This is a genomic window from Hyalangium sp., assembly GCF_045802625.1.
Taxonomy (GTDB): Bacteria; Myxococcota; Myxococcia; order Myxococcales; family Myxococcaceae; genus Hyalangium.
On record NZ_JBJMQP010000132.1, the window covers coordinates 1 to 56940 of the forward strand.

Below are 56940 nucleotides of genomic sequence, written 5' to 3' on the forward strand. Positions count from 1 at the left end.
CACTTGCTCCAGGTGGGGTTTGCGCCTGGGGTTCAGGTCCAGGCTCCCAGAAGGAGGGCCTCGCAGGCGCCTTGTGACGAACAGCCGGCCCGCCGTTCCTTCCCCAGCCGGAGCGCTGAGTGCCCAACGGCCGAGGCTGACCGCCGCGGCAGGCCATGGCCGATTCCAGCCAGTCACGGCGAGTCAGAACTGGATCGACACCCCGGGGCCCACGGCGAGCCCGGTGTTGTGACGGCCCGTGGCAAGCACTACGGGGACCGGGGTGAGCCGCGGAGCGCTTGCGGAGGCGGGCTGCTGGGGCGCGCCGGCGGAGGTGAGGGCGGTGATGAGCGCGGTGAGGCCCAGGCTGCTGGTCAGGGTGATGAGCACCGCCCTGCCGGTGGTGGCGTTGCCGGAGAGCGGTGCGGCCATGGCGAGGGCAAAGCCGCTGGCGGCCAGGGGCACCGAGTAGAGCAGCGCGAAGTCCATCCCGTTCAGTTCCAGGGGGATGGAGAGCAACCCTCCCATGGCCATGCCAATGGCGGGCGCCATCAACATGGGAGCGAAGTTGTAGCCGCGGGCGCTGTTGTTCGCGTCATTGATGAACTCGATGAGCCCGGCGATGAGGACGGAATAGAAGGACGTGAGGGTGATGAGCCCGATGTCCGCGCCGCTGACGTCCAGGCCGCCGGAGGTGAGCACCAGCGAGGCGAACAGCCCCACCTGGGAGCAGGCCAGGGAGAGGAGAGCCCGGTCGCGCTCGCCCCAGTGGTGCGTGTTGGCGAAGCCGATGCCTGCGGCCAGGCCTGACAGCGAGCTGAGGGTGGCCAGCAGCGACTCGGTTCGCTCCACGCGCTGGAAGTACTGGTAGACGATGCTGCCGGTGCCGAGCGTGAGCCCGCCCAGCATCGCCCCGGTATAGAGGTTGTTCGTCTTCCCTTCGAGATCGTAGGTGGAGCCCAGGAAGCCGCCGCCGGCCAGGCCCAGGAGCACCTCGGTGACGACGAGCGCCGGGCCGCCAGGGCCCTCGGAGAAGCGGCTGTAGCGCACCGCGCGCTCGGCCGGGGACTCGCCGGGGCCAGTGGAGCCGGGAGGTGGATTCCACTCGGGCGCGCTCGGGGCGGCGGCGCGGGGCGGCGGGGTGGTGGGCGTGGGAGTGAAGGAGGGGGTGATGAACTCGTCCTCGGGAGGGGCGGCGGGCGCCCGGGGCGTGGGCGGCTGCTCCCGAGGCGCGGAAGTCATGGGCGGAGGCGTGAGGGGTTCTGGCGGCAAGGCTGCGGGCGCTTCGGTGGGCTGGGCATTCGCGACGGCGGCAGCGAGGCACAGCAGGATGATGGTGGCACGCATGGAAGCTCCAGTGGCCACATCATCCCTGTATCCCCAGTGCCGAGGAAGAAGCAGCTGAGACGAAGGTCGGGGCGCCCAGCTTGCGGCAGGCGGTGCTCGACAACGATACTTTCAGTGTCCAGGTGATCACTCGCCTCCTCCCCCGCCGCCGCCTCCGACTCCGGAGCAATGCAAGGAGCAGTATCAGAGCTGCTTGGCGGCGACCGGGGATGAGCCGGGCTGCCACAAGCGCCTTGATGTGTGCTGGGCGAACGTGCCACCCGGCCCCTAAGGGCCAGAAAGCACCGGGGCCGGAAACCGCTGAGCTTCCAGCAGCTTCCGGCCCCAGTTTGTGTGTCCCCGACGGGATTCGAACCCGTGGAGGAGGGGGGCACTAAACCCGCGACGGCACACGCCTTTCGCTGAATCGTGAGTGAATCCGGGCACTTCGAGTCCACGGGGGCAGTTCCCGCCAGTCCCGCCTGTTGCCTGGAGTCACCTTCAGCCTTGGAGACATTTTGGAGACAGAGCCAGAGGCGGCGCGATGTCCATGTGAGCCTGCCCTGTCTCACTGCCGCCTCCAGCAGGCGAAGTCGGCTGCTGAGGGGCTGGGAGGGCGTGAAGCGGCTTGGGCGTGGCCGGGATGGGGCGGCGGTTTCCTAAACCGCAGGCCCCAGTTTCGCAGTCGTGCGATATCGTCGAGCACGGGCCTGGGAATGTCGGCGTTGTGGAGGTTGGCGATCGTCTGGTCACCCGAGCTTCGGCTTCCACTCGTCGACTTCGACCTCCAGGGCGGGCTCGGTGGCGATCTCGCCCAGGATCCTCCGGAGTGCCCCCGCATCGGCGCCGCCGAGCGTGAAGACCTGGCTGCCCTCGAAGTCCTCGCTCGGAAGAGACTTGCAGATCATGGCGGCATCGGACCGTTCATACAGCCGGCAATAGGGGCCGGTGGGAATCGGCTGCGTGAACCCCAGGCGGCTCATCACGGGGTCGAGCCGCGAGAGGAGCCCTGCGGGATCTCCGGTGATCATGCCTTCGCACTGCTGCAGCAGGGTGCCCACCCGGAACTGCAGCAATGCGCCCCACGCCAGCATCTCGCGCAGGGTCTCGAATCCATCGTGCTGCTCGTTGCCCTGGGCATCCCGCGATGTCACTAGCGCATCGGAGCGCGCTGGCGCGTTGAGGTCATAGAAAAGATGCAGTGGCATCACCTCATCGGATTCATGTGCGATGAGGAAGAAACGTGGCTCGGGAGCCACCATCTTCTCCTCGTAACAGGCGAGCACCCGCGACGCAGAGAAGTCCAGGGTCGGATAGGCCAAGCGCCCCATGCTCTTCCCCATGCGGGACAGGAACCATCGATAAAACGGAGGCAGGGCACGCCCCGCGAGCTGCTCGATTCGCGCAATCTCGTCGGGTGTGGCACCCTGCCACTCCTTCGAGAGGCCCGGCACGAGCCTCAGGAGCAGTGCTTCCATCTCGGGCTCAGCTACTAGTGCTGACATTTCTCTTTCTCGTCTCCAGGACAGAGCATCAAAGGAATGATGAGCTCACACGCGCCACATGGGGGCACGGTCTCTCCATGGTCGAACTTCCGTTCATGGGTCTTGGCGCTCTTCGCATCCAGGTACCTGATCTTTCCCTCGTCCGGCTTCTCCCCACCCGTCTGCAGCTTCTTGGGGTGGAACCAGCGCTCGGTGATGGCCCCCGGATGGGCGCGGTCCTGCAGCACGAGCACCAGCGCCTTGGGGGCGGCACAAACACCTGGAGGATAGGAGGCGTATGACACTTCGCCTCTCCTGTATTTTTGATAGCGCGCCTCCGCTTTGGCCCACCTGTCCCGCACGACCTTCTCCTGGCTCCTGTATCGTTCCATGAGGAACTTAAAGACTCGATCCTTCTGGCTCTCGGCAGGTTTTCCAGCCTCGGGGTTGATGACGGAGTCCTTGTCAGGTCCCTTCCAGCCGAGATCCTTCACACTATCGTAGAGCTCCCGATGGGTGCTGCCCGACTGGTCCGCGTACTTCTGGTTCTTGCCGCACTTGCACTGAACCACGCCGAGCATGGTGGGAGGGAAGGCGGAGCCACTGGCCCGCACCTTCTGTCCGAGCCTCCGGGCCAACTGCGCGGCGTCTAGGGTCGTCGTGGGCTTCTCTTCCAGCGCGCCATGGGTCTTCCTGCAGATGGGGCACGCGTCCTTTCCGTCGACGACCGTGACAAACCCACTCACCTGGATCACGCCCATCATCGTCGCCGCGTTGGCCGGGCTCCCGCTCGGCCCGCAGTTGTTGAGCATGGGGTCGCCCAGCAACTGGACGTTCTTTCCCTCGATCTTCACGTTCATGGAGCCGGGGCCCACGAAACTCGTGGGCCCCTCCACGTTTGAGGAGACGATGCCGCCGCCAGTCCCTTTGCTGGCCACGTCGCCCATGGAACCGAAGGTGGCGCCCCGGATGCCGACCTTCTTACCTTCGATGGTGACGGTTTTGGAGTATCCCTTCGGGCTTGTTCCGCTCTTGCCGATGTTGGGCAGCGGCGTCGGAATGAACGGCGCCGGTGGCCCAGGCATCTTGCACACGTTCGGCAGTGTCGCAGCTGCAATTCCGCTGCTCCCTTCGGTCACCGGAGTTCTGGGCGCATTCACTGAGACCTTGGCCATTGGTTCCTCCTCCTTTTACGACGCTTGAGGATCTTGCAGCAACATCGCCCCACGGAGCCCACCATCGGAACCTGCTATCACCAGCGCCCGCGGACCTCGTCCGTAGCCCCGTGCGAACGCTCGGACCGCCAGGATGCCCCCGAGGGCTCCAAACGCGGCCCCCACGTCGCCCCAGCAGTCGCTCGGGGCCTTGTATCCGGGGGACTTCCAAACCGACGGCGTGCGCAATGCAACGAAGCCCCACTCTTCGCTGCGGTAACGCTCGCCATTGATATCCGTGTACAGTAAGTCGACGCCCTCGCGGGAAAGGTCGAGCCCAGCGACGGCACCTTCGACTGCCTGAGTCATTCCAATGCCAAAGGAGCCTGTGTCGCTGTCGCGCAGGTTGTGTTCTTGGGCTGTGCCAACCCCTCGCACGATAGCCAGTTGGGGAAGGCGCAGGCGACGGCGCAGCGCCGTAGTTGCCAGTACGAGGCATCCAGCACCCTCGCCAGGGATAAACCCGCTGCGAATCCCCGGTTGCGCAAACCGGCGGCTGCGCTCCAACCATGCGAATGTGTCCGCGTGGAGGTAGCTGTCGACGCCAGCGACCAGAAACAGATTGTATCTGCCTTCGGCGCACTCCCGTGCCGCTTGCTCGACCGCCCGGATTGCTCCTGCATGTCCGCGTCCGGCGATCTCGACTCGCGCGCTGGAGTCCTTCGTGCGGAAGCGCGCTACCATAGCGTTTGCGACCCAGGCTGCGTCAGCCTCCGAGAACCCCGGGCGGGTTTCTGGAAGCGCAAGCAGCACGCGGAGCTTGCCCGCCTGCAGTGCCTCTTGACCGAGCTTGGCTTGGACCTCCTCGAAGATACTTTCGGCCATGGGTACGAAACGGCCTCGTCCTTCGATTTTGCGGTCGAGCAGACCGTCGGCGGCAACGACAATTGGTTCGCCATGTGGGTCGGCAAAGGGATACTCCCTGCACCGCGAGATTCCAGCTCGCACGGACGCCGCGCTGCTCTCTGCGGTAAGCCCCACAGGTGTTCGCGCACCGACCGCCACCACATCGATCTGAGTGTTCACGTTACGCTCCTCGCTTCGACAATCTCAGTCTCGTCAAGATAATCAGCGTCAGGGGCGGGAACACGCAGTGCGCTTTGCCATACCAAGGAGAGGCGCCTCTCATTCGGTTCCACGAGCACCAACACCACTCGCGAGCCGTGCTGCTCACTCCGCGTGACAATACGCGTGGTGAATCCGAGCGAAATGCGCGGGAGTTCGAAGCGCAAGGCACTGTCAGGGGTCATGTTGAGAAGTTCGATACGCTCTCCGCCAACGATGGGCCGCTCGGTTCGCTGGTCTGTGGGGGAGCTGAGCGCAAAGGCAGGATTGAAGTTATCAGGTAGCAGAGGCTTCTTTAGTTGCTCCCACCGTGCGTCATACGTGCCCGCGAGCTTGCGACGGGGCATCCATAATGGATCGATGGGGCCGAAACCCGCCGGCCCATAGTCTGCCGGCTCGCCGCGTGGATACTCAATTGTATGAGCCGGTTGGCCAATAAGGTGAGCAGCTCGCAGAGCGAAGCCGCGTCCGATAGGGTTCCGCTCGTCGATGTAGTGATTCTCTGGATCTGGGTCTGAAAAATTGCTGCCACCGAACGCGAATTCGTATCGAATGGGGCGCGTGGTGAATGGCTCTGCCCGGGTTGTCGTCACACGGGTCCATCCTCGGCAATAGGTGCGATCCCCATGTACGAGCAACTCCTTGTGGAGTTCTCCGATACGGAGCGAGACCGGCACTGTTGGAGTAGGTCTCCCGTGGGGTGCGTACGCGTGAGCGATGAGCAGCACGTCTGTGCTTGGCTTTGCTGCCAAGAGGTCCGAGTCGTATCGCAAACTCGACCGGCCTGGTTCGCCGAAGTACTCCGGCATCAGTACTGGGGGCGGTTGCTCATCCGCCAGTATACATCGCCCTCCGGGCGTGATGTCGAACGTTGCCCTGACCGCGACGAGCCACCAGTGGATCCCGTCCTTGTCGCGCGTCCAGTTGCGCTCTGCTGCATATGGCGTGCGGTTCTTTAGCGCCCACATAGATCGAAGCCAGTCAGGCAGTGCGGCTGAAGTTGCCTCCATCGTGGGGGCATTCTTGTGGCCCCCCAGGGTACACCCCGAGCAGCAGGCAAAGTCATGGCTTATCAGGGCCGCAGTGCCACAGTTCAGTCAGGCAGATATCCTGTAATGCTGAACTCTTGCCGAGAACCACTCCATACCACCAAAGGAGTATGGTCAATCCTCTACTGGCGCCTTGAAGCGCGAAACCTCTCGTACTGCCACAATGGTACGTCTCAGCCCGGAAAATCAGCTCTTCCGAGCGGGATAAGAACTGCGAAGAAGGCTTCGTCTCCGTACCCGTGACGGTGCGGACGAGGTGTGATCAGCCAGGCGGGAAGGGGGTGAACGCCATGCTGAGCGCCGTGAAGAAGCTGCTGGCCTCGACACTCACCCGAAAGATGATGGCGGCTGTCGTCTTCGCACTGGCCGAGCATCTTCGGGAGCGGGTGAGGCACGGGCCGTACCGTTCGTGGAGCGAGCCAGAGGAACCTTCGACCCGGAACAAGGCACCGCCGCCCCCCGTGCAGGACAGGTCCAGAAGGATTGGCCCGCCGCCAGAGGCTTCACCCGATCACCCCAGGGAAGGTGGCGATCAACCGCCCACCATGGAACCGAAGAGCTGAGCCCCCCTCTACCGGGAGCGGTCACTGGGTGAAGGGGGAAGGCAGGACGCGATCACTGGATCTTGGGACCAGCGTCCTTTTTGGAGTGGAGCGACGTGGACCTCATGCGCGGGCTGCTCAAGGTGCAGCGCTCGGACTGGAAGGGGCACGTCAATCTCCCCAAGGGCGGGCGGCCCCGCGAGGTGCCGCTGACGCGCGCCCTAGCCTCGGCGCTCGCACGTGGCCGCCACCTGCGGGGCGAGCGGGTGCTCTACCGCGAGGATGGGACGTCGGTGTCCCAGCAGACGGTGCGGAGCTGGATGTCCGCAGCGCAGAAGCGGGCCGGGCTGAAGGTGACGGGGGCGCTCCACATCCTCCGCCACACCCTCTGTAGCCACCTGGCCATGCGGGGCGTGCCACCTCTCTCCATCAAGGAACTGGTAGGCCACCGCAGCCTCCGCACCATGATGCGGTACATGCACTTGGGGAAGGGAGAGAAGCACCGCGCCATCCAGATGCTGGAGGAGGGGCGGGATGCGTCTCCGGCTTGGAGACATTCTGGAGACGAGAAGGAGCCAGAAAGTACCGGGGCCGGAAACCGCTGAAGTTTCAGCAGCTTCCGGCCCCAGTTTGTGTGTCCCCGACGGGATTCGAACCCGTGTTACCGGCTTGAAAGGCCAGCGTCCTGGGCCTCTAGACGACGGGGACGGCTCTATGAGTCGCGGGGGGCTCGAACCCCCGACCCTCGGCTTAAAAGGCCGGTGCTCTACCAGCTGAGCTAGCGACTCGCACTATTCTTTTTTGCACCGGGCCATGGCCTGCAACCGCTGGGTTCTCTACCAGCAGTTCCTGGAGACTTCCACTGGCGCGCACTTTCCGGACTTCCTGACAGCCCCGACTCGACCGCCGGTGAACGTCTCCCGGCCTCTGCCCCCACCCCCGCCGCAGAGGGCGCTATACAAGGAGCCATGCGTCAGGACGTACCCCCACAGCATGACGAACAGGATGACGAGCCCGAGGAGGCCGGTGGCGCCCATCGCCGCTACCTCACCCGCGCCGGCGCCGAGCGCATGCACCGCGAGCTGCTCCGCCTGCTCAACGAGGAGCGCCCCAAGGTCACCGCCGAGGTCTCCGCCGCCGCAGCCCAGGGAGACCGCTCCGAGAACGCCGAGTACATCTACGGCAAGAAGCGGCTGCGCGAGATCGACCGCCGCATCCGCTTCCTCCAGAAGCGTCTGGACACCGCCACCATCGTCACCCCCTCCGAGCAGGCCGACCAGCGCCGCGTCTACTTCGGCGCCACCGTCACCCTCGAGGACGAGGACGGGGCGAAGACCACCTACCAGATCGTCGGCTCGGACGAGATCGACACCCAGGGCGGGCGCATCAGCGTCGAGTCCCCCATCGGCAAGGCCCTGCTGCGCAAGGCGGTGGGAGACTCGGTCGAGGTTATGCGGCCTCGCGGCGAGATCGAGCTCACCATCGTCTCCATCAAGTACGTGTAGGAGGGTCCCCAGATGCCACGGACGCAGCCGCCTGCCTCGCGCTTCCGTCGCATCTACCAGCGCCTGAGCACCGCGGAGCTGTCCGCCGCCGAACAGGACGAGGCGCTCAGCCTCGAGGATCTGGGCCTGGAGTCACGGCGCGAACGCGAGGCGCTCGCCTTCGGCATCTACAGCCGCCAGGGGCTGGAGAACGTCCTGCGCGAGTATGGGCTGATCCGCCGGCTGCAGGAGCGGGGAGTGGGGCCGCTCGAGGTCCGTTTGACGTTCGAGGACACGTTCCGCCCCCGCATCCTGTTCTGGAGCCATCGATACGAGGCCCCCGTGGGGGACATCTCCCTGCGCAAGGCCTCCGCCGCCGAAGTGGGAATTCCCTCACCGCTGGAGGCCGTCCCGCTGCTCTTCATCGACTCGCTCGTGCTCCAGCACCCGGGCCGCTCCTTCGACTGGAACCGCCCGCCGATGCCCGGCCAGCTCCACCCCGGGCTGGCGCTCTCGGCCGAGATCCTCGAGTGGATGCTGCTCATGGCCCGCCGCGTGGGCGCCGAGGGCATGGCGCTCGTGCCCTCCACCTTCGCCGCCGCGTGGGTCTACGCCCGCCACTTCCACTTCGTGGACGGCGCCGCCCAGGGGCGCTTCGTGGCGCTGCGCAGGGCCGGGCGGCAGTGGCCCCGGTGGCTGCTGTCCTGGGCCGTGGAGCTGGAGTGCATCCGCGGCCCCGGCGGCGAGCCCGTGCGCTTCGCTCCCTCTCCCATGCTCGCGTCCTTCACGCGGCGCTTCGAGCGCCTCTTCGAGGACAAGGCGTGGCGCAGCGCGGCGAAGGAGCACTCCCTGGCCCCCCTCACGCTCGACTTCGAGGCGCTCCAGGATCGCTTCCCCTGGGAGCGCATGCCCCCCGGCTCGCCGCCGGATGCCGTGGCGGAGGTCCTCTCGTACGATCCGCTGGCGCGGGGGGCAGGGACTTGAGCCCGCCACCCAACGGTTTACCACTGGACACCCCAGGCCTCCCGAGGCGTATGGAAAGGTCGGGACAGCGTCCTGCGACCGGGCGGGTAGGGGGCTTGCGCCTCGCAAGAGGTGTACCTCGGTAGCAAAGCGGCTGTTTCCCCGGACGGTGGTGTCTATATTCGCTCCTGGAAGCTCTCCCACCAGCAGCGTCCACGCGGTCGCACCCATCTCGAGGTCGCAACCACCACGATGCCGAAGAACTTCATCCTCGACACCAACGTCCTCCTCCACGATCCCCGCAGCATCTACGGCTTCAAGGACAACAACGTCATCATCCCGATCTACGTGATCGAGGAGATCGATCAGTTCAAGCGGGATCTGTCCGAGTTGGGCCGCAATGCGCGCATGGTCACCCGCTACCTGGACTCGTTCCGAGCCGAGGGCTCGCTGCGCGAGGGCGTCCCCCTGCCGCACGGGGGCTTCCTCCGGGTGGGCTTCGCCGAGGGCGCGCTGCCGCCGCAGCTGGCCGACGGCGACCTGATGGACAACCGCATCCTCGGGGTGGCCATCGATCTGATGAAGAAGGAGCCGGACACCGAGGCCGTCTTCATCACCAAGGACACCAACCTGCGCATCCGCGCGGATGCGATGGGCCTCAACGCCGAGGACTACGACACCGAGCGCGTCGAGATCACCGAGCTGTACACCGGCTTCAGCGAGCTGCTCGTGCCGCGCGAGTCCGTGGACGCCATGTACAAGCCCGGCGCGGAGGTGGAGCCGCCCCAGCCGGACCAGCTCTTCCCCAACCAGTGCGTGCTGCTCAAGGACGAGACCAACCCCTCGCACACGGCCATGGGGCGCTACAACGCCGCCAAGGGCCGGGTCGTCCCCCTGCTGCGCCTCATCAAGGAGGGCATCTGGGGCGTGCGGCCGCGCAACATGGAGCAGGCCTTCGTCCTGGACTTGCTCCTCAATGACGACATCAAGCTGGTGACGATTGTCGGCAAGGCGGGCACGGGCAAGACGCTGATGGCCATTGCCGCGGGGCTCCACAAGGTGACGGAGGAGAGCCTGTACCACAAGCTGCTGGTGAGCCGGCCCATCTTCCCGCTCGGCCGGGACATTGGCTATCTGCCAGGCAGCGTGGAGGAGAAGCTCAACCCCTGGATGCAGCCCATCTTCGACAATGTGGAGTTCCTGATGAACCTCAGCCGCGCCGACAAGAAGGCGGGCCGCGGCTACCACGAGCTGGTGGACCTGGGGCTGATCGAGATCGAGCCGCTGACCTACATCCGTGGCCGCAGCATCCCCAACCAGTTCATCATCGTGGACGAGGCGCAGAACCTCACGCCCCACGAGGTGAAGACCATCATCACCCGCGTGGGCGACAACACGAAGATCGTCCTCACGGGCGATCCCTTCCAGATCGACAACCCGTACGTGGACGCGACCAACAACGGCCTGGTCCACGTGGTCAACCGCTTCAAGAACGAGAAGATCGCGGGCCACATCACCATGGCCAAGGGTGAGCGCAGCGCCCTGGCCGAGCTTGCGGCCAACCTGCTCTGAGCCCTGCGCCAGCCGACGAGACGTGTCATGACGAAGGACGGTCCCACAGCCCCCAGTGACGCAGAGGAGAAGAAGCCGCTCATCGAGTACCCCTCCATCTACACCTTCAAGGTCATGGGGGTGCAGGAGCACGGCTTCGCCGAGTACGTGCGCCAGCTCTTCAAGCGGCTGATGGGCACGGAGATCTCCCCGGACTCCATCCGCGAGCAGCCCAGCAGCAAGGGCAAGTACGTGTCCGTGAGCGTCTCGGTGTACCTGCTGTCCGAGGAGCACCGCCGCGCCATCTACGCCCAGCTTCACCAGGAGAAGCGGGTTATCTACTACCTGTGAGCGCCCGGAGGCTCGCGCCCCCTGGGGCCGAAAGAGTTTCACCCCCAACTGGAAGTCCCTCCACGGTGGGGTATAAGACGAGGCTGCATGAGTCCGGCCGGGCCCTTCCCGCTCTATTACCCTGGTGATGCTCGGCGGGCCTTCGGCTCCGATGAGTCCACGCGACGCTTCGCCCGGGTCGCCCAGCTCGAGCCCGGCTCCCGCATCCTGGTGCTCGGCTGCGGCCCCATCAGCGCGCCCGTGCTGCTGGCGAGGGATCTCGGCTGCTCGGTTGTGGCCGCGGACACCGAGGACTCGCTGCTGACCCTGGTCCGAGAGCGGGTGAGGGCGCTGGCGCTCGGAGATCGCGTGGAGACGCGGCGCGTGGACCTGGAGAAGCTCGGGTTCCCCGAGGGCGAGTTCGACGCCATCCTGGCCCAGGGCCGGGTGTTCTACCCCCTGGGCGCGGGGCTCACGGCGCTGCGCCGGGTGCTCGCCAAGCGAGGGCGCATTGGCCTGACGTTCCCGGCCCGCGTCGGGCGCTACACGGCGAAGTCGGCGCTGGAGTTCTGGGAGAGGCGGCTCGGCATGCAGCCCCTGCTGCCTCGCGAGCTGCTCGGTGAGCTGGAGTCGCATGGCTACGAGCCCGAGTCCGTGGAGACGCTCACGGATCTGGAGCTGGACACGCTCTACCGCGACGTCGAGTCACGGCTGGAGAACGCTCCCGCCGCGGATGCCGAGCTGATGCGCCAGGAGATCGCCATCCACCGCGAGCAGAACGGCAAGGCGGGCGTGAGCTATGCCTTCCTCGTGGGCCGCCGCAAGGAGCCGGGCGAGAAGCCGCCGGCCTCGCGAGATCGCGGCTGAGCAGGGCCCCTGCCGCTGGCGCTCAGCCCCCGGTCCTCCCCGGGGTGCTTCAGTTCACCGAGCCGTGGAAGTCCAGCAGGTCCACGGTCTCGGGGGCCACGGAGAGCTTCACCTCGTCGCGGTAGCCCGCCGCGTCGCCGCCCACCTGCAGGGGCATCGGCTGGGCGAAGCGGATCGTCACATCCTTGGCGTGGAAGTCGTGGATGCCCTCGGGGAACCAGCGGCCGTTCCACAGCTTGGGCAGGTTGGCGAGCACGTTGGCGGCGTGCACCTGGCCCAGCCGCACGTGCATCATCCCTCGGCGCTGGTGGGCGAAGGGGAACATCCGGAAGCCGTAGCCGTAGAAGGGCATCGTCGCCGCGCCCGCCATCATCAGCTTGCCGCGGAACATCGCCTCGCCCGGAGCGATCGGCTCGCCCACCGGGCTGCCCTCCGCGCTCAGGCGGTACGCCTCGTGGGCGCCGTTGATGACCTCGCACTCCACCCACGTGGAGTGCGTCAGGTAGTGCGGCACCGTCTTGAAGGCCACCGCGGAGAAGTACCCGCCGCTGCCCGTGAGCACCTTCTTGAAGAACCCCTTGCCCAGGTTCTCCTTCACCCAGATGTAGTCGTTGAGCAGCTTGCCATCCACGCCGAGCCCGGCGAACGGCGTGCGCTGCCCATCCACCATCACCATGTTCATGCGGCGCAGGCCGGCCACGTCGCCGGACAGGGCGCGCACCACGTCCTGGAGGATGCCGTCGCCGCTGGGGTTCGAGGCGTTGATGAAGTTGGCCAGCCCGTTGCCCGTGCCCAGCTTCAGCACGCCGAAGCGCGGCAGCGCGTGGCCCGCGAACCGGCCCCGGGACTCGGTCTGGCGGAGGAACTCGTTGACGAAGCCCATGAAGGTGCCGTCACCGCCGCCCGTGAAGACCAGCGGGTAGCCCCGCTCGAGCACCGTCTGCACGATCCGCCACGCGTCCAGCGGCGAGCGCGAGAGGAAGAGATCCTCCTCGGGCAGGACATGCGAGAGGGTCTTCACCACCCGCGCATCCACTTTGCGGGCGTTGGCGTTCAACAGCACGGCGACCTTCGGCTCCGGAGCGACGGACGTCGCGGGTGCCTGGCGGAGATCCGGAGAACGCAGGGGCTGGACCAGCATGGGGGGCAGGCTCCTTGGGAGGAACTGTCTTTTGCGCGATGCAGCGCCGGCTGCTCACGACTGCACATTCCTCGCCAACGACTGACGCGAGGCGTCAGCTAGAGGCTGAGAAAGTGATTTCAGGGACTTGGCTCGGCATTCCCCCCTGGCTGGGTGTAGTGAACGCTACGCAACGGTGACGGAGGTGTAGAGCGTGTTACGCACCTTTGACAGCTGGGTGGCGAACGTGTGACGCAGCCGGTCGTCCTCCGGGCGGCCTTGAGAGCCCTCCAAGCCCCTGTCCGATTCCGAGCCTCCTGGCTCCAAAAGGGCGGCCCGCCGCTTACGCGTAAGCCCCCGCGTTATCAGCGTTTGACACCCCCTGGGGGGTGGTTACGTTGGGCTTACATCAGGGATTTGCAGGAAAAACTCAGTAGTTTCCGGAGGATACCGTGGGCAAGATCATTGGAATCGACCTGGGCACCACCAACAGCGTGGTGGCGATCATGGAGGGTCGCGAGCCCAAGGTCATCGTCAACGAGGAAGGCAGCCGGATCACCCCCTCGGTCGTCGCGTTCACCAAGGACGGGGAGCGGCTGGTGGGACAGGTCGCCAAGCGCCAGTCCATCACCAACCCCGAGCGCACCGTCTACTCCATCAAGCGCTTCATGGGCCGGCGCTACGAGGAGACCACCGACGAGGCGAAGCTGGTGCCCTACAAGGTGGTGCGTGGGCCGCACGGCGATGCGCGCGTGGAGATCGACGGCAAGCAGTACAGCCCGCCGGAGATCTCGGCGCAGGTGCTGCTCAAGCTGAAGCGCGCCGCGGAGAACTACCTGGGCGAGAAGGTCACCGAGGCGGTCATCACCGTCCCCGCGTACTTCAACGACGCCCAGCGCCAGGCCACCAAGGACGCCGGTGAGATCGCCGGCCTCACGGTGAAGCGCATCGTGAACGAGCCGACCGCCGCCGCGCTCGCGTACGGCCTGGACAAGAAGAAGGACGAGAAGATCGCCGTCTATGACTTCGGCGGCGGCACGTTCGACATCTCCATCCTCGAGGTGGGGGAGAACGTGGTGGACGTGCTGGCCACCAACGGTGACACGCACCTGGGCGGCGACAACATCGACATCCGGATCATGGACTGGCTGATCACCGAGTTCAAGAAGGACAACGGGCTCGACATCAGCAAGGACAAGATGGTGCTCCAGCGCCTGAAGGAGGCGGCGGAGAAGGCCAAGATCGAGCTGTCCAGCGCGATGGAGACGGAGATCAACCTGCCGTTCCTCACCGCGGACGCGTCCGGCCCCAAGCACCTCAACGTGAAGCTGTCGCGCGCCAAGTTCGAGGCGATGATCGACGATCTGATCGAGCGCTCGCTGGAGCCGTGCCGCAAGTGCCTCAAGGACGCGGGCGTGGAGCCCAAGGATCTCAACGAGGTGGTCCTCGTGGGCGGCAGCACCCGCATCCCCAAGGTGAAGGCGGCGGTGGAGCGGCTGTTCGGCAAGAAGCCCAACGAGAGCGTGAACCCGGACGAGGTGGTGGCGGTGGGCGCGGCGGTGCAGGCCGGCGTGCTCTCGGGCGAGGTGAAGGACATCCTGCTGCTGGACGTCACCCCGCTGTCGCTGGGCGTGGAGACGCTGGGCGGCGTGATGACCAAGCTGATCGAGCGCAACACCACCATCCCCACCCGCAAGTCGGAGACGTTCTCCACGGCGGCGGACGGCCAGACGCAGGTGGAGATCCACGTGCTGCAGGGTGAGCGCGACATGGCCAGCGACAACCGCAGCCTGGGCCGCTTCCACCTGACGGGCATGCCTCCGGCGCCGCGCGGGGTGCCGCAGATCGAGGTGACGTTCGACATCGACGCCAACGGCATCCTGAACGTGAGCGCCAAGGACAAGGCCACGGGCAAGGAGCAGAAGGTGCAGATCACCCACTCCTCGGGCCTGGCGAAGGACGAAGTGGAGAAGATGGTCAACCAGGCGCGGGAGAACGAGGCCGCCGACAAGGCCCGCCGCGAGCTGGTGGAGCTGAAGAACCAGGCCGAGAGCCAGGCGTACGCCGCGGAGAAGATGCTCAAGGAGAACAAGGAGAAGCTGTCCGCGGACAACGTGAAGGCGCTCGAGGAGGCGGTGGCCAACCTCAACAAGGTCCGCGAGGGCCAGGACAAGGACGCCATCAAGTCCGCGCTCGATGCGCTCCAGCAGGTCAGCTACAAGCTGGCCGAGGAGATGTACCGGGCCACGGGTGGCCAGCCCGGCGGCACGCCTCCGCCTCCGGGCGCGGGCGGGCCTTCCGCGGCGCCGGGCAGCCAGGCCACGCCGAAGGACGACGTGGTGGACGCCGAGTTCCGTCAGTCGTAACGGACGCGGCCTGAGGCCGGAAAATTGAGAAGGGCCGGTGCTCCCTGGGGGCGCCGGCCCTTTCTTTTGGGCGGGGTTTTGAGCGGTCCGCGCCGGGGTGGTGGTGCGGACCTGGCTGGGTTTTCCTTGCGGAAACAGGCGCTTGGGCAGAGGCGGGTGGTGGGAAGGGCGTGGCGGCCCACCCGGCGGGTAGGGCGTGACGCTCCCTCGCGGATGCCTGACCGGTCAGGCATGGGCCCCCCGAGCAAGGAGTAGAACGCGCCTAGATAACTTGGCGCGTCGTCACCTCGGCCTCGATGTGCTGGATAAGGTCCTCACGGATTCTGCGAGGGCTCGGAGGTGGGGGCCCGCTTGCGGCCCGGAGGGATGATGGGCACGTAGCAGGTGCCCTTGAACATCTGGCCGCCGAGTTCCTCGCATTTCTCAGGCTCCCACTCCGCCCAGCACCCTCCGTTGAGGGCGACCAACCCTTTACCGGCGCAACGCCCCTTCTCATCGGGCCGCACCTGTCCTGGCTGCGGTTCGGGCAGGGAGTCCTCGATCATCGCCTCGTTCGTGGAGCCCGAGGGTGGCGGATCCAGAGCCGCGATCGTTGCGGCATCACCAAGCCCTGCGGTGCCTGCATCCGGGGAGTCGTGCCTCGCGGGCTCCGCACGTGCCACGGAGGGCGGCTCCAGGGGCTCATGGGAAACAGTCCGAGTCCGCCCCTGCCAGAGGGCCAGGGCCAGCCCCGCCGCTGCCGCTGGCAGCCAGAGCCATGCGAGTCTCCGGGGCGCTCGCGCCCTGACAGGTGGCCGGGAGGGGCTCACCGGTGAGACAGGCTCCAACTCCTGCGCCAGTTGGGCCGCGGTGCCGCGCTGCTCGGGGTTGACCGAGAGCAGGCGCACAATGAGAGGGCGCAGAGAAGGATCCACCACGAGGTGGTTCCTGAACGCGCGAGGCAGGCGCACGCCCTTCAAGTGCCAGGTGCCGTGCTCATCGCGGAAGGGCTCGGACAGCTCCGGGTACTCGCCGGTGAGCAGGCGGCAGGCGGTGACGCCCAGGGCGTAGAGGTCATCGGCTGCACAGGGCCGGTAGAGGGCAGTGGAGCTTCCGTGGAATTGGATCTCGAAGAGCCAGGACTGGGGCGAGCGGTAGAGCGGGGTGCCCGGAAAGCCCATGGCCGGAGTGAGGGCGGGGGCGCCCGGGTAGAGGCCGGTACCGAAGTCCATGAGCATGGCCCTGTCATCCGAGCGGCGCACCAGGACATTGTCGCCCTTGAGGTCTCGGTGGACAGCACCTTGAGCGTGGAGGACCGCCAACGCTTGAGCCAACTGGGCCAGCCAGCGCCGCATCCGCTCGGGAGCCGGAGGCTGAAGCCGGGCCTGCTCATACAAGGGCTCGCCGTCCACCCACTGAAGGACGAGGAAAGGATGAAGCGTGCCGGTGGGAGACTGCCAGGAGCCCTGATCCAGCAGACGAGGAATGCTGGGGTGTTCACACCGGGAGAGCAACTCGCGCTCACGAGCGAAGCGAGGGTCTGCTGGAAGCAGAGCCAGCTTCAGTGCCACGGGGGAGGCGTGTGGGGGGTGGCAGGGCACGGCACGGTACACAGCGCCGTAAGCACCGCCACCCGCCAAGGCCTGCACGCGCCAATTTCCCAGCACCGTGCCCGGAGCCAGCAGCGCGGGGTGGAGTGCGAGGGGAGAGGGGCTGTGCATGGCGCGCCTGGGAAGAAGGAGGGACGGCTGTGGTCTTCCCGGTGCAGCCTACCTCACGCGTAGGAGTGCCGGGGAGTGACTCCAGAATTCACCCACGAGCGCGCAACCCAGGCGTTATACCTCGGGAGCAAGAGGTGACGCGTGACGGCGCTGATGACCACGCCCCCGGGGCACGACGTGATCCTGTTCGACGGGCACTGCCGGTTGTGCAGCGCGGCCGCTCGGAAGTTCGAGCGCCTCCTGGGCAGCCGGGGGACGGAGCTGCGCTCGTTCCGGGAGGAGGGCGGCCTTGCTGCCTTCCCGGGCCTCTCCTACGAGCGGTGCGAGCAGGCCATGCAGCTCGTCCAGGCGGATGGCCGCGTCGTCGAGGGCGCGGAGGCCATTGTCCAGGCGCTGGGGCGCCGCGTGTGGGGCAAGCTGCTCTACGTCTACTATGTCCCAGGGCTGCGGCAGCTCGCGGACGCCGTGTACCGCGGGGTCGCCCGGTACCGCTTCCGCATCGCCGGGCGGGAGTGCCCGGACGGTGCCTGCGCGGTGCACTTCAAATAGACGCCACGTGGGGGCTAACATGCGGCCCTCCTCGCTTTCGCCCGTCTACCCGTGACCCACCCCACGACGTCCCATCCCCACGCCGCGCAGGCCTTCCGTCGCTTCTTCGGAGAGCTGCGTGAGACGTACCTCGAGCGAGAGACGCTCTTCACCCAGATCGAGCTGGCGCTGCTGTGCCGGGAGCACGTGCTCGTGGTGGGCCCCCCCGGCACAGCCAAGAGCGCCATCGCCAGCGCGGTGCTCGGGCGGATCCTCGACGAGACGACAGGCGGCCCGTCGCTCTTCGCCAAGCAGATCGCCGAGTCCACGGTGCAGACGGACCTCATTGGCCCGGTGGACTTCAAGGTGCTCACCGAGACGGGCCGCACCGAGTACATCACCGATGACGGCATCCTGGGCTCCGTGCACGCGTTCCTCGACGAGGTGTTCGATGGGCGCGACATGCTCTTGCGCTCCATCCTCAACGTGCTGCACGAGCGCGAGCTCAAGCACGGCCGCCGGGTGACGAGCGGGCGCACCGAGTGCGCCATCATGACGAGCAACCGCTACCTCTCGGAGGTGCTGTCGCGCTCGCCGGAGCTGCTGCTGGCCTTCGCGGACCGGCTCAGCTTCATCAACTTCGTGCCCAAGTCGTTCGCCCGGCGCGCCAGCCGCGCGGCGATGCTCCACCGCTTCATGCACGGCTCGCGGCCGGAGTTCCGGGCCGTGCTCACCCTGCAGCAGCTGGATCTGCTCCAGGAGGCGGTGGAGAAGGTGAACGTCTCCAGCCAGGTGCTCGAGGGCGTGGAGCTGCTGGCGGATGGGCTGGAGCGCTCGCTGTCGGCGCAGGTGTCCAAGCTGCCGGACTACGTGCCCACCAAGTACTTCTCTCAGCGCTCGGTGGTGAAGGCGCTCTGGGCGCTCAAGGCCGCGGTGGTCAGAGATCAGATCTACCAGCACCCGGATCGTCAGCTCGAGGCGACCATCGAGGATCTGGACTCGCTGCGCTGGTTCTTCCTGCTCGGAGGGCCGCCCGCCGCCGAGGCCGAGGCGCTCCTCAAGGTGGCGGTGGATCCACGCGAGCGGGCCCAGCTCGAGATCGTCCGGCTGGAGCAGAAGACGTTCGACGAGACGCTCGCCAAGGTGCGCAACGAGCTGGTCTCCGGCGTGGAGCGCGAGGCCTCCGCGCTGTCCGCCGGGGAGGATGTCTCGGCCTCCGAGGCGCTGGCGCGCAGCTTCCAGCCCGGGCTGGCGTCCATCACCGCTCAGCGGCTGCTGGTGAAGCTCGTGCCGGGGCCGCGGCACCGGGACAACCGGGCGCCCTTGCTCGGAGCGGCGCGCGGCCTGATCACGGCGGTGGAGCAGCGGCTGGCGCGTGGGATGACCTCCCAGGGAGAGCCCGGCGCCGCCGCGGCCCCCAACACTCCCGAGGGGCGCGGGGGGCTCCAGCTCCTGACGTCCTTCAAGGACACGCTGGAGCTGTCCCGGTCCGTCCCCGAGCTGCGCTCGTACTTCAGCTCGCTGTGCGAGGCCTCCGCGCGGCTCTTGGAGCAGATGCTGGAGATGATCGCCCTGTCGGCCGAGGGCGTGGAGTTCGAGGACGGGCTCAAGATCGAAGGGCTGGTCGCGCTGGCCGACAACCTGGAGGAGGAGATCTCCCAGGTGTCCGCGCTGTCGGGCCTGCTGGCCGAGGGCGCTCCCGCGGCGATGGAGCGGCTCCGGGTGGCGGACGTGGCGGTGCGCCGGCGCGTGGTGGCCTCGATGCGGCGGCGCGCGGCGGCGGCCTTCCAGGCGCCCAGGCCCGCGGGCAAGCGCGATCCGTTCGAGGCGCTCTCCACGGACTCGCGGCGCCTCACCCAGCTCGAGAAGTCGCTCAATGCGCTGGATCCGTCGCAGCCCGGGCTGAAGCAGGAGCTGTTGCAGCCGCTCGGGCTGGCCTACGCCAAGCAGGTGCTCAGCACGACGCCGTTCGATCGCATCGAGCAGTACGCGCGGGCCGCGCAGATGGTGGCGGAGAACCTCCGGCAGGAGGGTCTGGCGCCCGATGCCGTCATCACCGAGTGCCGCGAGATCATCGAGCAGCGGCTCGTCGAGCACGCCCGCACGCTGGCGCGCGAGGTGACGAGCCCGCCTCCGGCCCCCACCGCCGTGATCAACGGTGACGCGTACACGTTCTATCGCAACAGCTTCTCCGTGCGCGCTCCGGATGGAGAGCTCGCCGCGCTGCTCGGGCTGGACAACCAGCTCGCCTTCGCGCGGCCCCAGACGGCGGCCTCGTTCCTCTCGGAGGGCGTCCGCCAGGCGGTGGCGCAGGCCGAGCTGGTCTTCGCCCATACCCGCATCAAGTACCTGCGGAGCTGGCTGACGCAGCTGCTGACCGCGCTGATGCCGGAGCTCGAGTCCCTCAAGGGGAAGACGGAGGCGGAGCGCACCTTCGAGCGGCTCGTGCGGAGCCGGTTCCCGCTGCTCGCGCTCAAGGAGGGCGAGCTGGTGCGGCTCCGAGGGGTGCTGGGCACGCTCGGGGCGATGCAGGGCGAGCTGGGCGAGGCCGCGCGCAAGCTGGGCCTCCAGCTCCGAGGCATCGACGAGGACTTCGGGCGCTTCAGCAAGCGCGTGCTGGAGATGCGGTCCACGCTGTGAGTCCTCGGGCCTGCCAGTTCGGTGTGCCGCCTGAGGCGGCGCTCGGGAGGCCTTGAGCATGCTGGCCCCTCGCCTGACAGAGCTGCGCCAGCGGCTGGACGCGCTCCAGCAGAGCGTCGCTCGCCCTTCGGGCATGGTGGGCTGGGCGCTCGGGCTGACGGCGCCGAAGGACGTGGAGCTCGCGTGTCCCACCATCGCGGCACTGGATAAAGAGCTGGATCGGGTGGGCGTGCACACCCTGGCGGACGCGCACCTGCTGCGCTCGCTCGGCGTGCGCAAGGGCAGGGCGGGGCAGCTCGCGGAGGCGCTGGGCGCCCGCGCCCACGAGGCGTTGGAGGAGTTCGAGGTCCGCCTGCGTCAGGTGGAGCGTGCGCGCCGGGCCGGGGAGATGCCGCCGGGAGCGAGGACGTCGCTGGAGCGGGGCTTCGTGCAGCTCGCGAGGGTGGTGAAGGTGGCGGACGTGTTCGCCGCCGCGCCGGGGTCCAAGCCTCCGCCGTTCGAGATCCTGCCAAGCCGCTCCTACGCCTGGAAGGGCCGAGCGCCCACCAGCGCGCGCATGGCCATCGCCGAGTTCCTCGCGGAGCGGGCGCGGGAGAACGTGGACGACGTGATCCAGAAGCGGCGCGATCTGGATCTGGCCCACGAGGTGCTGCTGCGGCTGGGCTCGGACCACGATCGGGACCGAGGCGTGGTGCTGCGCCGGGAGGTGGCCGAGGCGCGCGAGCGCACCCGGGCCAGCCCCACCGTGCGCTCGCTCAACGAGCTGGTGAAGCACGTGCGCCACACGGCCCGGCGCTCGCCGGGAGAGGCCTACCACTCGCTCAAGGGGCTCTACGAGCGGGCGGTGGAGGCCGGGGACACGCAGCTCGCCGCGGCGGCCCGCTCGGCGCTGGAGCCGATGTTGCCCTCGAACGGGCGGACGCGGGCCCTGGTGGAGCAGGCCGAGCGCCAGGAGCTGACCCGCTGGTTCGGCGAGAAGCCCCAGGTGCGGGAGGGCGAGGTGGAGGAGGGGCTCCAGGAGCAGGCGCCGAAGAAGTCTCGCGCGGACGATCTGCTGGCGGACCTGGCCTTCTCGTTGGATCCCGAGCAGCTCGCGGCCTTCGAGCTGGCGGCGGGCTGCGCGCGTTACTTCGACGTGGAGGACTCGCTCTCCGAGGACATCGTCCAGGTGGACACCCAGGCGCTGCGCCCCGTGCCCAAGCGCGTGCCCTACCCCACGCAGATGATGAACTTCGAGACGACGGGCAGCCTCCACGAGGTGCACAACTTCGTCGTCACGGATCCCCGGCTGCTCGTCTACGATCTGGCCGCCAACCGCCAGACGGTGCGCGCCTACCTCGAGGAGGAGCCGCCGCCCAAGCCCAAGAAGATGAAGCGCACCGCCGTGCGCGTGTACGTGCTGGATGCCTCCGGCTCGATGCACGGCGCCCGCGCCCGGTTCCGCGACGCCATCATCATCGCCGAGCTCAACAACCTGCGCGCCAAGGCCCGCCAGGGGCTGCCCTTCGATCCGCTGTACTTCTCCTTCTTCAACGACTCGCCCACGGAGTTGGCCCGCGTGGACACCGCCGCCGAGGCCACCCGGCAGATCGAGAAGCTCTTCCGGCAATCGCCCGCCGAGGGCCAGACGGACATCACCCTGGCGCTCATGGCGGCGTTCGACTCCATCCGGGCGGCGCAGGGCAGGGATCCGTACCTCGCCCGCGCCACCGTGGTGCTCATCACCGACGGCGAGGACCGGGTGGACATGGAGCTCATCCGCCGCACCCGCGCGCCCATGGACTCGCTGACCATCGCGCTGAGCTTCATCTCGCTGGGCGAGGAGAACACGGACCTGAAGTCCCTGGTGCAGGAGCAGCGCTCCCAGGGCGGCCGGGCCTTCTACCACCACCTCTCCGACGAGGAGATCCAGTGGGCGCGCACCGAGTTCGATGCGCCCTGGCGCACGCTGCTCCCGCATGACGCGCCCGAGACTCCGGACAACCTCGACGCGCTCTGGCCGCACCTGGAGGCGCTGGAGGCGGTGGCCTCCAAGCGCGGCGCCAGCTCCTCGCCCGTGGCGGTGGAGGCCTCCTTCGACGCGCTCTTCCCCGAGCAGGCCCAGGCCCAGAAGCGCGAGGCCGTGGGCCAGGATGTGCTGGCGCGGGTGACGGACATCCTGGATGCCATCGCCGAGGCCGCTTCGCTGGCGCCCGCGGACCGCCGGGCCACCGAGAGCGTGATGCTGCTCCAGCATCTGCTGGGTATCTACCAGTTGACGCCAGCCCGGTACCTGGCGGCCCTGGCGGCGGGAGGAAAGCCCCTCCAGGACAACCTCGCGAGGGTTCGCCTCCTCTGCCGTCCATTCGGGTAGGCTCGCGCCCGGACATGCCCTTCCTTTTCTGGCGAAAGAAGAAGGAGACGCGGCCCGCGGATCCGCTGGCGGCCTTCGATCAGCTCATCGAGGATCTGGAGCGCCAGGCGGCCGAGGTCCGCAAGTCCGCGGCCACGCTGCTGGCGCTCAAGGGGGAGCTGACGCGCTCGGTGGAGCGCTACACGCGCCGGCTGGCGGACATGGCCGAGCGCTCCAAGGTGGCCGAGTCTCGCGGCGACACGAAGGCGGTGCAGGTGCTCCAGCGGGATCGCGAGCAGACGGAGGCCCTGCTCAAGTCCACGAAGGATTCGCTGGAGCGCGTGGAGCCGGACTCGCGGCTGCTGCTGGAGGCCGCCAGCGACGTGGGGACGCGCGTTCAGGAGCTGCGCACCGAGCGCCAGAGCGCCTCGGCGCGGCTGGTGGCGGGCACCCTGGTCAGTGGCGCGATGCGCGAGCAGGTGGAGCGCATCGAGAAGGTGCTCGCGGTGGACGCCGCCCGGGACGAGATCGAGCGGGCCCACCAGCTCGCGGAGATCTACCGCGAGGAGCGTCAGGCCGGGGAGAAGGCGGAGTAGGCTACGTCCGGCGCGCGGTCTGGTGCAGCTCCAGGACGATGTCGCCGCCCTTGAAGAGCCGCACCGCGCCCGACGTCTGGCTCACCACCAGCGAGATGCAGTGCGTGTTCGAGGTGATGCCCGCCGCCGCCGCGTGCCGGGCTCCCAGGCCCAGGGGAATCTTCACCATCTCGTCCCCGGCCGACAGGTAGCGGCCCGCGGCCAGCACCACGCCGTCCTCGCGGATGATGAACGCTCCATCCAGCACGGAGAAGTTCTTGATGGCCTCGCGGATCTTCGGATCCAGCACGTTGCGCTCAGCCTCGGACAGCCCCTGGAACGGGTTGATCGTGAGCTGCCGGCTCTTCTCCAGCACGCTCGTGTGGTCCCCGATCGTGATGATCGTCCCGATGGGGTGGCCCTCGAAGCCCTCCTGGCCGATCTGCAGCGCCAGCTGGATGAGCGCGTCCACCACCTGCGAGTTGAACTCCTCGCCCAGCTTCACGCCCTCGATGGCCACCCGGTCATCCAGCGAGCCGCCGATGCGCATCTGCATCAGCGTGTCCGGCGCCCGGCCTACCTTCCCGGTCATGCAGAGCACCAAGTCCCCCTCCTTGAACGCTCCCTGGGAGAGCGCGGACACGAGGGCCACCTTCACGCGCTCCGTGCGCGAGTAGTCATAGGCGGGGATGACGAGCGCCCGGAGCTTCCGGTGGATGTACTCCTGGGCGATCTTGTCGGCGGTGACCGCGTAGATCAGCTTCTTGCGGGCCGGCCGCCCCCGCAGATCCTCCGGCGGGATGGGCACGTCGCAGATATACAGGAAGTGATCCACGTCATGTCGGGCCGCCAGGGAGAGGGCCGAGCGCAGGAACTCCCGGTCGAACTTCGAGCTGTCGCTCATGATGATTCTCCTCTCTGCCACCCCATGGGACGAATGGGCACCTTGACACTACGGTCCATGTGAATAAAGCTTTCGGGCCTTTTTTTTAGGGGGACGGGGTCGTTTTTCTCGCCCATCGGAGCGAAGGCTGTGAACCAGAAAGATCTCAAGCGGTACAAGAAGATGCTCGAGGACAGCAAGACGGCGCTCCTCGATAGCGCGAAGAAGACCCTCGTAGAGGAGTCCAGCTTCGACACGGATGATCTCCCGGACGAGATTGATCAGGCCTCCTCCGAGTACGCCCAGTCCATGGTGTTCCGGCTGAGAGACCGTGAGAAGTTCCTTCTCCAGAAGATCGAGAAGGCGCTGCAGCGCATCGAGGATGGCTCGTTCGGCATCTGCGAGCGCTGCGAGGAGGACATCTCCCCCAAGCGCTTGGAGGCCCGCCCGGTCACCACGCTCTGCATCCGCTGCAAGGAGGAGCAGGAGAAGAAGGAGCGCTCCTACGGATGAGCGCCAGGGGCCTGGGGCCGCGTGAAGCCGCGCGGCCCCCGCCTCACACCAGCGCTTGGATCTCCACCCGGAGCAGCTGGCGGCCAATGAGGAGGTGGTCGCCGTTGTCCACGAAGGAGGGGCCCGCCAGGCGGATGAATGTGCCGTTGGAAGAGCCGACGTCTCGCACCATGAGCTGATCCTTGCGGACCGTGAGGACGGCGTGGCGCCCGGAGACGAAGCCGTCGGTCGGGAACGAGATGTCGCCGTGCTCCCGACCCAGCAGGTTGTCCCCCTCCTTCAGGGGAAAGGCCGCCCCGCGCATGCCTCCTTCGAGGTACTGCACCAGACGCAGCCGGTAGCCCGCGTCCGGCGAGCCCCAGACCTGGGCGCCTCCAGGCCCCGCGGACGCGGCGGAGATGGGCTCGAGCACCAGCCGCTGCCGGCCCAGCCGCAGCTCGCCGCCGGTGGTCAGCTCCCGCTCCTGGCGCAGGCGGACGAAGACGCCGTTGGCCCCGCCCACGTCCTCCACCGCCAGCCGCACGCCCGAGAAGAAGAAGCGGGCCTGCTCGGGCATGACGAAGGGATCATCCGGCAGCTTCAGGTCTCCCTGCTGGCCGCAGGTGAGCGTGTCCCGGGTCATCCGGACCACGGACTCCGGGCCGCCATCGGCGCGTACCACCCGGAGGGACACCTGGGGGCGCGGAGCGATCTGGGACACCGCCATCACCAGCGTGCCCGAGCGCATGGGCGCGCCGCAGGACTGGCAGATGGAGGCGTCGTCTGGGTTCTCGGCGTCGCAGCGGGGGCAGAAGGTCATGGCAAGGCACCCCCCTCATATCAAGGCCCGGGCGAGGTTGCTCGCTTCGCGAGCACGGCTTGATGCGGACCCACTCGGCGTGTTGAACTCCAGCCTCCACACCTCACGACACCGAGACGGAACACGCCTTGCGCTGCCCCACCTGTGGCTCAGACGCCGGAGAGACTTCCAGGTACTGCCCTTCCTGCGGCTCTACCCTCGTGCGCAGCGCGGCCGAGGCCGATGAGTACATTGGCCAGACGCTCGCCAAGAAGTACCGGGTGGAGGCGCTGATCGGCGAGGGCGGCATGGGCAAGGTGTACCGGGCCCGCCAGCTCGCCCTGGACAAGCCGGTGGTGCTCAAGGTGCTGCGCCAGTCCCTGCTGTCGGACGAGCGCACCGTGGCCCGCTTCCAGCGCGAGGCCAAGGCCGCCAGCCGCCTCAACCACCCCAACTCCATCAGCATCCTGGACTTCGGCCAGGCCGAGGACGGCGCGCTCTTCATCGCCATGGAGTTCGTCCCGGGGCAGGACCTGCACCAGATCCTCAGCCGCGACTGGCCGCTGCCCGAGTCTCGCGTGGTGCGCATCGTCAGCCAGGTGCTCTCCGCGCTCTCGGATGCGCACGGCGCCGGCGTCATCCACCGGGACTTGAAGCCCGAGAACATCATGCTGGAGCAGCGCCGCAACGATGCGGACTTCGTGAAGGTGCTGGACTTCGGCATCGCGAAGATCACCGACACCACGGGCGAGGACTCCCCGCCGCTCACGCGCGCCGGCTTCGTGTGCGGCACCCCCGAGTACATGTCCCCCGAGCAGGCGCGCGGCGCGCAGCTCGATCACCGCTCGGACCTGTACGCGGTGGGCGTCATCCTCTACCAGCTCACCACGGGGCTGCTGCCCTTCGAGTCCGACTCGGCGGTGGGCTTTGCCACCAAGCACCTCACCGAGGAGCCTCCGCCGCCCACCAAGCGCCGGCCCGAGGCGCGCATCTCCCCGGGCATGGAGCGGCTCATCCTCCGCGCCCTGTCCAAGGATCCGAACGATCGGCCGGGCAACGCCGAGGCCTTCAAGGCGGAGCTGCTCGCGGTGGACCGGGAGCGGCGCCGGATGGACTCCACCCGGAGCCGGCCCCCCGCCTCGCAGCAGGCCGCGCCGGTGTCCTCTCCGGTGCTCGCGCCGCTGCCGCGCCGGGCCACCGGGGGCGGCCACATCGACACGCAGCCGGGCACCGATCCGGGCTGGGGCTCCAACGAGCCCACCATGGAGGCCACCGTCCGGGCCATCCCGGAGCTGATGCAGACGATGCAGAACCCGATGCCCATCACCAGCGACAAGACGGAGGCCATCGTGCCCACCGTCTCGGACGAGGGCGGGTTCGGCTTCTTCAAGGCGCTCACCATCACGCTGCTGCTGGCCGCGCTGGCGATCGCCGCGTACTACTACTACACCAACTACGGCGCCGGCTCGGCGCCCGAGGTGTACTCGCCGGTGCCGTCCAATGCCCCCGTGCCGGGCCAGACGAGCGGCTCGGTGGGGCCGGATCTCACCAAGCCGCTGTACGAGCAGGAGATCCCCGTCCAGAACCGGAACGCGCAGGCGGCGCGCGAGGCCGAGCTCGAGGGCGATCGCCAGGTCCAGCGCGGCTACCTGGGCATGGCGGCCACCGAGTACAAGAAGGCCTTCGGCTTCGATCCCAAGCCGGCGCTATCCCTCAAGCTCGGCGAGGTCTACTGGCAGAACAGCCGGCCGGACGAGGCGCGCGCCTGGTGGGCGCGTCACCTGAGGGATGCGCCCAGCTCCAAGGCCGCCGACTACATCGCGCAGACCTTGAAGAGCGTGGGCGCCATGCCCACTCCGCAGCAGTAGGCCCGCGGGCCGCGCTTCAGCCCAGCAGCTCCACCTGGAACACGTGCTGGCCAATGCGGACGCGGTCCCCGGGGCGCAGCTGGCGCTCGGTGCCCGGGGCGATCCGCACGTACGTGCCGAGGCCGCCGGACAGATCCCTCAGCGTGGCTCCGGTGGCGGTGGGGCTGAGCTCACAGTGGCGGCCGGCGAGCCCCTCGTCCTGCGGGAAGCTGAAGTCACAGTGCGCCTGGCCGATGGTGAGCAGCGCGGTGGCCGCCACCACGGCGCGGCCCGCTCGCCCTCCCACGAGGATCTCCTCCACGGCGTAGATGGCCTGCCCGAGCGGCACCGGCGCGCCGTAGATGACCGGCTGCCCCGGCTGGGCGATGGGGATCTCGATGCGGCCGGTGAAGCGGAACAGCCGCGAGCCCGCGCTGAAGAGCGATCGGGGCGCGATGGTCTCGGTGCCGGGGATGGTGACGTAGACGCCCGAGGCGCTGTTCTCGTCGCGGACGAAGAGCGCGCCTTCCCTCACGAGGAACGTCGCGTGCAGAGGGGAGACGAACGCATCCTCCTGCAAGAGGATGGCGCCGCGGCTGCGGCCCACCACGCAGCCGGTGACCGGGAGCTTGTAGCGCTGGCCCCGCGTCGTCCCCGCAACCACCGTGAGCCCGAACCGTGAGGCCGCGGGCGCCTGGCGGGGGGCGGCAGCGGCGGGTGCGGCCACGGGCGGAGCTGCCGGCGCGGCCACGGGCGGAGGTGCGGACGCGGCCACGGGCGGAGGTGCGGACGCGGCCACGGGCGGAGGTGCGGACGCGGCCACGGGCGGGGCCGCAGGCGCTGCCACGGGCATGGGCATGGGCGCCGGCCTGGGCATGGGCGCGTCGGGGACGGGGGGAGCCGAGCGATCGACGGGCACCGGAGGGGCCGCACGTGGCCCGGTGCCTGTCCGGGGAGGGGGCGCCTCCGCGATCTTCGGGCGGGCGCCCGAGGGCGGTTGGGGCGCGGCGACGCCAGGGCGAGGCACCGCGACCGGCGCCACCAAGGGCACCGGCGGGCCGGGCCGGGTGGCGGGCGCGGGCTCGACGGGATGGCCCGCCGCCGTGGGGGGAGGCGTCCGAGCGGAGGGCTTCAGCCCCGGGGGCGCGTTGGAGGCCGGCGCCGCACGCGGGGAGGTACCCGAAGGGGCTGTAGGCCGCTGCCCGGCCGCCGGGCGAGCAGGGGCGGCCCGAGGCGCGGGGGCGGGTGCTGGCGCATCGGCCACCGAGGCCCCGCACTGCGCGCACACCGCCGTACCGGGCGGATTGTGGCCGTCACAGTTCGGGCAGACCACGGCGAGTGCGGACAGCAGGAGCTGTGACATGGGCGGGGGCGACTTTAGGGGTGCGTAAAACGTCGGGTCAACGAATGCGACACGGTCCGGCTGGGGGCTGGCAAGGGGTGCAAGTTCAACAAGAGAGAACCTGCGACGTTGCCCCCTCTGATTACGAAAGTTACGATTGCGGCTGTTTCTTCATGATTCGCCTGAACGACATCCTCCAGCGGGTTGCCTCCTATCACCCGGACCCCGATCTGGACATCATCAAGAAGGCGTACGTCTACTCGGCCAAGGTGCACCAGGGCCAGCTCCGCAAATCCGGGGAGCCCTACCTGGTCCACCCGCTCGAGGTCGCCGGCATCCTGGCCGAGCTCAAGCTCGACGAGGCCTCCATTGTCACGGGCTTGCTCCATGACACCATCGAGGACACCCTGGCCACCGCCGAGGAGCTCACCGAGCTGTTCGGCCCCGAGGTGGCCCAGCTCGTCGACGGGGTGACCAAGCTCTCCAAGTTCTCGGCCTCCGCCACCCTCTCCCAGGAGGAGAAGCAGGCCGAGAACTTCCGGAAGATGATCATCGCCATGGCGCAGGACATCCGCGTCATCCTGGTGAAGCTGGCGGACCGCACGCACAACATGCGGACCCTGGACCATATGTCCGAGGAGAAGCAGGCCCGGATCGCCCAGGAGACGCTGGACATCTACGCCCCGCTGGCCAACCGCCTGGGCATCAGCTGGATCAAGATCGAGCTGGAGGACTTGTCCTTCCGCTACGTGAAGCCCCAGGAGTTCTTCAACCTCCAGGAGAAGCTGAACAAGCGCAAGAAGGAGCGCGAGAAGTACATCGATGACACCAGCGCCCTCATCCGCACCAAGCTGGAGGAGCGCGGGCTCAAGGGCGACGTCAGCGGCCGCTTCAAGCACGTCTACAGCATCTACAAGAAGATCAAGCAGCAGGGCATCGAGTTCGATCAGATCCACGACATCATCGCCTTCCGGATCCTCATGCCCACGGTGCCCTCGTGCTACGAGGCGCTGGGGCTGGTGCACCAGCTGTGGAAGCCGGTGCCGGGGCGCTTCAAGGACTTCATCGCGATCCCCAAGCCCAACATGTACCAGTCGCTGCACACCACGGTGATCGGCCCGCTGAGCGAGCGCGTGGAGGTGCAGATCCGCACCCCGGAGATGCACAAGATCGCCGAGGAGGGCATCGCGGCGCACTGGAAGTACAAAGAGGGCAAGGTCCTCATCTCCAAGGACGACGAGAAGTTCGCCTGGCTGCGCCAGCTCATGGAGTGGCAGCAGGACCTGAAGGACCCCAAGGAGTTCCTCGAGACGGTGAAGGTGGACCTCTTCACCGACGAAGTCTTCGTCTTCACCCCGAAGGGGGACGTGAAGAGCCTGCCGCGCGGGGCCACCCCGGTGGACTTCGCCTACTCGGTGCACTCGGACGTGGGCGGGCGGTGCGTGGGCGCCAAGGTGAACGGGAAGATCGTCCCGCTGCGCTACAAGCTGAAGAACGGGGACATGGTGGAGGTGCTCACCAGCCCTCAGGCGCACCCCTCCAAGGACTGGCTCACCTTCGTCAAGACGAGCCGCGCCCAGCAGCGCATCCGCAACTTCATCAAGCAGCAGCAGCGCGACAAGAGCCTGCAGCTGGGGCGCGAGCTGGCCGAGCGCGAGCTCAAGCGCTACCAGTTCAACCTCAACAAGCTGACGAAGAACGGCGAGCTGAAGAAGGTCGCCGAGGAGCTGGGCTACCGCATTGAAGACGATCTGCTGGTGGCCATCGGCTACGGGAAGGTGACGCCGCAGCAGCTCGTCCAGCGCATCGTGCCCCAGGAGAAGCTGGCCGCCGAGGAGCGCCCCGCGCCCAGCAACACCTCCTCCAACGGGGACGGCAACGGCTCCTCCATGCTGCCCGGCCTGTCCCGGGTGACGGACCTGGCCAAGCGGCTGGTGGGGCGCACCAGCCGCAGCGGCGTGCAGATTGGCGGCGTGGATGACGTGCTCGTGCGCTTCGGGCGCTGTTGCAACCCCGTGCCGGGAGACCCCATCGTAGGCTTCATCACCCGGGGGCGCGGCGTCACCGTGCACACGGACAACTGCGAGAAGGCGCTGGCCACGGATCCGGATCGCCGCGTCGACGTGTCCTGGGACGTGCGAGGCGACTTCAAGCGGCCCGTCACCCTGCGCGTGCTCACCGCGGACCGGCCCGGCCTGCTGGCCGACATCTCCAACACCTTCTCCAAGAAGGGCGTCAACATCTCCCAGGCCAACTGCCGCGCCACCGGGGATGACCGCGCGGTGAACACCTTCGAGGTGACGATCTCGGACCTGAAGCAGCTCACCGACTTGATGCGCGCCATTGAACGTCTCAACGGCGTGCACTCCGTCGAGCGCATCTGAGCGCTGCCCGCGCGGGGATTCGTGCTAGAGCCCCCCCTCGGACCGCGGCCGGCGGACGGCCGCTTCAACCCGAGGTGTCCTCATGGCACGCAAAGCCATCCACTCCGACAGCGCCCCCCAGGCCATCGGCCCCTACTCGCAGGCCATTCAGGTGGAGTCCGGGAAGATGACGTTCCTCTCCGGGCAGATCCCCCTCAACCCGAAGACCATGGAGATGGTCCAGGGTGACGCCGCCGCGCAGGCCGAGCAGGTGATGCAGAACCTGAAGGCCGTGCTCACCGCCGGCGGGCTCGACTTCTCGCACGTGGTGCGCTGCACCATCTTCCTCACGGATCTGGCCGACTTCGCCAAGGTGAACGAAGTCTATGGCCGCTACTTCACCGCCGCCCCGCCGGCCCGCGCCACCGTGCAGGTGGCCGCGCTGCCCCGCGGCGCCAAGGTGGAGATCGACGCCATCGCCGTCTCCTGAGCCCCTGGCTCTGAGCTCTGAAAACACAGAGGCCGCCGGACTTGGGAGTCCGACGGCCTCGGAGACTTCAGGGCAGCGGTGAGGACTACTTGGTGTCCTTGGCCACCGTGCCGCCCTGGGCCTTCTTCAGCTCCTCATCGATCACCTTCTTGAAGTTCTCGATGGGCTGCGCACCCACCACGCTGCGGCCGTTGATGAAGAAGGTCGGCGTGCCGTTGGCGCCCACGCGCATGCCCTCGGCGGAGTCCGCGTCCAGCGCCGCCTTGAACTTGTCGGTGTCCAGGGCCTGCTTGAACTTGTTCATGTCCAGCTTGAGCTCCTGGGCGTACTTCTCCAGGTCCGCACGCTCCAGCGCGCGCTGGTTGGCGAAGAGCTTGTCGTGCATCTCCCAGAACTTGCCCTGCTCGCCCGCGGCCATGGCGGCGGTGGCGGCCAGGTGCGCGTGCGAGTGGAAGGGCAGGGGCTGGTGCTTGAAGGCGATCTTGATCTTGCCCTTGTACTCGTCCTCCAGCTGCTTGAGGGTCGGCGTGACGCGGCCGCAGAAGGGGCACTCGAAGTCGGAGAACTCGACGATGGTGACCGGAGCGTTGGCGGGGCCCTTCACCGGCGCCTTGCCGACCTCGATCTTCTGCACCGGGGGCTCGGCCGGAGCTCCGTCCTCGGAGGGAGGCGGCGCGTTGCCCGCCGACTCCATGAGCTTGGCGTAGAGCTCCTCGGGCTTCACGCCGCTGGCCAGCAGCTTGTCCGCCTTGGCCATCTCCTCGTCGATGGCCTGCTTGAAGTTCTCGAAGGGCTGCGCGCCGACGACCTGGCGGCCGTTGATGAAGAAGGTCGGCGTGCCGTTGGCGCCCGCCGCGCTACCGGCTCGGGAGTCCGCGTCGATCTGCGCCTTGAACTTGCCGCTGTCCAGGGCCTGCTTGAAGCGGTTCATGTCCAGGTGCAGCTCCTGGGCGTACTTCTCCAGGTCCGCGCGCTCCAGGGCCTTCTGGTTGGCGAACATCTTGTCGTGCATCTCCCAGAACTTGCCCTGCTCGTGGGCGGCCATGGCGGCCTCGGCGGCCAGGTGCGCGTGCGAGTGGAAGGGCAGGGGCTGGTTGCGCCACACCAGGCGCACGTTCTTGCCGTACGTCTCCTTCACCTTGGCCAGCGTGGGCTCCACGCGGCTGCAGAAGGGGCACTCGAAGTCGGACCACTCGACGATGGTGACCTTGGCGGTCTTCTCACCCTGCACGGGCGCGTCCGCGGGGACCTCCACCTTGCGCGGGCCCGCGGCCTGCTGCGGCTGGGACGGCTGCGGCGGGGCGGCGCGCGTCTGGCCCTTCTCGGTGACGGCGGCGTAGACTTGGCCCGGCTTGGTGCCGCTCCTCACCATCGCCTCGGCCTTGGTGACCTCCTCGTCGATGATGGCCTTGAAGTTCTCAATCGGCTGCGCGCCCGAGAGCAGGCGGCCGTTGATGAAGAAGGCCGGGGTGCCGTTGGCGCCGAGCTGACCGGCCAGCCCCTGATCGCGGTCGATGATCTGCTGGAACTTGGAATTGGTCAGGTCCTTCTTCCAGCGGTCCATGTCGAGGCCCAGATCCTTCGCGTACTTCTCGAAGTCGGCGTCCTCGAGCGCGCGGGCGCCAAAGAGCTTGTCGTACATCTCCCAGAACTTGCCCTGCTCACCGGCGGCCATCGCCGCCATGGCGGCGGGCTTGGCGCGGGGGTGGAAGGAGAGCGGGTTCTGCTTGAAGACCACGCGGAGCTTCTCGCCGTACTGCTCGCGGAGCTTCTCCACGGTGGTGTAGGCGCGGGCGCAGAACGGGCACTGGAAGTCGGAGAACTCGACGACGGTGACGAGCGCGTCATCGCTGCCGCGGCGAGGCGAGTCCTCGAGGGGGACCTTGAACACGGTCGGGTCCGCCGGGCGCGAGGGCTTCGCGGCCGGGCTGGGCGCCGAGGGCGCGTTCGCGGCGACCTGTGCGGTGCCGCTGTCATTGCTCTTGGCGCTCCCAGTGGTGGCCTTGCCACCAAAGAACCCGAGCACCAGGCCCACTACCAGGGCCACGATCACGTTGGCTTTCATATGTCCGTTCTGCTCCTTGCGTCTCAGCGTCTCAGGTCCATCCCCTGCGTGGCGACCCCAGACCGGGTAAGGAAGGCGGGGCTAGATACCAGAGGGAAATCCGGCCACGCAAGCCGAGCCGTCATACCCCGACGGCCTCCCCACCACTCCTAGAGGCCCGGAAACAGGAGGCTTTTCCGGAAAATTCCCCCTCACGTACGCCTCCAGGGGCATGTCAGAGTCGCATCCATGGAAGCGGCCGTTCGCGTGGACACCTCGGGGGCTGCCTGTCCGGTGCCGATTCTGGAGATCGCCAAGGCCATCCGGCGCTTGCCCGAGGGCGCGCTGGTGGAGCTGATCTCCACGGATCGAGGCCTGGAGGCGGACCTGCCCGCCTGGTGCGAAGCCACCGGGCACACCCTCCTCCGCATGGAGCGCCGAGGGGCGAGCTACGTGGGATGGGTGCGCAAGGCAGGTAGGAAACCGGAGGGCCACGGGCCGTAGTGGCACGGGCGGCCGGAGAGTTTCAAAGAATCTGCAGCACGCGCTCTTCCAGCCGCTGGCCGCGGTGGACGCCGAGGATCAGCACTCCCGTCTGGAGCAGGTGGCCTACCGTGCGGCTGATCACCTCCTCGGGCTTGTGGGCCTGGCCGTCGAAGCGGACCAGGAGCACGCCGGGAGACTCCATCTTCGCGGCGGTGACGCCGGGCAATTGGGTGAGCTCCGGGGGGAGGACCTCGCCGCGGGCGATCTGCACCCGGAACTCCGCGCCCTGGCCGGTCAGCTCGGACATGGCTCCGGCCTTGGCCACGGTGCCGCGGTCGAGGATGGCCGCCGCGTCGCACAGCTCCTCCAACTCCTGGAGGTTGTGGCTGGAGACCACCACCGTCTGGCGGCCCTTCATGTCCCGGATGATCTGGCGCACCTGGGCGGCGATGCGCGGATCCAGCCCGGCGGTGGGCTCGTCCAGGAGCACCAGCGGCGGCTGTCCCATCATCGCCTGGGCCATGGCGGTGCGTTTGGCCATGCCGTGAGACAGGGCCTCGGTGCGCGTGCCCCAGGCCTCCGCCAGTCCCACCTTGTCGAGCGCCTCGCGGGCCTCGCGCTCGGGCTGGGCGAGCACCGAGAGCCGCGCCCAGTACGTGAGCAGCTCGCCGACCTCCCAGCCGGGAGGCAGGAGGGCGTCCTGGGGTAGGGCGCCCAGCTTGCCCTTGAGGGCTCCCGGCGTGGTGGGCGTCACGCCCATGACCTTGAGCGCGCCCTCGGAGGGGTGGAGGAAGCCGCACATCATCGAGAAGGCGGTCGTCTTGCCGGCGCCGTTGGGGCCGATGAGGCCGTACACCTGCCCCTGGGGGATGGAGAGGGTGACGGCGTTGACGGCCACCTTGGGGCCGAAGCGCTTGGTGACCTGGAACAGTTCGACGGCGGGATCGCTCACAGGTCCCTCGCGCGCAGGACGGCGTAGGAGCCGCCGAGGAAGACGACGGTGAAGCAGGCATAGGCCAGGGCGCTGAGGCCGAACTCGCTGGGCACCGTGCTCAGCAGGTTCGTGGAGTAGTACGAGGGGGCCAGGTAGCGGATGTAGGTGAGGAAGGACTTGCCCTCGAAGTACCAGCCGGCCAGCTCCATCACCAGGAAGGTGAGGACCATGACGAAGTTGAAGACGAGGCTCAGGCCCGAGGTGCGGAACAGGCTCGAGCACAGCGAGGTGAGCGCCACGTAGGCCAGGGCGAACACGAGCGTGGCCAGCCACACCTTGAGCAGGTTCAGCACCAGGGCGGAGAAGACGAAGTTGGGGTGGGCGAAGCGCGCGTAGATGAAGAGGCCCACATCGATGACGAACACCAGACCCACCAGCAGCGAGGCCTGCACGAGGAACTTGCCCAGCAGCACCGAGGACACACGCGCACGCACCGTGAGGTAGCGGATGGAGCGTGGGCCCACCTCGCCGCTGATCTGATCGAAGCCCATCAGGGCCACGTACACGGGCAGGAACCAGAGGGTGATCTTGAAGATCCACGCCACGTCCTGGGGTAGCTGCTCCAGCGCCGCCATGCCCTCCATGTCCAGGCGGGCGTTGCGCGCCACCAGGGTGGCGATCAGCAGCACCACCAGGGAGAACATGCTGTAGAGCCCGAGCAACACCAGCGTCCGGGCGCTGCGCACGGCCCGAAGGGTCTCGGCGCTCCAGACCACCGCGATTTCTTTGAGTCCGTCCAAGGTGGCGGCACCCTAGTCAAATCTTCAGGGTTGCGGCCAGTTTCCACTACTCCGAGAGCAGCCGAGGAGGCGGGCATGGACAGGCCCTGCCAGAGATCTAGGATCAGGCCCTCTCCATGCCGGACTCTCGCCACGTTCTCGCCGCGCTGATTCTGCCTCTCGCCCTGGTGCTCGGGGCGATGGGGACCGCCACGGGTGCTCCCGAGGCCCCTGCTGCCTCCGAGGCGGCTGTACCGGATGCCGGGACTCCCGTTGCCACGGTGGAGGTGCCGGATGCGGGCGTGGCGGAGGCGGGGCTGGTGCCGCCCATGCCGGTGCCTTCGCGCAAGGACGCGCCTCCGCTCACGCGCGTGCGCACGCTGTCTCGTAAGGAGGATCTGCTCTCGCGTGCGAAGCTGCGCAAGGACGGGCGGCTGGTGGTGCCGGGGCCCGAGGGCGAGGCGACGCTCACGATTGATCCGACGCTGCAGGAGCAGCTCACCCGCATCATGCAGGACTACCAGGTTCCGTATGGGGCGGCGGTGGTGATCGAGCCCTCCACGGGCCGGGTGCTGGCGCTGGCGGAGCACTCGCAGGCGCAGCCGGATCTGCGCGGGCTCACGACGCGAGCGGTGTTCCCCGCGGCGAGCATCTTCAAGATCGTCACCGGCAGCGCGCTGCTGGAGGCGGGGGTGTCTCCCGACGAGGAGGCCTGCTTCCACGGCGGCAAGCGGCGGATCGACGAGCGGCTGCTCGAGGACAGCACGCGCGACGGGGCGTGCTACTCGCTGGCCGCGGCGTTGGGCAAGAGCGCCAACGTGATCTTCGCGAAGATGACCAAGAAGTACCTCGCGGCGGATGCGCTGCGGCGCATGGCGGCGCGCATGCGGTTCAACCGGCCCATCTCGTTCCCGATCCCCACGGATGTGTCGCTGGCCTCGATTCCGGACGATGAGTTCGGGCTGGCCGAGGCGGGGGCGGGCTTTGGGGACGTGTACCTGTCTCCGCTGCACGGCGCGGCGCTGGCGGCGGCCTCGGCCACGGGCGTGTGGAGGGATCCTGTCCTCTTCGAGCCCACGCCGGGTGCGCCTCCTCCTTCTGGCGAGCAGGTGCTGCCTCCCGAGGTGCAGCGTGCGCTCGCGGACATGATGGAGCAGACGGTGAAGAACGGCACCGCGCGGCGCATCTTCCGCGAGCGGGCCTTCCGGGTGCCGGGCGCGGTGGGGAAGACGGGCACGCTGGCGGACAAGAGCCCGTTCCATGACTACTCGTGGTTCGTGGGTTTCGCGCCCAAGGATCACCCGCGCGTGGCCGTAGCGGCGATCGTCGTCAATGATCCGCTGTGGCGCATTCGGGGCACCTGGCTCGGGCGCGAGGCCATGCGTCTGGCGCTGGAGCGGCTCCCGGCACCGCCGCAGGCCGTGGCTGCGAAGACGGCTCCACCTGCCGCGGAGCCTGCGGTGGCGGAGAAGGCGGCTCCGGCGTCCGCGGCGCCCACCGTGGCGGAGAAGGCGGCCCCGGCCTCGTCCGAGCCGGTCGTGGCGGGCAAGTCGGTCCCGACCTCCGCCGAATCCTCCGTTGCTGAGAAGGCCGCCACGCTGTCGGTTCAGACCGTGGCGGGGAAGGCGGCTCCGGCGGTGGTGGAGCCCGCCGTGGCGGGGAAGTCGACTCCCTCGATCGTCGAGCCGGCCGTGGCGGGAAAGGCGACGACACCCGCCGTTCAGCCCGCAGTCACCCTGCCAGCCCCCTCGAAGCCCGAGGGCCAGGAGGAGGACGACGAGTCGGAGGAGGGCACAGTGGAGATGACGGCGCCCGCGGGCCTCGCCAAACCCCCTCAGCCCTGAGTCCGAGTACGGCCTGGGCCTCGTCGCCTACCAGAATCCCACGGCCAACCGAGGGGCCACCTCCCACTCGGACATGAAGCACCTGGCTCAGGCGCGGTTGAGCTTCACGAAGCCGCTGTCCAGGAAGCCCTGGAAGTACTTCAGCGCGTCCAGCTCGTGCAGCGGCGAGACGCGGACGATCGCCGCCACGTCCCGCTTGCCGTCGATGCGCGACAGCAGGTAGCGCTCCGGCGCGCTGAGCTGCATCGTCTTGAGCCGCGCCTGCGGCACCTGCAGCGTGGGCACCGTCGACGGCTCCATCAGCATCTGCCGCAGCGCCTCATGCAGCCCCACCTCCGCCTGCCGGAGCAGCTCCGCCGTGTCCGCCGAGGGCGCCATCTCATGCGCCTGGCGCGCCAGCACCTCCGCGTCCCGGAAGTTCTGGGCCTCCAGGAACATGCGCACCGCCTGGAGCACCTCCTCCACCGAGGACTCCGAGCCGAGGATCTGCGGCTGGCTCTTCGGCTCCGGGGGCACCACCGGCGCAGGGGCGGCCTCCTCGCGCACCTTCACCGCGTCCCGCCGGTACAGCGCATACAGCCGCTGGTACAGGTAGAAGTCCGAGGCGTGCAGCGCCAGCGCCATCTCGTCGATCGTCAGCCCGTCCTTGATCAGCTGCACTAGGCGCTCGTCCATGCTGCCGGGCTGGCGCGGCTCGGCCAGCCTCCGCTCGTCCACCGTCAGCCGCGCACCCCCCGAGGGGAACGCCGCCCGGATGGCCTGCCACGCCGTCTCCCGGAACTCGCCCTCCCGGTAGATGTCCTGAAGATCAATCCGCACGTCCAGGCCCTCGCTGGGGCCGGACGCCCCCAGGGGCTCGAACTCGAACTCCCCCTCGGGCCACTCGAAGGCGTCCAGCAACATCTCCCGGAACTTCAGGCTCAGCGTGTTCTGGACCGTCGCCTCCGGCACCATCCCCTTCATCACGAGGATCTTCCCCAGCAGCAGGTCCGTCTCCCGCTGGGCCTCGAACGCCCGGCCGAGCTGATCCTCGGTCAGGTGCCCCATGTTGATGAGGAACTGGCCCAGGTACTCTCGCGGCTGGTTGGAGCTGGCGCTGATCACCGAGCCTTCGCTCAGTGTGAGTTCTTTGAACACGCCGCCGCGCTGAAGCCGCAGCTTGCCGGAAACCCGACGGTTCCCCAGGTAGTTGACGACGTCCCGGAGGGGCATCGTCCCAAAGTCTCCTGACAGGCCCTGCATTGCTGAGCATCCTGCATCGCCATGAAGGTGGATATCTACTCGAAACCCTCTTGCTCGCTCTGTGACGAGGCGATCACCGTCGTGGAGCGCGTCCGTGCTCGCATCCCCTTCGAGCTCAGGATCATCAGCATTCTGGAGGATCCGGCGGGCATGATGGCGTGGCGCTACGACATCCCCGTAGTCCTGATTGACGGTGAGGTGGCCTTCAAACACCGGGTGGACGAGGCCGCCTTCGAGGCGCGGCTGCTCCAGGCCCAGGGTGGCACAGCGGTTGCTCAGATCCACACCCGAGATGAGTAACGAGGTGCCCTTCTCCTGGAAGTTCAAGAGGATGGCAAGGCCAAGTCGGGGAGCAGGGCTGTAAATCTGGGTGGGATGGCGAGGGGCGCGGTGGGTAAGAAAGTTCTGGGTGAGGGTAGGAGGTTGGAGTGGCGGCGCTAAAGCGCAAGCACGGCGCGAGGGCTGGGGGACAGCCAACCGTGCTCCTCGTGGAGCCCCGGGCGGAGGATCTCGAGTCCACGCGGGCCCTGCTGGTGGAGGCGGGCTTCCGGGTGGTGCCGCTCACGCGGTTCGATGCGGCGGCGCCGCTGTTCGAGGTGATCCGGCCGGATGCCGTGGTGCTGGCCGCGCAGGCGCCGGACTTCGCGGCGGTGGCGACGGTGCGCCGGCTGCGGCAGGTGGGCGGCAGCACGGTGCCGCTGTTCTACCTGGTGGATCCGGCGGATCCCGAGGCCTGGCGCTACTGCGTGGAGAAGGGGCAGTGCGTGGACATCGTCCCGCGCACGGGCGTGGGGGCGGTGCTGGCGCTCAAGCTGCACGCGCAGATCCGGCTCAGGGACGCGGTGCTGCGCGCCGCCGAGGGCGCGGACGCGGGCACCGGGCTGGTGCTGCATGATCCGCTCACCGGGCTCTACAACCGCGCGTTCCTGCTGGCGCAGATCGGCCTCGAGGCGCGGCGCGCCGAGCGCTACGGCGGAGTCTTCTGCGTGGCGGCGTGCTCGCCCCAGCGGCTGCGGACGTTCCGCAAGCAGCACGGGAAGGCGCTGGCGGAGCGGCTGCTCGTGTACACCGCGGTGGTGCTGGGGCAGACGGTGCGCGAGTCGGACGTGGTGGCGCGGGTGTCCGAGGACGAGTTCGCGCTGCTGCTGCCAGGCACGGCGGCCGAGGCGCTGCCGGGAGTGTTGCGGCGCATCGCCGCACGGTTCGAGTTGGCGCGGTTCCAGGTGGAGGGCAAGGCATTGCGAGCGTCGTTGAGCCTGGGGGCGGTGAGCTTCCCGGACATGGTGGGGGCCCCCATGCAGTTGCTGAGTGGGGCGATTCAACAGATGCGCCGGGCGCAGGGTGCGTCCGTGGGCGGCGGGCAGGGGCCGGCTGTCGGGGCGAGAGATGAGGCGAGTGGACCGGAGCTGGCGGTCACACTTTCTTCGTAAGGGCGAGGGGAGACGAGGGGATGGATCGGATCGCGGTGCTGGTGGTGGACGACGAGGAGTCGGTGCGGACGTTCCTGGCCGAGCTGCTCGGGAACGCGGGGTACCAGGTGCGGTGCGCCTCGAGTGGGGCGCAGGCCCTGGAGATGCTGGAGGGGGGCTCGTTCGACGCGGTGCTGTTGGATGTGGTGATGCCGGAGATGAGCGGCCTGGAGGTGTTGCGGCACTACCGGAGCGCGGGGGGCACGGCGCCCGTGATCGTCCTGTCGGCCCTGGCGGGCGCGGATGACGCGGTGCGGGCCTTGAAGATGGGGGCCAGCGACTACCTCTCCAAGCCGTTCAGCAATGACGAGCTGGAGGATGTGCTGGGCCGCGCGCTGGGGACGCGGGCTCCGGCTCGGCAGGCCGTGGCGCCGGGGCCGGCCCGGTCGGCGGGGCCCTCGGTGCTGGAGAGCCTCAACGAGGCGCGGGTGCTGATCTCCTCCTCTCCGGCGATGCGCCGGGCGCGTGCGCTGGTGGAGCGGATCGCCGACACGGACGTGCCGGTGCTGCTGCTGGGCGAGTCCGGGACGGGCAAGGAGGTGATTGCCCGGGAGATCCACGCGCGCAGCCAGCGCCGGAGCCGGCCGTTCATCAAGGTGAACTGCGCGGCGCTGCCGGGCGAGCTGCTGGAGAGCGAGCTGTTCGGCCACGAGCGGGGTGCCTTCACCGGCGCGACGGCGGAGAAGCCGGGCAAGTTCGAGCTGGCGGACCAGGGCACCATCTTCCTGGACGAGATCGGCGAGATGGCGATCCGGCTGCAGGCCAAGCTGCTCCAGGTGCTGCAGGACGAGGAGTTCTTCCGGGTGGGTGGCAAGAAGAGCGTCCGGGTGGACAGCCGCGTGGTGGTGGCCACCAACCGCGATCTGGAGAAGGAGATCGCGCTGGGCAACTTCCGCGAGGACCTCTACTACCGCCTCAACGTGGTGGCCATCCGCCTGCCGCCGCTGCGCGAGCGCATGGAGGACGTGGTGCCGCTGACGGACCACTTCCTCAAGAAGTACGGGCGCCACTACATCAACGGCGTGTCGGAGCTGCCCGCGGAGGTGCTCAAGGCCTTCACCACGTACGACTGGCCGGGCAACGTGCGCGAGCTGGAGAACATGGTGCGCCGGCTGTGCGTGCTGAAGGATCCGACGCTCGTGCTGGACGAGCTCCGGGACGGTGGCCGTACTCCCGCCAGCGCTCCGTCGCTGCCCACCTCGTACGCGGGGGACGATGGTCTGCCGCCTCCAGCGCGGGCTCCGGAGCCGGAGCCGGTGCGTCCGCCGCCCAGCTCCTCCGTGCAGGTGCTGGAGATGCCGCCTCGGGGTGGGGCTCCTGTGCCTCCGCCGACCGTGAGCGAGCTGCCCGCCAACCAGGTGGCGCCGCGGTACAACAACCCGTTCGACATTCCTCAGCCTCCGCCTCCGCCTCCGAGCATGCCGGTGGGGGAGATGTCGCTGAAGGACATCGGCAAGCGGGCGGCGATGCTGGCCGAGCGCGAGGCCATCCTCGCCATGCTCCAGCGCACCGCGTGGAACAAGCGCAAGGCCGCGGGCAAGCTGCGCATCAGCTACAAGGCGCTGCTCTACAAGATCAAGGAGTGCGGGATCGTCGACCCGCGAGCCAGCGCCGAGTTCTGAACGGATGGAGCCGAGGGGCGTCTCTCCGCCCCTCGGGCAGCCGGGACCTGGCAGGGTTTCTCGATATCCACATTTTCAGGCCGTGATGTGACGAGTTATTAGCGGGACTTCCTGCTCGGAGCGGAGGACGGGGGGGAGCGTCTTTTCAGGCCGCTTCCCGCCTGTCAGGCTTGCCGGATGGCCGTGATGCGCGCGGCCATGGGCTCGAGAGGGAAGCGATGTCTCAGTCTCACAAGCTGCTCGCTGCTTTCAACGAGGGTGTGAACCGCTCGACTGCCGGGGATCACCAGGCCGCCATCCACGCCTTCGACAAGGTGCTCGATGAGGACCCCAAGCACAGCCCAGCGCTGAGCGCCAAGGGCTTCTCGCTGGCGAGGCTGGGCCGGCCCTCGGAGGCGCTGCATTGCTTCGAGCGCGCCATCGAGCTGGAGCCGTCCATCGCGGACAACTACCGCCACGCCGCGCTGTGCCAGCTCGAGCTGGACGAGCCCGAGGAGGCCTCCACCTTGCTGGAGCGCGCCTTCCAGCTCAACCCCGAGCCTCCCTACCGCGAGGCCGCGGCCACCGAGATCTTCACCCTGGGCGAGTCGCTGCTGTCCCGAGGCTCCCGGCGTGTGGACAAGGCGCGCTACCGTCACGCCCGCCACGCGTTCGAGCTCGCGCTCGAGTATCACCCGGCCTACGTGGACGCGGCGCGAGCCCTGGCGGACGTCTGGACCCATCTGGGAGATGCCGAGCGAAGCAGCCACTACACGCACCTGGCCGCGCGCCTGCGGCCGGCGGGCTGAGCCGCCCGATTCGAGGCGAGGAGCCTCAATCCGCGACGCGGTAGCTGCCCAGCACCCGGAACGAGCCGCACAGGAGCGAGGCCGCATCGAGCGCCTCGCCGACTCGCGGCTCATCGCTCGAGCCTTCCAGATCCAAGCAGAAGATGTAGTCCCAGGGACGCCGCAGCGGACGCGGCTCCACGCGGATCACGTTCAGGCCCCGCGTGGCGAACACACCCAGCAGGGCGTGGAGCGCGCCCGGCGTGTTCTCCAGGGTGAAGCTCACCGACGTCTTGCTCCGGGAGCCCGACAGCTTCGGCACCGCGCCCAGCGAGATGAACCGGGTGTAGTTGTTCAGGCCATCCTGGATGCCTTCCTGCACCACCGTCAGGCCATAGAGCTCCGCCGCGGTCCGGCTCGCGATGGCGCCGGTGTTCGGTGGCTTCTGCTCCGAGACCTTCTTGGCGCTGCCCGCGGTGTCCACGTCCGCCACGGGAGTGATGCCGTGCTGGCGCAGGAAGCCCGCGCACTGGGCCAGCGCCTGGGGATGGGAGTGGACGCGGCGGATGTCCGCCAGTCCCAGCCCGGCCGGAGCCAGCAGACAGTGCTGGATGCGCAGCGACAGCTCGCCCGTCAACGGCACCGAGAACTCCAGCAGCAGATCCACGTTGTCCAGGACCGACCCGGCCAGCGAGTTCTCCACCGGCACCACGCCTCCATCCACCCGGCCCGAGATCACCGCCTCGAAGACGGCGCGGAAGCTGGGGCAGGGCACGGCCTCCACACCTGGACCGAAGAAGGCTCGGGTGGCCTCCTCGCTGTAGGCGCCCCGCTCGCCCTGGAAGGCAATTCGTGGACTAGCCATGCTCGCTCCCCGCTCGCGGATAGGTCCCCAGCACTCGCATCGCCGAGGTGAGCGGCTCGAGATCCTGGAGCGCCGCCACCATCGACGCCGAGGCCGCGTGCCCCTCCAGGTCCAGGTAGAAGCGGTATTCCCACGGCTGGCCGGGGATGGGGCGGGACTCCAGCTTGGCCACGTTCACCCCTCGCTGCGCCAGCGCCGTGAGCACCTGCCCGAGCGTTCCCGGCCGGTGCTCCAGCACGATCGTGAGGGTCGTCTTGCACGGCACATCCGGCGGAACGGGCGTGGCCTCGCGGGCCAGCTCCACGAAGCGCGTGTAGTCCCCCGAGGCCTGCTGGATGTCTCGCACCAGCACCTGCAACCCGAAGCGCTGGGCCGCGGTCTCACTGGCGATGGCCGCCACCGTGGGATCATGGCGCTCGCGCACCTTGAGGGCCGCGCCGCTGGTGTCGGACTCGGGGAGGGGACGGATCCAGGGCACCTTGCGCAGGAAGGCCTCGCACTGCGCCAGCGCCTGCGGATGGGACAGCACCGTGCGGAGGTCCTCCAGCCGCGCGCCTGGCAGGCCCAGCAGCCGGTGGTCCACCTGGCTGAGCAGCTCCCCGATGATGGTCACCCCGCCGTCGGCGAGCAGATCATACGTCTCGCTCACGCTCCCCGCGGAGGTGTTCTCGATGGGCAGCAGCGCCAGATCCAGCTCGCCCCGGCGCAGGGAGTCCAGCACCTCGCGAGCGGTCTCGAAGCCGTTGAGGAGGACACCCCCGGGACGGCCCGTGTAGCGCTGGCGAGCGGCGATGTGGCTGTAGGAACCCTCGATACCCGGGTAGCCCACCCGCAGGGGAGTGGTATCCAGCCGCTGGATGAGCGACTGCTGCCGCGCGACGGACATGTCCATGATGAGCCGGTAGATGCGCTCGATCTCGTGGGGATCCAGGCCGTGGGAGGTCGCCGCCTCGCGGACCTTGCGCAGGACGAGATCCTCCCGCGTGGGATCCCTCAAGGGAGAGGCCGCGGCCAGCTTGGTGCGGGCGATGTCATCCGCGAGATCCATTCGCCGCCGAAGAGCGTCCAGGATCTCCGCATCGATGCGCTCGATGCCGATTCGAAGGGTCTCCAGGTCCGGAAGTTCCGCCATGGAGGAGTTACTATACGGTCGCGGAATCCGGTGCGAGCACTAGAGAGGCCCCCCCCGGAGAAATGAGGTCCAGTGCCTGACGGCTCGCGGGGCACGTAAGGATTTCTTCAGTTCTAGAGGCTTCAATCACCCTCGAGCTGCTTTCCTCCTGACCCAGCCGGAGCTTCGCGATGACCCTGAAACCCCTTTCATTCCTTGCCCTCGCGGTGGTGCTGTGCGCCATTCCCGCCGCGGCCCAGTCCCAGGACGGCGAGGGTGCCGTGGATTGGGGCGGAGCGTCGGCCAGGCCACCGCCGCCCATGCCTCCGCCGCCTCCCGGACCGCACATGATGGGGCCGCCCATGTTCGCCCATGGCATCCCTCCGCAAGTCGTCGACAAGCTCGGGCTGTCGAAGGATGTCGTGCAGCGCATCCAGGAGCTCACCTTCGAGGCGGACGGTCAGCTCATCACCCTGGAGGCCGACCTCAAGCGAGCCCATCTGGAGCTGGACAAGCTGCTGCACTCGTCCAACCCGAACGAGAACGCCGTGATGCAGCAGGTCGAGGCGGTCGGGCGCGCGGAGACAGCGGTCCACAAGAACCGCGTGGGGCTGATGCTGCAGATCCAGCGGATCCTGGGGCCGGACGCCTGGCAGAAGCTCCAGGCCGAGATGGGTGACATGCGGCGCGAGTTCCATAGGCCGCCGCCCCGCCCCGGTCCCCAGGAGGACGGCGCTCGGCCTCCCGAGCCGCGCAAGTAGCCGCCGCTCAGGCGGTGGTCCTCACCTCGGGGACGGCTTCGGTGCGGGGAGCCTCATCGATCGTCCGGATGGGGCCCTTGAACCAGTGCCGGGCCGAGGCGTACCACCAGATCGTGATCGCCAGCAGCACCCCGCCCGCGAGGATCGGCGCGTAGTTCACGTCGTACCAGGTGAAGGCGGGGTTGCCCGGTACCGCTGACGGCAGGAAGGGCAGGCAGAAGTAGACCGAGACGAGGACGATCTCCACCACCGCGACCATGCACATCCACTTGTAGTGCCGGCCGAGCGTCCACGGACCGGGCCGGAAGCTCTCACCGGCCCTCAGCCGCAGGTAGATGGGGATGAGGAAGGCCAGGTACAGCCCGATCACCGCGATGGACACCACCGCGTAGAACGCGACGGGGATGCCCGCGGGGCTCTTGTAGAGCGCCGGCAGGGTGATCAGCACGGAGATGATCGACGAGGCAATCACCGCGTTCACCGGCACCCCGGTCTTGGGGTGGACCTGGTTCCAGAGCCTGCTGCCGGGCACGGCGCCGTCGCGGCTGAAGGCGAACATCATCCGGGAGGTGCTCGTCATGCAGGCGATCGCGCAGAAGACCTGGCCGACCGTGGAGATCAGCATCACGGCCTTGAACATGGCGGCCGGGAGCGCGGAGGCGAAGATGGCGGTGACCTGCCCGGCCCCGTACCCGTTCGCCGGATCGTTGATGAACTTCGTGTCCTTGGCGACGAACAGGAAGGCCAGGAGCAGGATCCACCCGCCGATCGCCGAGTAGAAGATCGACTGCCAGATGCCGCGCGCCGCCGTGGTCGCCGCGCCATGCGTCTCCTCGGACAGGTGCGCCGAGGCGTCGAAGCCGGTGATGGTGTACTGGGTGAGCAGGAAGCCCAGCGGCAGCACGTACCACCAATACATGCCGTCGGAGAAACCGGAGTTGTTGATCCGCTCGGTGAAGACGAACGAGGGCGACTGGTACTCCTTCGCGGTGAGCAGGAGGATCGCCACCACCGCCGCCGAGCCGAACACGTGCCAGTAGGCGGAGATGTTGTTGAGCACCGCCAGCAGGTGCGAGCTGAAGATGTTGAGCAGCGCCACCACGACCATCAGCACCAGGAACAGCGCGAACGCCTGGAGCAGCGCATCCCCGCCGAGCGTGGTGGTCCACGTGGTGGAGAACAGGCCGAGGGTGACGTTCATGAAGGTGGCGCAGGCGTAGACCACCGAGGCGGTGACCGCGATGAGCCCGATCAGGTTGAGCCAGCCGGTGTAGAAGCCGGCGCGCGGGCCGCCGAGCTTGGCCGCCCACCAGTAGATCCCGCCCGCGGTGGGGAAGGCCGAGACCAGCTCGGACATGCAGAGTCCGATGATCAGAATGAACACGGAGATGAGTGGCCAGCCCCAGGTGATCGCGATCGGGCCGCCGTTGTTCCACGCCTGGGCGAACGTGGTGAAGCAGCCGGACAGGATCGAGATGATCGAGAAGGAGATCGCGAAGTTCGAGAACCCGGACCAGGTCCGCTTGAGCTCCTGTTTGTAGCCGAGCTCGGCGAGCCTCTTCTCGTCCTCGTTGAGCGGAGTGTTGTTGATGTCGGCCACAGGTCCCCCGTTTGCGCGTAGCGGCTCTTTATAGCTCACCTCGGCAGAGCCGTCTTCCCGAGCTTGAGGATGAGCTTGAAGTGTTCAGCGCTGACCGGCACCACGCTGATCCGGCTGCGGGTGAGGAGCTGAATGTCCTTCAGCGCGGCGGTCTTCTTGAAGGTGGCCAGCTCCACGGGCTCCTTGAAGGCGACCACGGGGGCGATCTCGACCGAGGCCCAGTCCTCACCGGGCGCCGTGGGGTCCTCGCCCGCCGCGGTGAGGACCTTGGCCACGCCCACCACGGCCTTGCCCACGTTCGAGTGGTAGTAGAGGCACAGGTCCCCCGGCTTCATGGCCCGGAGGTTGTTGCGCGCCTCGAAGTTGCGCACGCCCGTCCAGTCGGTCTTCCGATCCTTCTCGAGCTGGGCGTACGCGTAGACGGAGGGCTCACTCTTGATCAGCCAGTACTGGGTCTTCGCCATGGCGGCGCACTCTACCCGTACGGTAGGGAGACGCGAGCGCTCCGTTGCCCTTCATGCGGCTCAGGTGACGTGGGTCTTGAGGAAGACGCGCAGCGCCTCCGCCACGCTCCAGGCCTGCGCGATGCACCCGCGCGGCCGGTAGGGCTCCGTCGCGTCGAAGATCTCGCTGATCTGCCCCACGCCCGCGTGCTCCAGGTGCTCCTGCAAGCCCGTGAGCAGCGCGCGCGCCGCCTTGATGTCCGGGTTCACCTTCAGCGTCGCGTCGATGTAGTGCCCGATCAGCCAGCCCCACACCGTGCCCTGGTGGTAGGCCGCGTCCCGCGCCCGCAGGTCCCCGTCGTAGTTGGCCTTGTAGTCCGGGTGCCCCGGCGCCAGGCTCCGCAGCCCGACTGGCGTCAGGAGCTCCCTGCGCACCACCTCCACCACCGCCTCCCACCGCTCGCGCCGCAGCACCGGGTGCCGCAGTGAGATCGAGAAGATCTGGTTGGGCCGGATGGCCGGATCGTCCTTCCCGTTCTCTCCATCCACCACGTCGAGCAGGCAACTGGCGGCCGGGTTCCAGAAGCGCTTGTTGAAGCTGCCGTAGACCCGCTCGGCCGCGCCCATGTAGGGCGCTGGATCCTTGCCGAGCCGCTCGGCCCAGGTGGCCATCAGCCGCAGCGCGTTGAACCAGAGCGCGTTGATCTCCACCGCCTTGCCGCGCCGGGGCGTCACCACCCAGCCGTCCACCTTGGCATCCATCCAGGTGAGCTGGTAGCCCTCCTCGCCCTGCCGCAGCAGCCCGTCCGCCGGATCCACGCCGATGTGGAAGCGCGTGCCCCGCATGTGGTGCTCCACGATGCTGGCCAGCGTGGGGAACATGTCCTTCAGGATCTCCGTGTCCCGAGTGAGCTCCACGTAGCGGTCCACCGAGTGGAAGAACCACAGCGTCGCGTCCGCCGTGTGGTACACGCCCTCGTTCTCGCCGTCCGGGAAGTAGTTGGGGATGAGCCCATCCTTCACGTATTGCTGGAAGGTGCGCAGGATGGCCTCCGCCTCCCGGGTGCGCCCCGTGCACAGGGTGAGCCCCTCGAGCGAGATCATCGTGTCCCGGCCCCAGTCCGTGAACCAGTGGTAGCCGGCGATCACGCTGCGCGCGTCCTGGCCCATCGAGCGCGCCCAGGCGCTGTCCATGGGGCGCATCGGGTCGATGATGAACTGATCCGCCGCGAGCACCATCCGTGCGGGCACTCCACCGCGGGCCTCCGACGGAGCCCGGGCCAGCAGCTTCCGCTCGCGCTCCTGCTCCAGCTCGAAGGTGTGCCAGGGATCCCGGTCCAGCACGCACCAGTCCTCCGTCGTGACGCCCAGCGCCAGGGGCGCTCCGGGCCCCACCTTGCACTCGAAGTAGCCCGGGCTGTGCTGGACCTCCGTGTAGTCGTATCCGCGCGCCCGCTCCGTCCGGTAGAGCAGGGGCTGCGAGCTCTGCGGCAGGCCCACGAAGGGCATGGGGCAGCTGGCATGGAGGCGCAGCCGCATGGGCGGCGCGTCCGGCGTGGCTTGTAGCTCCACGCGCTGGCCCTGGAGGTGGACCATGGGCTCGTGCGTGTTGCTGGGGATGGGCGCATCATGCGGCCGCGCCACGGGGAAGGGCCGCAGGCTCAGGTGGATCTCCGGCCCGGACAGGTGCTCCCACGCCACGAAGAGGGTGTTCTCCCCGTGCACCAGCATCAGCTTGCGGCGCAGCCGCGAGGGGCCGAGCTGGTACTCCCAGACCGGGATCAACCCCTCCAGGTGGAAGCTGCGCAGCAGGGGCACTCCCTCCTGGAGGATGTGGCCGTCCGCGTGCTCCTCGCTGCCGAGCGGATACACCTGGCCGTTCACCTGGGCCTGCTCCACCAGGCGGGCGAGCAGCACGGTGCGGCCACGCTCGGGCAGGGTGGGGACGAACAGGCCGTGGTAGCGGCGGGTGTTGCAGCCCGGCACGGTGCCCGAGGCGTAGCCTCCTCGCCCGTTGGTCACCAGCCACTCCTGGCTGATGACGTCCGAGAACGCCGGTCCGCTCGTCCAATCGAACCCCAGGCGGGGCAGGGCAGGGGCTGGATTGTTCACAGGGGTCACGCTGGGTTCTCCTCGGCGCTCGCGAGCACGAGCGCTGTCTGTCCTGGAACGCGCAGCCTTCCCTCGCCGGGGAGTGGGGGTGCGCCCATGCCGCCGAAGCGGACCTGCTCTGAAGACAGAAGGGGCCTCCAGATCTTTCCCGGCTCCGGCGCCAGGAGCGGCTCCGGGCACGGCTCCAGGTCCAACCCCGTGCCCAGGTTGAGCAGGAGCAGGCGGTCGCCCTCCTGCCCGTTGCCGAAGTAGCGCAGCACCAGGGCGTGCTGGGACAACACCGCTCCCGCGAGGCGGCTTGGGTCCTGCGCCGCGAACACCGGATCCTCCCGGCGCAGCCGCAGCAGCTCCCGGTGCAGCGCCAGCGCCTCCGCGTTCCGCGTGCGCTCGGACCAGTCCAGCTTGGAGGCTCGGAAGGCCTCCTCTCCGATGGGCATCTCGTGGCCCTCTACCTCCAGGGCCTGGCGGGCGCTGGGGAACTGGGAGAGGAACTCATAGCGCCCCTTGTGGACGAGCTGCTGCAGCTCCGGCTTGTGATCCACGAAGTAGAGGAAGGGCGACGAGGCGAAGAACTCCTGTCCCATGAAGAGCATGGGCGTCTGCGGCAGCAGCAGCAGCAGCGTCGTCAGCGCGCGGGCCCGCGCGTACCCCGCCACGACGTGGAGCCGTTGACCGCGCAGCGTGTTGGCGAGCTGATCGTGGTTCTGCAGGTAGAAGATGATCTGCTCGGGGGGCGTGCGCAGCAGCGGTGAGCCCCGGCGCTTCTTCTGCCAGGTGTAGTACTGCCCCTGGTACAGCGAGTTGCGCAGCGCGCAGGACAGCAGCTCCTGGGCCGTGCCGCAGTAGTCCTTGAGGTACGCCTCGGAGCGCCCCACGGAGGCCACTCGCGCCGAGTGGTGGAAGTCGTCCACCCAGATGGCATCCGCGCCATAGCCACCGCGCTCCTTGGGGGCTACCACCCGCACGTCCTGGGGCTCGCTCTCGCCGATGAGGAGGATGCTCCGGGAGCCCACGGTGGCGCGCGTCTTCTCGACGAGCTCCCGGATGATGTGCGTGGGCGACGCGTCGTAGAGGCTCTGGGTCGCGTCCAGGCGCAGCCCGTCGAAGTGGTACTCGGAGATCCAGAGGCAGGCGTTCTGGACGAAGAAGTCCCGAGAGGGGCCTGCCGCCTCCCCGTCATCGAAGTTGGTGGGATCGCCCCACTCGTTGGGATACTTCGCGTTGAAGTACCCCTGGGAGTACTGGGACAGGTAGTTCCCGTCCGGGCCGAGGTGGTTGTAGACGACGTCCAGGATGATGCCGAGCCCCAGCCGGTGGGCCTCATCCACCAGCCGCCGCAGCTCATCCGGCTCGCCATACACGGCGCAGGGTGCGAAGAGCGCCACCCCGTCGTAGCCCCAGTTGTAGCGGCCCGGGAAGGTGTGAAGCGGCATCAGCTCCACAACCGTGACGCCCAGCTCCTGGAGCAGGGGCAGCTTCGCCGCCGCGGCCGCATAGGTTCCTTCCGGAGTGAAGGTGCCGACGTGCAGCTCGTAGACGACCTGGCCCTTCATGGAGGAGAGGCCTCGCCACGCCGAGTCGGTCCAGGCGAAGCGGTTTGGATCCACGACTCGGGAGGGGCCATGCGGGCCCTCGGGCTGGAAGCGCGAGCAGGGATCCGGGTACGTGTCCCCGCCATCCAGTTGATACTTATAGAGGGCGCCTGCTGGGACCGGGTGGGTTCCCTCGAAGTAGCCGTCGGCGGCCTGCTCGAGCGGCAGGCAGCGCAGCCCGCTGGCATGGTGCAGGCAGACCTCCACGTGCTTGCGCCGGGGAGCCCAGACGCGAAAGCGGGTACGCCCATCGCCCAGGAACTGAGCGCCGAGGGTGGGTTGGGACGAGGTGGTGGAGCTCAATGGCCCTCCGGCAGGCACGCTTCGCCGAAGGGAAGTTGGTGGCGAACGCACTTACCGTGAAGCGCGCAGACGGGAACTCCAGGCGCTCGCCTGGTTGCCCCCACTTCCGCAAAGCGCTGTCGTGCTCCGGGGGAGTTCCTCGGTCATCCGGATCAAGGAACTCCGCGCCGGTAAAAATTCGGGTGAGGCTCGTGCGGCTCAGGCCTCCTTGGCCAGGCCCTCGGCCGGCGCCCCCAGCTTGCCCTGCAGCACCGCGCTGCCGGCATAGAGGCTCACGCCCACCAGCCCCAGCACCGCCGCCTCCGACAGAGGGCCGAGCACCGTGCCCAGCACCGCCATCGCCGCTCCGCCCGTCATGAACGCCGCCACCATCGCCGCCGCCGCCTTCCTCATCGAACACCCTCTCCATCTACAGGCCGATTGGCCGTTGAACCTGCCTTCTCTCCTTTCAATCCACGTGCCGTGCTCGATCGTGGGAGATGGGAATGCCCGCGGGTACGAGAGGGAAAATCTTTCCCATCCTGGGGACTGATCCCTGGAACGTGACAGGAAGATCGCCCGTCGCGCTCCCGAAAATTTTCCCGAACCCCGAGGCATCTCCGCCCAGGGCACCGCGCAACCCTCCGCGATCCATTGGTTTTCCTTCTCGGGAAGGCGTGGCACGCCCGGTGCTACGGCAACCTCGCCGAAGGCATTGGCTCTGTGCCGCTCGTTGGGCGGTGGAGCAAGTAGCGGACACACGGATGGAGGAGAGGCGAACAATGGGCAAGACGCGGGCGAGTTTCTGGGCGGTGGTGGGCGTGCTGCTCCTGGCGGGGTGCGCCCACACGCCGGCGATGAAGGTGGATAACTCGGAGCAGCCGTACCGCATCGGCCGCGAGGACGTGGTGGATGTGGCGGTGTGGAGGGATCCGGATCTGTCTCGCACCTTGCCGGTGCGTCCGGATGGCTACATCTCCATGCCGATGACGGGGGATGTGCTGGCCGCGGGCAAGACGCCCACCGAGCTGGCTGACGAGATCAAGGGGCGGCTGCAGCCGTACGTCCAGGAGCCCCGCGTCACCGTCATCGTCCGGGAGGTGAACAGCAGCCGCATCTTCGTCACCGGCGAGGTGGCCCACCCGGGCGCCTATCCGCTGCGCGGGCGCGTCTCGCTGGTGCAGGCGATTGCCCTGGCGGGTGGCTTCACGGACTTCGCCAACTCGGACGGCATCACCGTCATCCGCACCGATGGGCAGGGCGGGAAGATCCCCGTGCGCTACACGGATCTGGTCTCTCCGGATGGCGCTCAGGACGTGATGCTGCGTCCGGGTGACACCATCGTCGTGCCGTGAGGCGGGTGAGCGGGGCTGAGGGCGAGGGGCGAGGGATGCGGGCAAGGAGGGCGGCGATGATGGGTGGCGTGAGGAGACTCTTGGCGGCGTGCGGACTGCTCGCCGGCCAGGCCGCGCTGGCGGGGACGGTCCTGGACCCTTCGCTGAAGATCACCGCGGAGGAGCGCTACGACGACGACTTCCGGCTCGCCGAGGGGACGGGAGGGCAGCTGATGACCAAGCTGTCTCCGCGGTTCGGGCTGGAGGTGAAGGATCCGCGCACCACGAGCGAGGCCTTCTATTCGGCGGACCTGCTCGTGCGGCACGGCTCGGGCAACGCATCGCTGGATCACCGGGGCGGGCTGACGCTGGGCCACGAGCTGTCCCGGCGGCTCAAGCTGGACTTCACCGGCAAGCTGTTCCGGGTGACGGATCCCACGTCCCTGCCGCGCGAGGGCGTGGCGCGCTCGCTGTCGCCCACCCTCTACGGGCAGGCGAAGCTCAGCGTGACGGAGCGCGCCACCGAGCGGCTGGATCTCAAGGCCAGCTACGCGTTCGAGGGCGCCAAGGTGTACGAGGAGGGCCGCGCGCCCGGCTTCGTCCACACGCCCTCCGTCGAGGCCTGGTACCACGAGACGCGGCGGCTGAGCCTGGGGCTCGAGTACCGCTACCAGGGCTTTCTGTTCGAGAACCAGTTCTCTCACGCGCAGGGCGCCTTCGCGGGCCTGCGCTACCGGCTGACAAGGCCCACGACGCTGACGGTGCGTGGCGGGCCCGTGCTCTACACCTCGCCCGAGGGGCAGTCCGGGTGGCTGCCGCGCGTGGCGGTGGGGCTGGAGCGGGACGGAGAGCTGTTGGATCTGGGCGTGTCCGCGGGACATGACCTGGTGGGCGCCAGTGGCTTCACCAACGCGCTGTGGGCGGACTACGCCTCGGTGATGGTGTCCCGGCGCTTCGATGACCGGCTGTCCGCTCACGCGGCGGCCAGCTACTTCCGTAACGGTCGCGCCCCGAATGAAGGGGCCTTCCGGTGGAACGAGTCGCCGTATGTGTCGCAGGGCTATGCAGTGGGAGGCAGCGTTGATTACCGGCTGACCCGGGAAGTGACGCTGCAGGGGGCCGTGGATCGTATCGCCCAGGTGGGCGCGGGGGACGTGGCGGCTGGGGTGGACCTGGCTCGCAACGTGCTTGCTGTTCGGTTGGTGGTCTCGGCTTGGTAGTGCACCTGAGGAGGAGGAGCAGAACATGGAGCGTGGGATGACGGCGGACCAGGTGCTGGTAGCCCTGTGGCGCCGCAAGGCCCTGGTAGGGGCCATCGCAGCAGCGGTGTTCGCGGTGGGGGCGGCCGTCGTGATGACCCGGCCGAGCATGTACGAGGCGTCTTCGGTGGTCCGCGTGGAGCCTCAGCGGCCCAGTGAGGAGATGGTCCAGCACACCGTGAGCGAGCTGATTGAACAGCGCTTGCTCACCGTGCGCCAGGAGCTGATGGCGCGGCCCGTGCTGGAGAAGGCCATCCAGGAGCTGAACCTCTACCCGGACATCGTCTCGGAGAAGGGGATGGATGCCGCCGTCTCGCAGATGCGCAAGGATCTGACGGTGAAAGTCGAGGGGGAAAACGCCTTCGAGCTGACGTACGCGAACAGGGATCCGCAGGTGGCCTCGAACGTGGCCAACCGCCTGCCGGCCATCTTCGCGGAGGAGACGCTCAAGCTGCGCCAGGCTCAGGCCGCTCGCGCCACCTCGCTCTTCACCGAGGAGATGGAGGCGCTGTCCAAGAGCGTGAGCACCTGGGAGAAGCGCATTACCCAGTTCAAGGTGGAGCACATGGGCGAGCTGCCCGAGCAGCTCGAGATGAACATGCGCGGCCTGGAGCTGGTGGGCCATGAGCTGCAGACCAAGTCCGAGGAGCTGCGCGTGGCCGAGGGCCGGCGCTCGGATCTGGCCCGGGCCCGCAACGCCGCTGACAGCGAGGCCGGCCGCCTGGAGGCCGCCGAGAATGGGCTCACCCGTGAGCTCGTCGCCGCGCGCACCACCTGGACGGAGGATCACCCCGAGGTCAAGCGCCTGCAGAACGAGCTGGACTCCATGGCCTCCAAGCGCAAGGACGCCGAGGGCCGCATGGTGGCCGAGCGCCAGGAGCGCGCCCGGGTCGCCGACGTGATCTCCGGCATCCAGAACGACATCAAGGAGCTGCAGAAGAAGGCGGAGATGTACCAGAAGCGCCTGGACACCACGCCGCGCTGGGCCCAGGAGCTGGCGGTGATGAACCGGGACTACGAGATCGCCCGGACCAAGTACCAGAGCGTGGTGTCCCGCAAGGTGGAGGCGGAGATCGCCGAGGAGCTGGAGGCCAAGAGCTCCAAGAGCCTCTTCAACGTCATCTCTCCCGCGGGCGTGCCCACCATCCCGGCCCGGCCGGATCGCTTCGGCGGCCTGCTCATCTCGTTCCTGATCGCCCTGGGTGCGGGCGTGCTCACCGGGGTGGTGCTCGAGATGCGCGACGACAGCATCCGCGATGGCCACGAGCTGCGCGAGCGGCTCACCTTGCCGGTGCTGGCGGTGGTCCCGAACATGCAAGGGAAGACGGAGAAGCGGGTGCTGATGCCCACGTCATCGGCGCGGAACGGGATTTCTTCCCCGACCACGTTGAACTGAGGCTGAAAAAAGGAAGCTGAGGAGATGGAAATGGATAGGACGATGGAGCGGGCGGGCAACTTCCTTCCTCGAGTGGACGAGTCGGCGGGAAACCCGAATGCAGTGGATCGCCGGATGGTGACGCTGACGGCTCCGGCCTCGGCCGCCGCGGAGCAGTTCCGCACGCTGTACTACCGGCTGGAGCGGATGCGCGAGGTGAAGCCGATGAAGGTGATCGCCTTCACCTCCGCCCTGCCCGGCGAGGGCAAGACGGTGACGGCGGTGAACCTGGCGCTGGCGGCGGCCAAGGCCAACACCGAGCGGCGCATCCTGCTGATCGACGCGGACCTGCGCCGCAGCCAGGTGGGCTCGGTGCTGGGCATCCGCGGCAAGACGGGCCTGGCGGAGCTGCTGGCCGGTGAGTGCGATGTCCGGGATGTGGTGCGCCGCTTCAACGCGACGCGCCTGGCGGTCATCCCGGCCGGCAGCACGCCGGAGGAGCCCACGCAGGTGCTGGCCAGCAGCCGGATGAAGCAGTTCCTCCAGGCGGTGCGTGAGAACTTCGATGAGGTCTACATCGATCTGCCTCCCACGCTGCCGTTCGCGGACGCCTCCATCCTGAGCCACCTGGCGGACGGGGTGCTCATGGTGGTCCGGGCCAACGCCACGCCGACCAAGGCGGTCAACCTGGCGGTGGAGCAGCTGGGCGGCGCACCCATCCTGGGCTGCGTGCTGAACGGGGCGGAGGTGAACACCGCTCCGTATCTGAAGAACTACATCAAGAAGTAGGGCCGGTGGCACCCCACCGCTCCCTGCCAGTCCGGGGGGAGCGGTGGGAGATGTCCCAAGTCTTTGATGTCTCGGTGTGGCGGGTGGGTCGGAGGGTGCACGTGCTTCGGGTTTTCCATCACTACTTTTCTGCCAAGAAGCTCACGTTCTTTCTCGCGGAGAGCTCGGCAATCGCGCTGGCTTGTGTCCTGGGCGCCGCGGGCTGCGCGTGGATGTTCGCCCCCGCGGGGACGCGCCCACCGTTGGGGACGATGCTGCCGACGCTGCTGACGCTGAGCGCGGCGTTCGTCCTCACCTTCCAGTTCACGCTGTATCTGCTGGATCTCTACGATTTGCGCGTGGCCGCCGAGGATCGCCAGCGCGGCTACCGCTTCCTCAAGGCGGCGGGTGTCACCGCGGGGCTGGTGGGCGTGGGCATGCTGGCGATGGCGCTGGTGTTCCCGGTGCAACTGCCTCCCGGGACGCTGCTGGGCGGCGCGATGGGCGCCCTGGCCGGCACGCTGACGGTGCGCGTGGCCATCCATGCCCTGGTCGGCCAGCCCTCGCCGGTGCTCCTCATTGGAGACGGCGTGAAGGCTCGGGCCGTGATGAAGGCCATCGAGGAGGGCGGCGAGGGCAGCTACAAGGTCGTCGCCATGGTGGACCCGCGCCGCGAAGGGGTGGGGCCGCTGGATGAGATGGCCCGGCGCCTGAAGGCCCAGTACGTGGTGCAGGCCGCGGACGACATGCGCGGCGCCAACTGGGTGGAGGGGCTGCTGCGCTGCCGGCTCGATGGGCGGCTGGTGTACGAGGCCACCGGGTTCTGCGAGCGCGTGCTGCGCCGCTTCCCGGTGCAGTTCCTGCGCGCCAGCGACTTCGCCTTCGCGGACGAGCTGACCCAGTCGGCGATGCGGCGGGCC

At 68.3% G+C, this 56940-nt stretch carries 48 protein-coding genes and 2 tRNA genes (1 of these 50 only partly in view); 27 read left to right on the forward strand and 23 right to left on the reverse strand.

The genetic code is table 11. The features are described 5' to 3' along the window. Positions 1–183 precede the first annotated feature (183 nt). The 5 genes from ACJ8AT_RS24535 to ACJ8AT_RS24555 form a co-directional block, all read right to left on the reverse strand. The gene (locus ACJ8AT_RS24535) at positions 184–1326 is read right to left on the reverse strand and encodes a hypothetical protein (protein ID WP_407740267.1); all 1143 of its coding nucleotides are present in this window, start codon (positions 1324–1326) and stop codon (positions 184–186) included. Between the two features lie 728 nt (positions 1327–2054). Further along, positions 2055–2783 carry an SMI1/KNR4 family protein gene (locus tag ACJ8AT_RS24540; protein ID WP_407740268.1) on the reverse strand — a complete coding sequence of 243 codons (729 nt, stop codon included), beginning with the start codon at positions 2781–2783 and terminating at the stop codon, positions 2055–2057. Between the two features lie 14 nt (positions 2784–2797). Further along, complete coding sequence (locus tag ACJ8AT_RS24545) at positions 2798–3964, reverse strand: DUF4150 domain-containing protein (protein ID WP_407740269.1); 1167 nt, start codon at positions 3962–3964, stop codon at positions 2798–2800. Positions 3965–3979: 15 nt separating this feature from the next. Then, positions 3980–5029 carry a hypothetical protein gene (locus ACJ8AT_RS24550; RefSeq protein WP_407740270.1) on the reverse strand — a complete coding sequence of 350 codons (1050 nt, stop codon included), beginning with the start codon at positions 5027–5029 and terminating at the stop codon, positions 3980–3982. Continuing rightward, a complete protein-coding gene (locus ACJ8AT_RS24555) occupies positions 5026–6078 on the reverse strand; it encodes a DUF2169 domain-containing protein (RefSeq protein ID WP_407740271.1) in 1053 nt (350 codons plus the stop codon). Before ACJ8AT_RS24555 ends, ACJ8AT_RS24550 begins: the two co-directional genes overlap by 4 nt. 682 nt (positions 6079–6760) lie before the next feature. Here ACJ8AT_RS24555 and ACJ8AT_RS24560 point away from each other — a divergent pair. Beyond that, positions 6761–7264 carry a tyrosine-type recombinase/integrase gene (locus ACJ8AT_RS24560; RefSeq protein WP_407740335.1) on the forward strand — a complete coding sequence of 168 codons (504 nt, stop codon included), beginning with the start codon at positions 6761–6763 and terminating at the stop codon, positions 7262–7264. A gap of 30 nt (positions 7265–7294) precedes the next feature. On the opposite strand, the gene ACJ8AT_RS24565 is transcribed toward ACJ8AT_RS24560, so the two are convergent. Then, positions 7295–7367: transfer RNA gene (locus ACJ8AT_RS24565), tRNA-Glu, on the reverse strand. A 7-nt stretch (positions 7368–7374) separates the two neighbouring features. Next, a tRNA-Lys gene (locus tag ACJ8AT_RS24570) sits at positions 7375–7447 on the reverse strand. 180 nt (positions 7448–7627) lie between these two features. Here ACJ8AT_RS24570 and greB point away from each other — a divergent pair. From greB to ACJ8AT_RS24595, 5 genes are all read left to right on the forward strand, one after another. Further along, positions 7628–8164 carry a transcription elongation factor GreB gene (gene greB, locus ACJ8AT_RS24575; protein ID WP_407740272.1) on the forward strand — a complete coding sequence of 179 codons (537 nt, stop codon included), beginning with the start codon at positions 7628–7630 and terminating at the stop codon, positions 8162–8164. 12 nt (positions 8165–8176) lie between these two features. Beyond that, positions 8177–9127, forward strand: a complete 951-nt coding sequence (locus ACJ8AT_RS24580) for a deacetylase (RefSeq protein WP_407740273.1) — start codon at positions 8177–8179, stop codon at positions 9125–9127. A 231-nt stretch (positions 9128–9358) separates the two neighbouring features. Beyond that, a complete protein-coding gene (locus tag ACJ8AT_RS24585) occupies positions 9359–10678 on the forward strand; it encodes a PhoH family protein (RefSeq protein ID WP_407740274.1) in 1320 nt (439 codons plus the stop codon). A gap of 27 nt (positions 10679–10705) precedes the next feature. Then, positions 10706–11008: a YbeD family protein gene (locus tag ACJ8AT_RS24590; RefSeq protein ID WP_407740275.1), complete on the forward strand. Its 303-nt coding sequence runs from the start codon at positions 10706–10708 to the stop codon at positions 11006–11008. An 87-nt stretch (positions 11009–11095) separates the two neighbouring features. Beyond that, positions 11096–11854, forward strand: a complete 759-nt coding sequence (locus ACJ8AT_RS24595) for an SAM-dependent methyltransferase (RefSeq protein WP_407740276.1) — start codon at positions 11096–11098, stop codon at positions 11852–11854. A gap of 49 nt (positions 11855–11903) precedes the next feature. Here ACJ8AT_RS24595 and ACJ8AT_RS24600 read toward each other — a convergent pair whose 3' ends face one another. Then, entirely contained in the window at positions 11904–12995 is a 1092-nt protein-coding gene (locus tag ACJ8AT_RS24600) for a diacylglycerol/lipid kinase family protein (protein WP_407740277.1), read from the reverse strand. A gap of 431 nt (positions 12996–13426) precedes the next feature. Here ACJ8AT_RS24600 and dnaK point away from each other — a divergent pair, with 431 nt between their 5' ends. Further along, positions 13427–15340 carry a molecular chaperone DnaK gene (dnaK, locus tag ACJ8AT_RS24605; protein ID WP_407740278.1) on the forward strand — a complete coding sequence of 638 codons (1914 nt, stop codon included), beginning with the start codon at positions 13427–13429 and terminating at the stop codon, positions 15338–15340. Positions 15341–15654: 314 nt separating this feature from the next. Here the strand turns inward: dnaK and ACJ8AT_RS24610 are convergent, their stop codons facing one another. Continuing rightward, complete coding sequence (locus ACJ8AT_RS24610) at positions 15655–17040, reverse strand: serine/threonine protein kinase (protein WP_407740279.1); 1386 nt, start codon at positions 17038–17040, stop codon at positions 15655–15657. A gap of 141 nt (positions 17041–17181) precedes the next feature. Here ACJ8AT_RS24610 and ACJ8AT_RS24615 point away from each other — a divergent pair, with 141 nt between their 5' ends. From ACJ8AT_RS24615 to ACJ8AT_RS24630, 4 genes are read left to right on the forward strand one after another with little or no spacing between them, the layout of a single operon-like run. Further along, positions 17182–17589 (forward strand): thiol-disulfide oxidoreductase DCC family protein, encoded by a 408-nt coding sequence (locus ACJ8AT_RS24615; RefSeq protein WP_407740280.1) that lies wholly within the window; start codon positions 17182–17184, stop codon positions 17587–17589. 51 nt (positions 17590–17640) lie between these two features. Then, positions 17641–20208, forward strand: a complete 2568-nt coding sequence (locus ACJ8AT_RS24620) for an AAA family ATPase (protein ID WP_407740281.1) — start codon at positions 17641–17643, stop codon at positions 20206–20208. Positions 20209–20266: 58 nt separating this feature from the next. Continuing rightward, entirely contained in the window at positions 20267–22561 is a 2295-nt protein-coding gene (locus ACJ8AT_RS24625) for a vWA domain-containing protein (RefSeq protein WP_407740282.1), read from the forward strand. Positions 22562–22575: 14 nt separating this feature from the next. Beyond that, on the forward strand, positions 22576–23136 hold the full coding sequence (locus tag ACJ8AT_RS24630) for a PspA/IM30 family protein (protein WP_407740283.1): 561 nt from the start codon (positions 22576–22578) through the stop codon (positions 23134–23136). A 1-nt stretch (position 23137) separates the two neighbouring features. On the opposite strand, the gene ACJ8AT_RS24635 is transcribed toward ACJ8AT_RS24630, so the two are convergent. Next, positions 23138–24019, reverse strand: coding sequence for a diadenylate cyclase (locus tag ACJ8AT_RS24635; protein ID WP_407740284.1), 882 nt, complete (start codon positions 24017–24019; stop codon positions 23138–23140). 129 nt (positions 24020–24148) lie between these two features. Between ACJ8AT_RS24635 and ACJ8AT_RS24640 the strand changes: the two genes are divergently transcribed. Next, entirely contained in the window at positions 24149–24511 is a 363-nt protein-coding gene (locus ACJ8AT_RS24640; RefSeq protein WP_407740285.1) for a TraR/DksA family transcriptional regulator, read from the forward strand. Between the two features lie 43 nt (positions 24512–24554). Here ACJ8AT_RS24640 and ACJ8AT_RS24645 read toward each other — a convergent pair whose 3' ends face one another. After that, a complete protein-coding gene (locus ACJ8AT_RS24645; protein ID WP_407740286.1) occupies positions 24555–25310 on the reverse strand; it encodes an FHA domain-containing protein in 756 nt (251 codons plus the stop codon). A gap of 200 nt (positions 25311–25510) precedes the next feature. Between ACJ8AT_RS24645 and ACJ8AT_RS24650 the strand changes: the two genes are divergently transcribed. Next, positions 25511–27157: a protein kinase domain-containing protein gene (locus ACJ8AT_RS24650; RefSeq protein ID WP_407740287.1), complete on the forward strand. Its 1647-nt coding sequence runs from the start codon at positions 25511–25513 to the stop codon at positions 27155–27157. Positions 27158–27173: 16 nt separating this feature from the next. Here ACJ8AT_RS24650 and ACJ8AT_RS24655 read toward each other — a convergent pair whose 3' ends face one another. Further along, positions 27174–28499, reverse strand: coding sequence for an FHA domain-containing protein (locus ACJ8AT_RS24655; protein ID WP_407740288.1), 1326 nt, complete (start codon positions 28497–28499; stop codon positions 27174–27176). A 152-nt stretch (positions 28500–28651) separates the two neighbouring features. Between ACJ8AT_RS24655 and ACJ8AT_RS24660 the strand changes: the two genes are divergently transcribed. Then, a complete protein-coding gene (locus ACJ8AT_RS24660) occupies positions 28652–30862 on the forward strand; it encodes a RelA/SpoT family protein (protein ID WP_407740289.1) in 2211 nt (736 codons plus the stop codon). An 82-nt stretch (positions 30863–30944) separates the two neighbouring features. After that, positions 30945–31331, forward strand: coding sequence for a RidA family protein (locus ACJ8AT_RS24665; RefSeq protein WP_407740290.1), 387 nt, complete (start codon positions 30945–30947; stop codon positions 31329–31331). Between the two features lie 85 nt (positions 31332–31416). Here the strand turns inward: ACJ8AT_RS24665 and ACJ8AT_RS24670 are convergent, their stop codons facing one another. Then, the gene (locus ACJ8AT_RS24670) at positions 31417–33396 is read right to left on the reverse strand and encodes a DsbA family protein (RefSeq protein ID WP_407740291.1); all 1980 of its coding nucleotides are present in this window, start codon (positions 33394–33396) and stop codon (positions 31417–31419) included. A 228-nt stretch (positions 33397–33624) separates the two neighbouring features. Here ACJ8AT_RS24670 and ACJ8AT_RS24675 point away from each other — a divergent pair, with 228 nt between their 5' ends. Continuing rightward, on the forward strand, positions 33625–33879 hold the full coding sequence (locus tag ACJ8AT_RS24675) for a sulfurtransferase TusA family protein (protein ID WP_407740292.1): 255 nt from the start codon (positions 33625–33627) through the stop codon (positions 33877–33879). 22 nt (positions 33880–33901) lie between these two features. On the opposite strand, the gene ACJ8AT_RS24680 is transcribed toward ACJ8AT_RS24675, so the two are convergent. Further along, entirely contained in the window at positions 33902–34813 is a 912-nt protein-coding gene (locus tag ACJ8AT_RS24680; RefSeq protein WP_407740293.1) for an ABC transporter ATP-binding protein, read from the reverse strand. Then, positions 34810–35595 carry an ABC transporter permease gene (locus ACJ8AT_RS24685; protein WP_407740294.1) on the reverse strand — a complete coding sequence of 262 codons (786 nt, stop codon included), beginning with the start codon at positions 35593–35595 and terminating at the stop codon, positions 34810–34812. Before ACJ8AT_RS24685 ends, ACJ8AT_RS24680 begins: the two co-directional genes overlap by 4 nt. Before the next feature lie 116 nt (positions 35596–35711). Here ACJ8AT_RS24685 and ACJ8AT_RS24690 point away from each other — a divergent pair, with 116 nt between their 5' ends. Continuing rightward, positions 35712–37418: a penicillin-binding transpeptidase domain-containing protein gene (locus ACJ8AT_RS24690; protein ID WP_407740295.1), complete on the forward strand. Its 1707-nt coding sequence runs from the start codon at positions 35712–35714 to the stop codon at positions 37416–37418. An 87-nt stretch (positions 37419–37505) separates the two neighbouring features. Here ACJ8AT_RS24690 and ACJ8AT_RS24695 read toward each other — a convergent pair whose 3' ends face one another. After that, positions 37506–38660, reverse strand: coding sequence for a DUF4388 domain-containing protein (locus ACJ8AT_RS24695; RefSeq protein WP_407740296.1), 1155 nt, complete (start codon positions 38658–38660; stop codon positions 37506–37508). A gap of 21 nt (positions 38661–38681) precedes the next feature. On the opposite strand from ACJ8AT_RS24695, the gene ACJ8AT_RS24700 reads away from it, so the two are divergent. The 4 genes from ACJ8AT_RS24700 (at position 38682) to ACJ8AT_RS24715 (ending at position 42539) form a co-directional block, all read left to right on the forward strand. Further along, positions 38682–38960 carry a glutaredoxin family protein gene (locus tag ACJ8AT_RS24700; protein ID WP_407740297.1) on the forward strand — a complete coding sequence of 93 codons (279 nt, stop codon included), beginning with the start codon at positions 38682–38684 and terminating at the stop codon, positions 38958–38960. 128 nt (positions 38961–39088) lie between these two features. Further along, entirely contained in the window at positions 39089–40090 is a 1002-nt protein-coding gene (locus ACJ8AT_RS24705; protein WP_407740298.1) for a GGDEF domain-containing protein, read from the forward strand. Between the two features lie 20 nt (positions 40091–40110). Continuing rightward, positions 40111–41751 carry a sigma 54-interacting transcriptional regulator gene (locus ACJ8AT_RS24710; protein WP_407740299.1) on the forward strand — a complete coding sequence of 547 codons (1641 nt, stop codon included), beginning with the start codon at positions 40111–40113 and terminating at the stop codon, positions 41749–41751. Positions 41752–41969: 218 nt separating this feature from the next. Next, complete coding sequence (locus tag ACJ8AT_RS24715) at positions 41970–42539, forward strand: tetratricopeptide repeat protein (protein WP_407740300.1); 570 nt, start codon at positions 41970–41972, stop codon at positions 42537–42539. A gap of 25 nt (positions 42540–42564) precedes the next feature. On the opposite strand, the gene pheA is transcribed toward ACJ8AT_RS24715, so the two are convergent. Together pheA and ACJ8AT_RS24725 are read right to left on the reverse strand one after the other, a co-directional pair. Further along, complete coding sequence (gene pheA / locus ACJ8AT_RS24720; RefSeq protein WP_407740301.1) at positions 42565–43383, reverse strand: prephenate dehydratase; 819 nt, start codon at positions 43381–43383, stop codon at positions 42565–42567. Next, complete coding sequence (locus ACJ8AT_RS24725; protein WP_407740302.1) at positions 43376–44515, reverse strand: bifunctional chorismate mutase/prephenate dehydratase; 1140 nt, start codon at positions 44513–44515, stop codon at positions 43376–43378. The genes pheA and ACJ8AT_RS24725 overlap by 8 nt, the downstream gene beginning before the upstream one ends. Before the next feature lie 170 nt (positions 44516–44685). Here ACJ8AT_RS24725 and ACJ8AT_RS24730 point away from each other — a divergent pair, with 170 nt between their 5' ends. Continuing rightward, positions 44686–45255, forward strand: a complete 570-nt coding sequence (locus ACJ8AT_RS24730) for a periplasmic heavy metal sensor (protein ID WP_407740303.1) — start codon at positions 44686–44688, stop codon at positions 45253–45255. Positions 45256–45262: 7 nt separating this feature from the next. On the opposite strand, the gene ACJ8AT_RS24735 is transcribed toward ACJ8AT_RS24730, so the two are convergent. The 5 genes from ACJ8AT_RS24735 to ACJ8AT_RS24755 all read right to left on the reverse strand — a co-directional run bounded on the left by ACJ8AT_RS24735 (position 45263) and on the right by ACJ8AT_RS24755 (position 51698). Continuing rightward, positions 45263–46855, reverse strand: coding sequence for an amino acid permease (locus ACJ8AT_RS24735; RefSeq protein WP_407740304.1), 1593 nt, complete (start codon positions 46853–46855; stop codon positions 45263–45265). A 35-nt stretch (positions 46856–46890) separates the two neighbouring features. Then, a complete protein-coding gene (locus ACJ8AT_RS24740; protein WP_407740305.1) occupies positions 46891–47319 on the reverse strand; it encodes an EVE domain-containing protein in 429 nt (142 codons plus the stop codon). 60 nt (positions 47320–47379) lie between these two features. Next, a complete protein-coding gene (locus ACJ8AT_RS24745; protein ID WP_407740306.1) occupies positions 47380–49419 on the reverse strand; it encodes an amylo-alpha-1,6-glucosidase in 2040 nt (679 codons plus the stop codon). Further along, a complete protein-coding gene (treZ, locus tag ACJ8AT_RS24750; protein WP_407740307.1) occupies positions 49416–51305 on the reverse strand; it encodes a malto-oligosyltrehalose trehalohydrolase in 1890 nt (629 codons plus the stop codon). Before treZ ends, ACJ8AT_RS24745 begins: the two co-directional genes overlap by 4 nt. 198 nt (positions 51306–51503) lie before the next feature. Then, positions 51504–51698, reverse strand: a complete 195-nt coding sequence (locus tag ACJ8AT_RS24755; RefSeq protein WP_407740308.1) for a hypothetical protein — start codon at positions 51696–51698, stop codon at positions 51504–51506. Between the two features lie 368 nt (positions 51699–52066). On the opposite strand from ACJ8AT_RS24755, the gene ACJ8AT_RS24760 reads away from it, so the two are divergent. The 5 genes from ACJ8AT_RS24760 to exoE form a co-directional block, all read left to right on the forward strand. Beyond that, the gene (locus ACJ8AT_RS24760) at positions 52067–52639 is read left to right on the forward strand and encodes a polysaccharide biosynthesis/export family protein (RefSeq protein ID WP_407740309.1); all 573 of its coding nucleotides are present in this window, start codon (positions 52067–52069) and stop codon (positions 52637–52639) included. Positions 52640–52698: 59 nt separating this feature from the next. Continuing rightward, entirely contained in the window at positions 52699–53838 is a 1140-nt protein-coding gene (locus tag ACJ8AT_RS24765) for a hypothetical protein (RefSeq protein WP_407740336.1), read from the forward strand. A 25-nt stretch (positions 53839–53863) separates the two neighbouring features. Next, a complete protein-coding gene (locus tag ACJ8AT_RS24770; protein ID WP_407740310.1) occupies positions 53864–55273 on the forward strand; it encodes a GumC family protein in 1410 nt (469 codons plus the stop codon). 30 nt (positions 55274–55303) lie between these two features. Further along, positions 55304–56041 (forward strand): CpsD/CapB family tyrosine-protein kinase, encoded by a 738-nt coding sequence (locus tag ACJ8AT_RS24775; protein WP_407740311.1) that lies wholly within the window; start codon positions 55304–55306, stop codon positions 56039–56041. Positions 56042–56142: 101 nt separating this feature from the next. Beyond that, positions 56143–56940, forward strand: partial view of a polyisoprenyl-phosphate hexose-1-phosphate transferase ExoE gene (gene exoE, locus ACJ8AT_RS24780; RefSeq protein WP_407740312.1) — the 5' portion only. 573 nt of this gene lie beyond the right edge of the window; only the first 798 of its 1371 coding nucleotides appear in the window; its start codon is at positions 56143–56145; its stop codon lies off the right edge, out of view.

Excerpts from the sequence above, each read along its gene's own strand:
- ACJ8AT_RS24535 (WP_407740267.1), bottom strand. The coding sequence starts at position 1,326 with ATGCGTGCCACCATCATCCTGCTGTGCCTCGCTGCCGCCGTCGCGAAT.
- ACJ8AT_RS24540 (WP_407740268.1), bottom strand. The coding sequence starts at position 2,783 with ATGGAAGCACTGCTCCTGAGGCTCGTGCCGGGCCTCTCGAAGGAGTGG.
- ACJ8AT_RS24545 (WP_407740269.1), bottom strand. The coding sequence starts at position 3,964 with ATGGCCAAGGTCTCAGTGAATGCGCCCAGAACTCCGGTGACCGAAGGG.
- ACJ8AT_RS24555 (WP_407740271.1), bottom strand. The coding sequence starts at position 6,078 with ATGGAGGCAACTTCAGCCGCACTGCCTGACTGGCTTCGATCTATGTGG.
- greB (WP_407740272.1), top strand. The coding sequence starts at position 7,628 with ATGCGTCAGGACGTACCCCCACAGCATGACGAACAGGATGACGAGCCC.
- ACJ8AT_RS24580 (WP_407740273.1), top strand. The coding sequence starts at position 8,177 with ATGCCACGGACGCAGCCGCCTGCCTCGCGCTTCCGTCGCATCTACCAG.
- ACJ8AT_RS24585 (WP_407740274.1), top strand. The coding sequence starts at position 9,359 with ATGCCGAAGAACTTCATCCTCGACACCAACGTCCTCCTCCACGATCCC.
- ACJ8AT_RS24590 (WP_407740275.1), top strand. The coding sequence starts at position 10,706 with ATGACGAAGGACGGTCCCACAGCCCCCAGTGACGCAGAGGAGAAGAAG.
- ACJ8AT_RS24595 (WP_407740276.1), top strand. The coding sequence starts at position 11,096 with ATGAGTCCGGCCGGGCCCTTCCCGCTCTATTACCCTGGTGATGCTCGG.
- ACJ8AT_RS24600 (WP_407740277.1), bottom strand. The coding sequence starts at position 12,995 with ATGCTGGTCCAGCCCCTGCGTTCTCCGGATCTCCGCCAGGCACCCGCG.
- ACJ8AT_RS24610 (WP_407740279.1), bottom strand. The coding sequence starts at position 17,040 with ATGCACAGCCCCTCTCCCCTCGCACTCCACCCCGCGCTGCTGGCTCCG.
- ACJ8AT_RS24625 (WP_407740282.1), top strand. The coding sequence starts at position 20,267 with ATGCTGGCCCCTCGCCTGACAGAGCTGCGCCAGCGGCTGGACGCGCTC.
- ACJ8AT_RS24630 (WP_407740283.1), top strand. The coding sequence starts at position 22,576 with ATGCCCTTCCTTTTCTGGCGAAAGAAGAAGGAGACGCGGCCCGCGGAT.
- ACJ8AT_RS24635 (WP_407740284.1), bottom strand. The coding sequence starts at position 24,019 with ATGAGCGACAGCTCGAAGTTCGACCGGGAGTTCCTGCGCTCGGCCCTC.
- ACJ8AT_RS24645 (WP_407740286.1), bottom strand. The coding sequence starts at position 25,310 with ATGACCTTCTGCCCCCGCTGCGACGCCGAGAACCCAGACGACGCCTCC.
- ACJ8AT_RS24655 (WP_407740288.1), bottom strand. The coding sequence starts at position 28,499 with ATGTCACAGCTCCTGCTGTCCGCACTCGCCGTGGTCTGCCCGAACTGT.
- ACJ8AT_RS24660 (WP_407740289.1), top strand. The coding sequence starts at position 28,652 with ATGATTCGCCTGAACGACATCCTCCAGCGGGTTGCCTCCTATCACCCG.
- ACJ8AT_RS24665 (WP_407740290.1), top strand. The coding sequence starts at position 30,945 with ATGGCACGCAAAGCCATCCACTCCGACAGCGCCCCCCAGGCCATCGGC.
- ACJ8AT_RS24670 (WP_407740291.1), bottom strand. The coding sequence starts at position 33,396 with ATGAAAGCCAACGTGATCGTGGCCCTGGTAGTGGGCCTGGTGCTCGGG.
- ACJ8AT_RS24675 (WP_407740292.1), top strand. The coding sequence starts at position 33,625 with ATGGAAGCGGCCGTTCGCGTGGACACCTCGGGGGCTGCCTGTCCGGTG.
- ACJ8AT_RS24690 (WP_407740295.1), top strand. The coding sequence starts at position 35,712 with ATGCCGGACTCTCGCCACGTTCTCGCCGCGCTGATTCTGCCTCTCGCC.
- ACJ8AT_RS24695 (WP_407740296.1), bottom strand. The coding sequence starts at position 38,660 with ATGCAGGGCCTGTCAGGAGACTTTGGGACGATGCCCCTCCGGGACGTC.
- ACJ8AT_RS24700 (WP_407740297.1), top strand. The coding sequence starts at position 38,682 with ATGAAGGTGGATATCTACTCGAAACCCTCTTGCTCGCTCTGTGACGAG.
- ACJ8AT_RS24710 (WP_407740299.1), top strand. The coding sequence starts at position 40,111 with ATGGATCGGATCGCGGTGCTGGTGGTGGACGACGAGGAGTCGGTGCGG.
- ACJ8AT_RS24715 (WP_407740300.1), top strand. The coding sequence starts at position 41,970 with ATGTCTCAGTCTCACAAGCTGCTCGCTGCTTTCAACGAGGGTGTGAAC.
- pheA (WP_407740301.1), bottom strand. The coding sequence starts at position 43,383 with ATGGCTAGTCCACGAATTGCCTTCCAGGGCGAGCGGGGCGCCTACAGC.
- ACJ8AT_RS24725 (WP_407740302.1), bottom strand. The coding sequence starts at position 44,515 with ATGGCGGAACTTCCGGACCTGGAGACCCTTCGAATCGGCATCGAGCGC.
- ACJ8AT_RS24730 (WP_407740303.1), top strand. The coding sequence starts at position 44,686 with ATGACCCTGAAACCCCTTTCATTCCTTGCCCTCGCGGTGGTGCTGTGC.
- ACJ8AT_RS24740 (WP_407740305.1), bottom strand. The coding sequence starts at position 47,319 with ATGGCGAAGACCCAGTACTGGCTGATCAAGAGTGAGCCCTCCGTCTAC.
- ACJ8AT_RS24755 (WP_407740308.1), bottom strand. The coding sequence starts at position 51,698 with ATGAGGAAGGCGGCGGCGGCGATGGTGGCGGCGTTCATGACGGGCGGA.
- ACJ8AT_RS24760 (WP_407740309.1), top strand. The coding sequence starts at position 52,067 with ATGGGCAAGACGCGGGCGAGTTTCTGGGCGGTGGTGGGCGTGCTGCTC.
- ACJ8AT_RS24765 (WP_407740336.1), top strand. The coding sequence starts at position 52,699 with ATGGGTGGCGTGAGGAGACTCTTGGCGGCGTGCGGACTGCTCGCCGGC.
- ACJ8AT_RS24770 (WP_407740310.1), top strand. The coding sequence starts at position 53,864 with ATGGAGCGTGGGATGACGGCGGACCAGGTGCTGGTAGCCCTGTGGCGC.
- ACJ8AT_RS24775 (WP_407740311.1), top strand. The coding sequence starts at position 55,304 with ATGGATAGGACGATGGAGCGGGCGGGCAACTTCCTTCCTCGAGTGGAC.